This window comes from Shimia gijangensis (genome assembly GCF_900142085.1).
Taxonomy (GTDB): domain Bacteria; phylum Pseudomonadota; class Alphaproteobacteria; order Rhodobacterales; family Rhodobacteraceae; genus Shimia; species Shimia gijangensis.
This window is the reverse complement of the sequence record NZ_FQZQ01000002.1, coordinates 228608-286278: the sequence shown is the minus strand read 5'-3', so window position 1 is coordinate 286278 and position 57671 is coordinate 228608. Positions and strand designations below refer to the sequence as shown.

General features: G+C 54.1%; 53 protein-coding genes and 1 pseudogene (2 of these 54 running past the window's edge). 19 read left to right on the top strand and 35 right to left on the bottom strand.

Annotated elements, in window-relative coordinates; translation table 11 throughout:
• The 7 genes from BUC32_RS02865 to BUC32_RS20780 all read left to right on the top strand — a co-directional run.
• On the top strand, positions 1-155 hold the final stretch of the coding sequence (locus tag BUC32_RS02865; protein ID WP_139280612.1) for a hypothetical protein. 1627 nt of this gene lie to the left of the window's left edge; only the last 155 of its 1782 coding nucleotides appear in the window; its start codon lies beyond the left edge, outside the window; it ends in the stop codon at positions 153-155.
• The gene (locus BUC32_RS02860) at positions 152-817 is read left to right on the top strand and encodes an ABC transporter ATP-binding protein (RefSeq protein WP_073249175.1); all 666 of its coding nucleotides are present in this window, start codon (positions 152-154) and stop codon (positions 815-817) included. Before BUC32_RS02865 ends, BUC32_RS02860 begins: the two co-directional genes overlap by 4 nt.
• Entirely contained in the window at positions 814-1998 is a 1185-nt protein-coding gene (locus BUC32_RS02855) for an ABC transporter permease (RefSeq protein WP_073249173.1), read from the top strand. The genes BUC32_RS02860 and BUC32_RS02855 overlap by 4 nt, the downstream gene beginning before the upstream one ends.
• Before the next feature lie 2 nt (positions 1999-2000).
• Positions 2001-2891 (top strand): metal ABC transporter substrate-binding protein, encoded by an 891-nt coding sequence (locus tag BUC32_RS02850; protein WP_073249170.1) that lies wholly within the window; start codon positions 2001-2003, stop codon positions 2889-2891.
• Positions 2892-2919: 28 nt separating this feature from the next.
• The gene (locus tag BUC32_RS02845; protein WP_073249168.1) at positions 2920-4107 is read left to right on the top strand and encodes a porin family protein; all 1188 of its coding nucleotides are present in this window, start codon (positions 2920-2922) and stop codon (positions 4105-4107) included.
• Positions 4108-4390: 283 nt separating this feature from the next.
• Positions 4391-4837: a DUF3604 domain-containing protein gene (locus BUC32_RS02840; RefSeq protein ID WP_073249166.1), complete on the top strand. Its 447-nt coding sequence runs from the start codon at positions 4391-4393 to the stop codon at positions 4835-4837.
• The gene (locus BUC32_RS20780; RefSeq protein WP_220387621.1) at positions 4834-4944 is read left to right on the top strand and encodes a DUF3604 domain-containing protein; all 111 of its coding nucleotides are present in this window, start codon (positions 4834-4836) and stop codon (positions 4942-4944) included. The genes BUC32_RS02840 and BUC32_RS20780 overlap by 4 nt, the downstream gene beginning before the upstream one ends.
• 170 nt (positions 4945-5114) lie before the next feature.
• On the opposite strand, the gene BUC32_RS02835 is transcribed toward BUC32_RS20780, so the two are convergent.
• From BUC32_RS02835 to BUC32_RS02800, 7 genes are all read right to left on the bottom strand, one after another.
• Entirely contained in the window at positions 5115-6293 is a 1179-nt protein-coding gene (locus BUC32_RS02835; RefSeq protein ID WP_322788006.1) for a nucleotide sugar dehydrogenase, read from the bottom strand.
• Between the two features lie 82 nt (positions 6294-6375).
• Entirely contained in the window at positions 6376-7791 is a 1416-nt protein-coding gene (locus tag BUC32_RS02830) for a tetratricopeptide repeat protein (RefSeq protein WP_175556881.1), read from the bottom strand.
• An 892-nt stretch (positions 7792-8683) separates the two neighbouring features.
• Positions 8684-9586 (bottom strand): glycoside hydrolase family 26 protein, encoded by a 903-nt coding sequence (locus BUC32_RS02820; RefSeq protein WP_073249160.1) that lies wholly within the window; start codon positions 9584-9586, stop codon positions 8684-8686.
• Complete coding sequence (locus BUC32_RS02815) at positions 9583-11430, bottom strand: glycosyltransferase (RefSeq protein WP_073249158.1); 1848 nt, start codon at positions 11428-11430, stop codon at positions 9583-9585. The genes BUC32_RS02820 and BUC32_RS02815 overlap by 4 nt, the downstream gene beginning before the upstream one ends.
• Positions 11431-11432: 2 nt before the next feature.
• Positions 11433-12428 (bottom strand): UDP-glucose 4-epimerase GalE, encoded by a 996-nt coding sequence (gene galE / locus BUC32_RS02810; protein ID WP_073249155.1) that lies wholly within the window; start codon positions 12426-12428, stop codon positions 11433-11435.
• Entirely contained in the window at positions 12425-13483 is a 1059-nt protein-coding gene (locus BUC32_RS02805) for a UDP-glucuronic acid decarboxylase family protein (RefSeq protein WP_073249273.1), read from the bottom strand. Before BUC32_RS02805 ends, galE begins: the two co-directional genes overlap by 4 nt.
• A 143-nt stretch (positions 13484-13626) precedes the next feature.
• Complete coding sequence (locus tag BUC32_RS02800; protein ID WP_175556880.1) at positions 13627-15576, bottom strand: sulfatase-like hydrolase/transferase; 1950 nt, start codon at positions 15574-15576, stop codon at positions 13627-13629.
• An 805-nt stretch (positions 15577-16381) separates the two neighbouring features.
• Here BUC32_RS02800 and BUC32_RS02790 point away from each other — a divergent pair.
• Positions 16382-17541: pseudogene (locus BUC32_RS02790) on the top strand (IS30 family transposase).
• Positions 17542-17892: 351 nt separating this feature from the next.
• Here the strand turns inward: BUC32_RS02790 and BUC32_RS02785 are convergent.
• From BUC32_RS02785 to BUC32_RS02750, 10 genes are all read right to left on the bottom strand, one after another.
• Positions 17893-18771, bottom strand: coding sequence for a class I adenylate-forming enzyme family protein (locus tag BUC32_RS02785; RefSeq protein ID WP_073249149.1), 879 nt, complete (start codon positions 18769-18771; stop codon positions 17893-17895).
• Positions 18768-18956: a hypothetical protein gene (locus BUC32_RS02780; RefSeq protein WP_073249147.1), complete on the bottom strand. Its 189-nt coding sequence runs from the start codon at positions 18954-18956 to the stop codon at positions 18768-18770. Before BUC32_RS02780 ends, BUC32_RS02785 begins: the two co-directional genes overlap by 4 nt.
• A complete protein-coding gene (locus tag BUC32_RS02775) occupies positions 18953-19738 on the bottom strand; it encodes an enoyl-CoA hydratase/isomerase family protein (RefSeq protein ID WP_073249145.1) in 786 nt (261 codons plus the stop codon). Before BUC32_RS02775 ends, BUC32_RS02780 begins: the two co-directional genes overlap by 4 nt.
• Positions 19739-19760: 22 nt before the next feature.
• Positions 19761-20177, bottom strand: coding sequence for an ABC transporter permease (locus BUC32_RS20145; RefSeq protein WP_139280611.1), 417 nt, complete (start codon positions 20175-20177; stop codon positions 19761-19763).
• The gene (locus tag BUC32_RS20140) at positions 20144-20545 is read right to left on the bottom strand and encodes an ABC transporter permease (RefSeq protein ID WP_083599218.1); all 402 of its coding nucleotides are present in this window, start codon (positions 20543-20545) and stop codon (positions 20144-20146) included. The genes BUC32_RS20145 and BUC32_RS20140 overlap by 34 nt, the downstream gene beginning before the upstream one ends.
• Entirely contained in the window at positions 20542-20964 is a 423-nt protein-coding gene (locus tag BUC32_RS20135; protein WP_175556879.1) for an ABC transporter permease, read from the bottom strand. The genes BUC32_RS20140 and BUC32_RS20135 overlap by 4 nt, the downstream gene beginning before the upstream one ends.
• Positions 20965-20994: 30 nt before the next feature.
• Positions 20995-21669: an ABC transporter permease gene (locus BUC32_RS20130; protein ID WP_083599216.1), complete on the bottom strand. Its 675-nt coding sequence runs from the start codon at positions 21667-21669 to the stop codon at positions 20995-20997.
• A 151-nt stretch (positions 21670-21820) separates the two neighbouring features.
• Positions 21821-23116 carry a Vi polysaccharide biosynthesis UDP-N-acetylglucosamine C-6 dehydrogenase TviB gene (gene tviB / locus BUC32_RS02760; RefSeq protein WP_281248965.1) on the bottom strand — a complete coding sequence of 432 codons (1296 nt, stop codon included), beginning with the start codon at positions 23114-23116 and terminating at the stop codon, positions 21821-21823.
• 182 nt (positions 23117-23298) lie between these two features.
• Positions 23299-24312: a helix-turn-helix domain-containing protein gene (locus BUC32_RS02755; protein WP_083599215.1), complete on the bottom strand. Its 1014-nt coding sequence runs from the start codon at positions 24310-24312 to the stop codon at positions 23299-23301.
• 78 nt (positions 24313-24390) lie between these two features.
• Positions 24391-25452: a putative 2-aminoethylphosphonate ABC transporter ATP-binding protein gene (locus BUC32_RS02750; protein WP_073249141.1), complete on the bottom strand. Its 1062-nt coding sequence runs from the start codon at positions 25450-25452 to the stop codon at positions 24391-24393.
• A gap of 187 nt (positions 25453-25639) precedes the next feature.
• Here BUC32_RS02750 and BUC32_RS02745 point away from each other — a divergent pair, with 187 nt between their 5' ends.
• Positions 25640-26443 (top strand): phytanoyl-CoA dioxygenase family protein, encoded by an 804-nt coding sequence (locus tag BUC32_RS02745; RefSeq protein ID WP_073249139.1) that lies wholly within the window; start codon positions 25640-25642, stop codon positions 26441-26443.
• Positions 26440-27606, top strand: coding sequence for an iron-containing alcohol dehydrogenase (locus BUC32_RS02740; RefSeq protein WP_073249137.1), 1167 nt, complete (start codon positions 26440-26442; stop codon positions 27604-27606). Before BUC32_RS02745 ends, BUC32_RS02740 begins: the two co-directional genes overlap by 4 nt.
• A 95-nt stretch (positions 27607-27701) precedes the next feature.
• Here the strand turns inward: BUC32_RS02740 and BUC32_RS02735 are convergent, their stop codons facing one another.
• Positions 27702-28160: a GatB/YqeY domain-containing protein gene (locus BUC32_RS02735; protein WP_073249269.1), complete on the bottom strand. Its 459-nt coding sequence runs from the start codon at positions 28158-28160 to the stop codon at positions 27702-27704.
• A gap of 182 nt (positions 28161-28342) precedes the next feature.
• Here BUC32_RS02735 and carA point away from each other — a divergent pair, with 182 nt between their 5' ends.
• Positions 28343-29497, top strand: coding sequence for a glutamine-hydrolyzing carbamoyl-phosphate synthase small subunit (carA, locus tag BUC32_RS02730; protein WP_073249135.1), 1155 nt, complete (start codon positions 28343-28345; stop codon positions 29495-29497).
• 80 nt (positions 29498-29577) lie between these two features.
• Positions 29578-31491: a glycosyltransferase gene (locus BUC32_RS02725; protein WP_083599214.1), complete on the top strand. Its 1914-nt coding sequence runs from the start codon at positions 29578-29580 to the stop codon at positions 31489-31491.
• Here the strand turns inward: BUC32_RS02725 and BUC32_RS02720 are convergent.
• Positions 31447-32085 (bottom strand): GntR family transcriptional regulator, encoded by a 639-nt coding sequence (locus tag BUC32_RS02720; protein WP_073249133.1) that lies wholly within the window; start codon positions 32083-32085, stop codon positions 31447-31449. The genes BUC32_RS02725 and BUC32_RS02720 overlap by 45 nt on opposite strands.
• 111 nt (positions 32086-32196) lie before the next feature.
• Here BUC32_RS02720 and BUC32_RS02715 point away from each other — a divergent pair, with 111 nt between their 5' ends.
• The 3 genes from BUC32_RS02715 to BUC32_RS02705 all read left to right on the top strand — a co-directional run bounded on the left by BUC32_RS02715 (position 32197) and on the right by BUC32_RS02705 (position 34815).
• Positions 32197-32841 (top strand): pyrimidine 5'-nucleotidase, encoded by a 645-nt coding sequence (locus BUC32_RS02715; protein ID WP_073249130.1) that lies wholly within the window; start codon positions 32197-32199, stop codon positions 32839-32841.
• 82 nt (positions 32842-32923) lie between these two features.
• Entirely contained in the window at positions 32924-34126 is a 1203-nt protein-coding gene (locus BUC32_RS02710) for a UbiH/UbiF family hydroxylase (protein ID WP_073249128.1), read from the top strand.
• A gap of 29 nt (positions 34127-34155) precedes the next feature.
• Complete coding sequence (locus BUC32_RS02705) at positions 34156-34815, top strand: M50 family metallopeptidase (RefSeq protein ID WP_073249125.1); 660 nt, start codon at positions 34156-34158, stop codon at positions 34813-34815.
• A gap of 2 nt (positions 34816-34817) precedes the next feature.
• On the opposite strand, the gene BUC32_RS02700 is transcribed toward BUC32_RS02705, so the two are convergent.
• The 3 genes from BUC32_RS02700 to BUC32_RS02690 all read right to left on the bottom strand — a co-directional run bounded on the left by BUC32_RS02700 (position 34818) and on the right by BUC32_RS02690 (position 36926).
• Positions 34818-35936, bottom strand: a complete 1119-nt coding sequence (locus BUC32_RS02700; protein ID WP_073249123.1) for an aminotransferase class V-fold PLP-dependent enzyme — start codon at positions 35934-35936, stop codon at positions 34818-34820.
• A gap of 82 nt (positions 35937-36018) precedes the next feature.
• A complete protein-coding gene (locus tag BUC32_RS02695) occupies positions 36019-36474 on the bottom strand; it encodes an Lrp/AsnC family transcriptional regulator (RefSeq protein WP_073249121.1) in 456 nt (151 codons plus the stop codon).
• On the bottom strand, positions 36471-36926 hold the full coding sequence (locus BUC32_RS02690) for an Lrp/AsnC family transcriptional regulator (RefSeq protein ID WP_073249265.1): 456 nt from the start codon (positions 36924-36926) through the stop codon (positions 36471-36473). Before BUC32_RS02690 ends, BUC32_RS02695 begins: the two co-directional genes overlap by 4 nt.
• A gap of 133 nt (positions 36927-37059) precedes the next feature.
• Between BUC32_RS02690 and ilvC the strand changes: the two genes are divergently transcribed.
• The 3 genes from ilvC to BUC32_RS02675 all read left to right on the top strand — a co-directional run bounded on the left by ilvC (position 37060) and on the right by BUC32_RS02675 (position 39738).
• Complete coding sequence (gene ilvC / locus BUC32_RS02685; protein ID WP_073249119.1) at positions 37060-38082, top strand: ketol-acid reductoisomerase; 1023 nt, start codon at positions 37060-37062, stop codon at positions 38080-38082.
• Positions 38083-38189: 107 nt separating this feature from the next.
• Entirely contained in the window at positions 38190-39098 is a 909-nt protein-coding gene (locus BUC32_RS02680; RefSeq protein ID WP_073249117.1) for a DMT family transporter, read from the top strand.
• A gap of 118 nt (positions 39099-39216) precedes the next feature.
• Positions 39217-39738 (top strand): hemerythrin domain-containing protein, encoded by a 522-nt coding sequence (locus BUC32_RS02675; protein ID WP_083599213.1) that lies wholly within the window; start codon positions 39217-39219, stop codon positions 39736-39738.
• A gap of 46 nt (positions 39739-39784) precedes the next feature.
• On the opposite strand, the gene BUC32_RS02670 is transcribed toward BUC32_RS02675, so the two are convergent.
• From BUC32_RS02670 to BUC32_RS02625, 10 genes are all read right to left on the bottom strand, one after another.
• On the bottom strand, positions 39785-40279 hold the full coding sequence (locus tag BUC32_RS02670; protein ID WP_073249113.1) for a hypothetical protein: 495 nt from the start codon (positions 40277-40279) through the stop codon (positions 39785-39787).
• Between the two features lie 66 nt (positions 40280-40345).
• Positions 40346-41689 carry a phosphoglucosamine mutase gene (glmM, locus tag BUC32_RS02665; RefSeq protein WP_073249111.1) on the bottom strand — a complete coding sequence of 448 codons (1344 nt, stop codon included), beginning with the start codon at positions 41687-41689 and terminating at the stop codon, positions 40346-40348.
• A complete protein-coding gene (gene folP, locus BUC32_RS02660; protein WP_073249109.1) occupies positions 41679-42698 on the bottom strand; it encodes a dihydropteroate synthase in 1020 nt (339 codons plus the stop codon). Before folP ends, glmM begins: the two co-directional genes overlap by 11 nt.
• Before the next feature lie 39 nt (positions 42699-42737).
• Positions 42738-43661: a dihydroneopterin aldolase gene (locus BUC32_RS02655; RefSeq protein ID WP_073249107.1), complete on the bottom strand. Its 924-nt coding sequence runs from the start codon at positions 43659-43661 to the stop codon at positions 42738-42740.
• A 171-nt stretch (positions 43662-43832) separates the two neighbouring features.
• Positions 43833-44477, bottom strand: a complete 645-nt coding sequence (locus tag BUC32_RS02650; RefSeq protein WP_083599230.1) for a cell wall hydrolase — start codon at positions 44475-44477, stop codon at positions 43833-43835.
• A 150-nt stretch (positions 44478-44627) separates the two neighbouring features.
• Positions 44628-47183, bottom strand: coding sequence for a pyruvate, phosphate dikinase (ppdK, locus tag BUC32_RS02645; RefSeq protein ID WP_073249103.1), 2556 nt, complete (start codon positions 47181-47183; stop codon positions 44628-44630).
• 70 nt (positions 47184-47253) lie between these two features.
• On the bottom strand, positions 47254-49473 hold the full coding sequence (gene glyS / locus BUC32_RS02640; RefSeq protein WP_073249101.1) for a glycine--tRNA ligase subunit beta: 2220 nt from the start codon (positions 49471-49473) through the stop codon (positions 47254-47256).
• A 9-nt stretch (positions 49474-49482) separates the two neighbouring features.
• Entirely contained in the window at positions 49483-50694 is a 1212-nt protein-coding gene (gene gltS, locus BUC32_RS02635) for a sodium/glutamate symporter (RefSeq protein ID WP_073249099.1), read from the bottom strand.
• Positions 50695-50698: 4 nt separating this feature from the next.
• Positions 50699-51202: a DUF6446 family protein gene (locus BUC32_RS02630; protein ID WP_175556886.1), complete on the bottom strand. Its 504-nt coding sequence runs from the start codon at positions 51200-51202 to the stop codon at positions 50699-50701.
• A gap of 17 nt (positions 51203-51219) precedes the next feature.
• Complete coding sequence (locus BUC32_RS02625) at positions 51220-52149, bottom strand: glycine--tRNA ligase subunit alpha (RefSeq protein ID WP_073249095.1); 930 nt, start codon at positions 52147-52149, stop codon at positions 51220-51222.
• A 153-nt stretch (positions 52150-52302) separates the two neighbouring features.
• On the opposite strand from BUC32_RS02625, the gene BUC32_RS02620 reads away from it, so the two are divergent.
• A complete protein-coding gene (locus BUC32_RS02620; RefSeq protein WP_073249093.1) occupies positions 52303-54051 on the top strand; it encodes a serine protease in 1749 nt (582 codons plus the stop codon).
• 95 nt (positions 54052-54146) lie between these two features.
• On the opposite strand, the gene BUC32_RS02615 is transcribed toward BUC32_RS02620, so the two are convergent.
• The 3 genes from BUC32_RS02615 to folE2 form a co-directional block, all read right to left on the bottom strand.
• A complete protein-coding gene (locus BUC32_RS02615) occupies positions 54147-55736 on the bottom strand; it encodes a thiamine pyrophosphate-binding protein (protein ID WP_073249091.1) in 1590 nt (529 codons plus the stop codon).
• Between the two features lies 1 nt (position 55737).
• Complete coding sequence (locus BUC32_RS02610; RefSeq protein ID WP_073249263.1) at positions 55738-57186, bottom strand: TrkH family potassium uptake protein; 1449 nt, start codon at positions 57184-57186, stop codon at positions 55738-55740.
• Positions 57187-57409: 223 nt separating this feature from the next.
• Positions 57410-57671: the end of a GTP cyclohydrolase FolE2 gene (folE2, locus tag BUC32_RS02605; RefSeq protein ID WP_073249088.1), read on the bottom strand. The gene runs 839 nt beyond the window's last position; the window shows 262 of its 1101 coding nt (coding positions 840-1101); its start codon lies beyond the right edge, outside the window; its stop codon occupies positions 57410-57412.

The window sequence follows — 57671 nt, the reverse complement described above, 5'->3', positions numbered from 1 at the left end:
TTGCTGTTGAATGGCGCATATCCGGGACTGTCGGGCATTGGGGACACAATCATCGCCGCGTGAACGCATACTCAGCCGAAGTCACGCTGCAGCCCGCGAATGGTGTCTGGAAAATTCAGGAGTTTGATGTGCTTTCCCAGGATCGGAAACTATGAAGGTAGAGGTTCAAAATCTTCGGTACTCTTACGGGACGGGGGATTTTCGGATTTCCATTCCCGATCTGGCTGTTCCCTCGGGCCAGTCGTTGGGAATTGTCGGGCCGTCAGGCTGCGGCAAGACAACCTTCCTGAACATTGTCTCGACTGTCACAAGACTCAGACAAGGGAGCCTGACATTGGGCGACGTCAATCCGGCGGAAATGACAGATGCAAAGTGTCGAGAGTTTCGCGCCCGAAACATCGGTTATGTGTATCAGGATTTTGGATTGATCGACTATTTAAGCGGTCGCGAGAACCTACTCTATCCGTTTTTTGTCACGGGACGAAAAGGCGATGCGACGCTGAACGGTCGAATTGAGCAGCTCGCGGACGAGTTTGGGATTACCCATGTTTTGGGTCGAAAACCACAAACCATTTCACAAGGTGAGCGACAGCGTCTCGCCATTTGTCGGGCGATGCTGGGAATGCCGTCCTTAATTCTCGCAGATGAGCCAACAGGCAATCTGGACCCCGCCAACAAGTCCAGCATTCTGGATCACTTGTGCCGGCAATGCCAAACGTCCGGGGCCACGTTGATCGTCGTAACACATGACCGAAATCTGACAGATCGCTTTGATCAGGTCATTGATTTTTCAGATTTTGCGCAGGTGAACCGATGACTGGCCTTGCCCTTCTTGCGATCAGAAACCTGCAACACAACAAAGTGCGTAGCGCGGTGTTGATCTTTGTTTTGACAATTGTGACGTCCATTCCCGTTCTGGCAAATCTGGTGATTTCACAAGCCGAAAGAGACCTCATGGCACGGGCGCAAACCACGCCCCTGGTTTACGGCGCCCAAGGTTCACCCATCGACCTCGTGCTGGGCAGTACGTATTTTAGCGGCCAGAGCACGACCGATGTGAAAATGGCCGACTACCTCAACCTGATTGATCTGTCGTCCTTCGCCCTCGCCCCGATGCGGCGCGCTGGGACCATCCGTGGGCTGCCCTTTGTTGGTGTGGATTACGAATACTTTACAGAGCGCGGCTTGCGCCCCTCAGAGGGCTTTCTTCCGCTTCGGGTGGGAGATGTCGTTCTGGGGCACGCCGTCGCCCAAAAAACGGGCCTGACCATCGGAGACGAACTGAGGACAGATGCAACGCAGGCGTTTGATCTGGCGGGTAGCTATCCTGTGACTTTGCGTGTTTCCGGTATTTTACCACGGACAAACAGCCCGGATGATGGTGTTGTTTTTGCGGACTTGCAATCGGCTTGGATCGCAGAAGGGATTGGCCACGGCCATCAGGAGTTAACCACATCGAGCGACCCCAATTTGCTGTTGAAACCTCAAAACAGCGCTCTGGTCGCCAATTCAAGCCTTGCGACCTACACGGATTTGACACAGGCGGATAGCGACGCGTTCCATAATCACGGAGCGGATTCAGATCTGCCCTTGTCTGCTGTTCTTGTTTTTCCACGGTCACCCAAATCTGAGGCACTGCTAAAAGGGCGCGTTGCAGAACAGCAAGAAACCCGCCAGCTTGTCGATGTCGAGAACGTCATCCAGGATTTGCTGACGCGCGTATTCCAGATGAAATCCATTCTTCAGAACGTTGTTGCATCAATGGCCATCGCAACGATTGCCGCGCTGTTTCTTGTTGTTGTTCTATCTGTGCGCATGAGGCGTCGTGAATTCGAAATCGCCAATCAAATCGGTGCACCAAAAAGGATTGCTGTGTTTCTCGTCGCGATGGAGCTAACGATGTTGCTGTCTGCCGCGCTTGGCCTAACCCTCGCGATTTCCGGGGCGGTGTATATCTTTGACATTGACGCCCTGAGCCGAATTTTGGTGGAGAGGTGAAGATGAGACCTGTTTTGTTTCTTTTAACGATTTTGGTTGGGCTCGCCGCGATGCCATCTATGGCCGAGGACAAACGAACCGTTTTGACGGTGACGCCCGCCCTAAGCGCGCTGGCACAAGAGATCGCCACGGCGGATATGACCATTTCATACCCCGGCCCTGCAGATGAGAACGCGGCCGATTGGACACCAGGTGACGCTGAATTACGTCAATATCAGCAAGCGGATCTCATTTTGCTAGTTGGTGCCGGATACAGCCCTTGGACAGCCACCGCTGCGCTTCCACGCGCGCGGATGATTGATACCTCGCAAGGCTTTGCTGATCTCTACATTGGGCGCGAAACCGATGTCGTTGCCCATCAACATGGGCCTAGTGGAGACGCAAACCACCATTCAGAATATGCCAATACGTTTTGGCTGAACCCGAAACTGGCGCAACGGCAGGCTCGGGAAATCTCTCGCGCGTTCAGCGCCCTTTGGCCAGAGCTCGCAGAAGAGTTTCAGAAAAACCTGGGCGCCACGATTGAAACGCTTGAGGCGCTGAACGCAGCGTTGACCGCAGAATTTACGACGCTTGAAAATGTGCAATTGTTCGCCTCGCACCCGGTCTATCAGTACATGGACCAGGCATATGGATTGGGTCTGCATTCGTTTCACTGGGAACCGGATCAACATCCGGACAGTGGCCAATGGAAAGAATTTGATGCCCAGCTGGATCCCAATCGCCGCACTGTCATGATTTGGGAAGAAGAACCCATGCTAGAGACACTCAAGGAGCTGCAAAACCGGGACGTGTCGATAATCGTCGTGTCACCCTCTTTTACCCCATCTTTTGCAGATGCCTCTCTTAGAGAAAAGTTGGGTTTCCCCAAAGCCGTTGGACTGAGGCAATGAGGTTGCTGAGCAAAGAGGACCCCACAAAATGAAATGGTGGAGCATCATATTCCTGATGCTTGCCATACTCGGTCTTGGCGCGTCCCAAGGGTCTGCGGAGCCCGTGACCGCGACGATTGACAAGCTTATTCCACTGACTGATCCAACCGATGACTGGCGGGTTCGAACGACGATCACCGGCCAGAGGATCACGATGTATGGCCAAATCAGCCAGGCGTTCCTTGGATATGACGACGGTCAAGTCGGGACCACCTTCTTTCCGGTCGACAATTCGAATGCCAGTACACGGGTAGGATTTCTCTGGCAGCTGTATCCAATTTTAGGGCTAGATGCAGTCGCGCGATTTGAGGGCGGAATTACCCCGCGCGCGTCAAACTCAATGAGTCAGCTGGATTCCTCCGGCAGCGGGTTTTCGTTTGATGGCACGCACGTGCGAAAACTCGAGCTCATTCTGGATAACGCGCGTTTTGGAACGCTGTCACTTGGTCAAGGCAGCACCGCAACAGACAGCGTCGCTGAGATCGATCTGTCGCAAACCAAGGTCACGGCCTATTCGTCAGTTTCACAAACCGCAGGCGGGCAGTATCTGCGATTGGCAGACGGCAATCTTTCGACCCTAATCATTGGTGATGTTTTTGATAATTTCGACGGGGACAATGTCACTGGCTACAACTCTGATGGCAGTCGCAAACTGCGCATCAGGTACGACACTCCCAGCTTCAATGGTTTCAAACTATCTGCTGCCGCCGGCAAAGACACGGTGACGAACAATCCAGCCACACATCTGGATATGGCGCTTCGCTATGAAGGAAAATTTGACGCGTTTCGGCTCAGTGCGGGTGCTGGGCTTTCTGACCACGGAGCTCGCAAAGTCACCTCAGGTTCATTGTCCGCGTTGCATTACGGTACGGGCGGCAACATCACGGTTGCTCTCGGAACTGAGAACACATCCGGTGATTACATTTACGTTAAACTTGGGTTGATCCGAGAGATTTTCGCTGCCGGAGACACCGCCTTCTCCTTGGACTACTACAACGGAAACGACCTGAGCGTGGCCGGCTCCAATTCTCGTTCGTTTGGCTTGGCAGTGTCACAGCAAATCAAAAAGAAGAACATTGAGGTTTTTGGGCTCATCAGACGTTACGAGTTTGATGACCCCGCAAACTCGTACAAGCCCTCGCTGGCGATTTTCACCGGCGTAAGATGGAAGTTTTGATACGAGGGAAGCGCCGGCAAGAAGATAGCCTTCAGCGAAACGCGCCGGAGCCGCCGTTTGGCGTGGATGGCTGCTGTCCGGTTCGAAGCTAGTGCGAATGCATGCAAGAAGTGGCAAAGAAATAATACCTATTGGTGTCTTTCGCAAAAACCTCTGCCGTTGATTTCAGATTGCTTGCGACGCCACGATTACTTGCCAGAGCCGCAAGGGTGACTGTCTGTTGACGACCATAGAGGTGTCTATGTTTTCAACTTGAGAGGAAGCATTATGAAGAGCTATCTACGTGAACTTGCTGTTGGGAGCGCTATTTTCCAACGCAGCGGCTTGGGCCCAAGACCGCCCCACGCAAACACATCTCTATTGGGGTGACACGCACCTACACACGTCAAACTCCTTTGACGTTTATCTTTTTGATACTCCCACCTCGACACCTGATGCTGCCTATCGATCTGCCAAAGGAGAGCCGGTGTTCAGCCCAACCACAGGCGTAAGAAGGCAACTCAAAACGCCGCTCGATTTCCTGGTTGTTTCCGATCACGCCGAGATGCTGGGGTTCATTCCGCGCATGTACGCGGGCGATCCCGAAATCGCGCAAACTGTTTCAGGAAAGGCTTTTTTGGCATCAGCGAGGGGCGAACAGAAGAAGAGTTACAGTCAGTTTATGACCAGCTTGTACAACTGGGCAGCAGATTTGATCCGAGCCTTGTTGATATCGGCGCGGGGCAAATGATCCGTGATATGCATGCCTGTGAAAAACGCAGGACTGCGTGGGATGACAACTTTGAGGCGGCTGAGCTGCACAATGATCCTGGCGTTTTTACCGCCATCAAAGCCTGAAAATCAAACGCCACTACCCGGATTGACCACAGCCCCGCATAGCTTCGGCGCTATTTGGGGCGCTCCGCCATGCGGGCCTATGGACAATCCTATGCCTGTCCAATTGATGTTCTTTATCTCCGGCGCCTGATGCAGTTTTAGTCTGGCGTTGACAGATACAGTTGCTACAACTAATCAACTCCGAAGATGTCGCGCGTAAAGATTGGCCCCGAAAATGCCTGAATGACTGCGTCCTTCCGATTGCAGATCACCTGATCAGAGCGATGTAGAAACTCATCCAAGCTTTCTACGATCTCGGCACCTTTCAGGTTATCGTCTGGCAACATTGGCTCATACACAATCACATGAGCACCTTCGGCCAACAGGTACTTGACGACATCGTACATTGCCGAGCTGCGCATGTTATCGGACCCCTGCTTCATCGTGAGACGATAAACACCCAGAGTTTTTGCGCCAGTCTTCACAATTTGCTCTGCAATGAACTTCTTTCTGCTGCTGTTTGCATCCACCACGGCTTGGACCAATTGGTGGGGAACATCTTTGTAATTGGCCAAAAGTTGTTTGGTGTCTTTGGGCAGGCAATAGCCCCCATATCCAAACGAAGGATTGTTGTATCCTGTGCCCACTCTGGGGTCTAAGCACACCCCATTAATGAGCTCAGATACATTCAGGCCTTGCGCAAGGCCAAAACTGTCCAGTTCATTGAAAAACGCAACACGTGTCGCGAGGTAGGTATTGGCGAATAGTTTGATGGCTTCGGCCTCGTCCGACCCTGTTAACAGGATTTCCACCTCGGGCTTTAGGCTCGCATCTTTTAGCATTTCGGCAAACTGTGCCGCACTGTCACCTTTGGCACCCACGATTATCCTTGAGGGATAATAGTTGTCATAAAGTGCCTTTCCCTCGCGAAGGAATTCCGGTGAGAACGCAATTCCGTCGTCCATTAGCACAGCTCTTTGCTGGGCTGTGAAGCCCACCGGAATTGTGGACTTGATGACAATCAGCGCCGACTTGTTATGGACGCGAGCTGTGCGGATAACGTCTTCTACTGCTGACGTGTCAAAAAAGTGCGCCTGTTCATCATAGTTGGTGGGTGCCGCGACAATGATGAAATCGGCACCAGAAAACGCGGCTTCCGGATCCAGTGTCCCAGTCAGGCTGAGGTCTTCAGTGGCAAGGGCTTTGTCTATTTCCTGATCTGCTACAGTCGACTGTCCAGCGTTAACTTTTGCAATGCGATCGGGATCAATGTCGAAAGCAATGACCGAATGCTTGCGGGCCAACAAAACCGCAAGAGACATGCCGACATATCCCAAACCCGCTACGGCTACATTAAGTCTCTTCATCATTTTTCCTTTTGCAACGGGGGCGCCCAGAAGACGCTCAAGACAAAGTTAGTCCACGCAGAGAAAACCCCAAATGCGATTTGGCTTATTTGGCTTCAGAGTTTTGCGCCAGAAGCATCGCAATCACATCCGAGCGCATGACGCTGTCGTCGCACAGTGTATTGTCCGGAAGCCGTTGGCAGGCCTTGTAGACGGCTCTGAGGGTGGAGCGCGTGGCGAAACCATTCAGAGATCCGCCATAGTCCCCCTGATCTTTCAGCCTGGTTTGCAGAATGAAAAATGCAATATTGGGATTGGCCTTGTACAGGTCCTTACCAAAACCAAACGACATAAGATCTGGTTGTGCTTCGATTTCGGTCGCCACGCGTGCAAAGACGTCCGAGGTGCGCGCGGATGCGGCTTTCAGGGTCAGCTCGAATTTCGCCACGTCTCGTGCGGTCAACAGTTCGGCGTATGTCTTCAGAGCCTGATCGGCAGCGGCCAGGTCACGTCGCACATTCAGACCATTGCCATCGCGTAAAAGTTTTATGAGGAACTCAGCGGCAGCTTTGTTGCCAGCGTCAGCATGCGCTGTCAGTAGACCAATGGTTTCTGGACCACTGGCGCGCTTGCCAATTCCCCACATGCTGCGGTTTGCCTCTAAAACCTCGATCCGAGGCTCTTCTGCCTCACGCGCCAGTTCGGCATATCCTTCGTACTTTGCACGCGAAACAGCGCCGCCTCCGAGATATCCGTACATCGCACCCTCAGCCAGCGTGACATAGGCGCTGGTCTCGCCCAGAGCCGCAGCCCGATTGAGCATCTGTTCGGTAGTTTTGGCGTCAATTTCACCCCACATCAGGGTTTCGCCATAAGACGCCAATCCGCTGCCGTCGCCTTTGGTCGCGGCAGATTCGAAGAAGCCCAATGCCTTGGAAAGGTCGCGTGGAACACCTTTTCCTTTCAGATAGAGGTCTCCAAGAACAATCTCAGCCCTGATGTCACCAAGCTCTGCGGATTGTTTCAGAAGGGTCAGCCCGGTTTTAAGCTCTTGTGCGTATACCGTTCCAAGAACAAGCTGCTCTCCCAAAACCCGCATGGCTTGTATCTCGTTTTGCCGAGAGGCATCTTCCAGAAGTATACGAGCGCGCGCGACATCCTTGGACCCTGTCGTACCGACCAGCAAGATCTGGCCAAGATTGAATTGAGCGACCGGGTCTCCAGCATTCGCGGCGTCATTCAGCAGCAACATGCCTTTGTGAACATCTTTTTCGAAAACCCAGCCATAGATCAGGTGCATTCCCAACACACGTTGTGCACTTGCATCCTTGACAGCCACAGCCTCTTCAAGAGCTTGACGGCCCTCAACAGGACGCGCCTCGCTGCCGCTCCCCCAGATCAGCTTTTCAGCTCGATCCACCTCAGACGAATTGGCCAGCAAAGCCGAGCCCGAAACCGTGCCCGCAAAAACGGCCAGCGATGTAACCAAAAGCACTTTTCTGAAGAATGGTGATGCCAGCATCCGTGAACCCTCCATTGAAAGCGAAAGATCGAACGATCCGATCTGATCTGATTTGCGCTCTTTTATGCGCAACTTCGACACGGAGAAAGATTAACACATTCTGGTTTTGTTATCTTTGCTTTAGCTCAAGTTTGCTAATATGCTCCGGCTTTAATCTGAAGCTGAGTTGTGTCCGGTGGTGCGTGATTGTGACCTGTTTTTTGCACAAATCGCTTGAGGGAATTGCCAGCAAAACCGGCTTGTTTAGCCGGAGACAAAGACACTGCGCCTGATCTGCGAGGCAGTCACAAAAAAGGCCGCGTTGTGCGGCCAAATTTATCGTAGATATTATTGCCCTGACTAGCGGCGATAGCATTTTGCCTGTTTACCAAATCCGGCAGCGGAACAAATCCATTCCCCATTTCCAAGCGAGTTTTTGCTGGAAGCGATCGTGAGACTGTCTTTTTTTGCGTTCCCGCTCCGGGAAAGCCAATCAAAACTGGCCGCACCGTGCCCGGCGCTGGTTGGTTTTGTGAACCCTGAGGAGGACGCATGCGCGCCACTGACTGGCAGCACAAGGCTGGCTCCGACTACAAAAAATGACGATAGAACGCCACATCTCAAAACATGTTGAAACATCTAAAAACTGCCTTTTCTCTCAACCGGACCCATTAAACTTTTGTAAGAAATGGATCTCTTACGCTTGTTTTGGTCCATAAATGGTAAAAACAAAGGTAGCAGTCAAGGCTAGCGATTCTTGGCCCAAAGCAAGTCGAAATTGTGGCGGCGTCCCAAAATGGACCAACGTTCCTAACAAAAGCATGGCACTACGTGCACTTAACAAAAAAAGGCAGGCGCGCTTTGGTAAAGCTCACCTGCCGAACGCATCAGAAAATGCGCGCTTTTTCGCTGATCAATCTAAAATTTGGTTCTTGATCCGCCAATCCGGCATACCGAAGCCTTCGGGCCATGGGTAAACCTCTGGGAAGTTGAAGTACACAACCCCAACCAAAGACGGATACTCTGCCTTCTCGACGCGAACGCTGTTCACCCAGGTATCAACATACCGCGCGTCCCCAACATAACCCAGCTCAGCAACGGCCACCGGTCGGTTGAATTTCTCGGCGCGTTCGTAGCGTGGCGCAAAAATTTCATCAAACGTCCGGTCATGCCCGTACTTAGCCTGATCCCAAGCCTGGAGGCCGAAAACCGTCAGACCAACCAGATCAGCGAACTCGTCACCGGGATAGTATTTGCCCATGTCTTCGTTGCCCAGCGGCGACCACATCACAGTGATGTTCGGTGCGTCCTCTTTGCAAAGGCCAACCATACGGCGGTAGGCGCGTACAAATTCATCAGAGTCCCAGCCTGCCCAAATGAATTGCCCAGTCCGGTCATCCATCTCATGCATAAAGCGCAAAGTCACCGGACTTTGAAGCGTCCCGAGAATTTCGCAGACAGCGTGCATGTTGGCATCATACCCGCCGGAAAAAATTCCTTCTTTCAGGTATTTGGCCGAGTTTCTCTCGCTTCTGGACCATGTCCAGGGTTCAAGTGTTACAAGCAGCGCCCGGTTGCGTTCCAGAGCATAAGTGTCCGCATCATTCAGCGATGGCAAATACACATCTTCCCAAGGCAAGAACAAATGTTCAATTGCAACTTCGGAACTGGAAACGAAATCCCCGTCCGGATCGTAAACACCAAACGGAATGCCACCTTGTGGCGTTTCCGCGTGTGCGGTGGCGTTGAGACCGGTCAAAGCACCGATTGCTACGCTCAGAGTTAGTAGTTTTACCACGTTTGAACTCGTCTTCATGGATTCCTCCTTTCGGAATTGTCAAAACCAATCCAGCCAAGGTCAAATATTACGCGAAAATCCCCTGGCTCGCCTTGCCCCGCGCCTGCAACGATGTACTCAACTTTCGTGATCTGCAGGGGTTGTAGCCCGTAGGCCAAAGCATGGAGGCCAACCTCCGCCCTTATGGTAATAGCGCTCACAAATAGTGCCATGATCAGGGTCAATGAGCAGACCTGAAACACCATTTTTCCACTGGGTTTCACCCGCTTTGCACGGCGATGACGCAGGTGATGGATCACAGCCACAGCCAGAATGGCCACATAGGCAATCGCATTCATCAGCGCCAAAAGGTAAAATCCACGCGCTTCTGTCAGGTTGTCCTGAGTGATAACCGGGACAATTGCGCCCAACGCCAGAACCGCATAAAGCAGGACCACGCGATTGGGCAGATCGTTGCTGGCGGTATCCCCCTTGGGGGTAATGCGAAAATCAACAAAGTTTCCGGTAATTCTGTCGCGGATCGCCATTGTGACCCCCCAAAGAACCCACGGCCATTGCAGCGCCACAAACAGGATTTTTTCCCACGCGATAATCTTTGCATCAACCGGTCGCAAAAGGTGATCCCGCTTCATAACAATCACGAAAAGCAGCGGTACAAACCCAATCGGGAAAATATGCACAATGAATTCCGGATAGGTCACATCGGCAAAGCGCACGTCATAGACAACAGCAATGATTGGGGCCAGATACATCACGGCCATTGCCAGAGAAAACAGGGCATACCAAATCTGGCAAAACCCGAACAGTAGCTTGAGCCGGAAAGGCAGGCGGCCAAAGTAACTTGGCGTATATCGCAAAAGCAGAGTCATCAGGCTGCGCGACCACTGGAATTCTTGCGTGACAAGGTCCGGTAGGCTGGCGGGGCCATCGCCCACGGCAATCGCATCAATCGCGTGAACCCCGCGCCAGCCCGCCGCCGAAATCAGCATCGTCGTTGAATGGTCTTCGGCCAACTCGGGGCCAAGACCGCCAGCTTGTTTCAAGGCTTGGGTTCGCACCGCATAATGCGATCCAATACACATCGGGGTCAAAAGCTTGGAATACCCCGCCTGAAAGACTCCGTGAAACCCGGCCTCAGAGAATAGACGCGTGCGCGCGGTCCAGTGCTCTTTTGCATTTGAAGCACATATTGACGGGGCCGAGACATACCCAACTTCCGGATCTGCAAAGGGTCGCAATATTTCAACCAGATACCCGGGCTGTGGAACATGATCTACGTCCAGCTGCGCGACGATGTCATAGTCTTTGTAGCCCCAGTTGTCATAAAAATAGGCAAGGTTACCCTCTTTGCAGCGGGTGCGCCGCGGCCAGGTCTGGCGATGGTACTCTTCCACCCCTTTGCGAGAAGACAAGAGAACGCCATGATCTCGGCACCACGTGATAACCTCTGGCGTCGGATCCTCATCTGCAAGCCACGTGTCATGTGGATAGGTCTGGGCCAGCATCGCCTCTAGTGTTCTACGGGCCACATCAAAGGGCTCAGACGGGGCCTTGGTGACGATCATGGCAACGCGAAATTGTCCCGGAACAGGATCAGGCGCCGCTGAAACATGGGCGTTCAGAAACACCTGCACGAAAAAAAGCTGCATGCTCCATGCCCAGATCAACCCGGCTGTAATCAATAGATATCGGCCCAAACCAATGACGTGGGACGGATCTAGCCACCAAACCCAAAACCAGACTGAAAAAGCAAACCAGATACCAGCAAGAAGATTGTATTTCAGCGCCCGCGTACCGGTGAACAGCGGCTTCAGCAACGGTCGTGCTTTGGTGGCCGGATGCCGCTGACCGGTTGGGCGCATTCTCAGATATCCCCTGCTCGAGCCCTAGCAAACCAAGGCGCCGCATCACGGACGATTTCGTCAATGTCGCTATACTGGGCTTTGAAACCAAGGAGGGCCTGTGCAAGATCTGGGCAAGCGACAAGCTCAGGCGGGTCTCCTGCGCGCCGGGGGGCCTTGATGAGCGGCACGTCGTGGCCCGTGACCCGTTCTACCGCGTTCACGATTTCCCAAACCGACGTTCCTTTGCCAGTACCAAGGTTGACCTCAAGAGGGTGTTCCGTGCGATGCACCTTTTCAAGAGCCAGCACATGCGCCCGAGCCAGGTCACTCACATGGATGTAATCCCGAATGCAGGTTCCATCGGATGTAGGATAGTCTGTGCCCAAAATCTGCAACGGCCCGCTGGTGCCAAGTGCTGCCATGATCGCCAAAGGCACCAGATGCGTTTCCGGATTGTGCCTTTCTGCCAGTTCCCCGTCGGGATCAGCCCCCGCAGCATTAAAGTATCGCAGAGCCGCGTAATTGAGATCACCAGACCGGGCGGCGTCCTCGAGCATCCATTCGCAGATCAGCTTGGTCCGCCCATAAGGGTTGATCGGGACTTGTTCGGTGCTTTCCCTGATCGGGAGGACCTTGGGCACACCATATGTGGCACAGGACGATGAAAACACGACGGTCTCCACCTTGATATCTGCCATTACCCCCAGCAGAGAAAGCATCCCGCCAACATTGTTGTCGTAGTAAAGCTGTGGCTTCTCGACACTCTCCCCGACGTACGCCAGAGCGGCAAAGTGAATGACGGCTTCGATCTTTTCCTGCTCAAGCGTCTGGGACAGCAGTTTTCGATCCCTGAGATCGCCCACCACCAACGGCCCCCAGCGCACCGCGTCGGCGTGGCCGCGAGAAAGGTTGTCAAACACCACAGGTTGCACACCAACGTCTGCCAGAGCTTTGCAACAGTGCGATCCGATATAGCCGGCACCGCCCGTGACAAGCACCCTTTCAGGAAGGTTCATCCTCCTGTGCCGGTCGTCGAAACTTGACCGCCTCCGAAAGATTGCGACTGGGCGAGTTCGTTTCTGAAATACTTGATCGTCGGCTCAAGCCCGTCTCGAAGACTGACGTTTGGCTCCCAATGAAGGAGCGTTTTTGCGCGGGTAATATCCGGGCACCTCTGTTTAGGATCATCTTTGGGAAGGCCATGAAAAACAACCCCTTGGGCCTCAGGGATGAAGTCTCGGACCAGCTGTGCCAATTCGATGATTGTGAACTCGTCCGGGTTACCAAGATTGATGGGATCAAAGTCGATATCCTCGGCTTCCATGTGAGCAATCAAAGCGTTCACCATATCGTCAATGTAACAGAATGATCGCGTTTGCCCGCCTGTTCCATAGATCGTCAGCGCCTCGCCACGCAGCGCCTGCATGACAAAGTTCGAAACAACCCGACCATCCTCGGGATCCATACGGGGACCATAAGTGTTGAAAATTCTGGAAATTCGAACGTCGACCCCCTTTGTTTCATGCATGTCGTGAAACAAGGTTTCCGCCGCTCTCTTGCCCTCATCGTAACACGCACGCGGTCCCACCGTACTCACCAGTCCCCGATAGACTTCGCTTTGTGGCGTTACATCCGGGTCGCCATAAACTTCTGATGTCGACGACTGCAGAACCCTTGCCTCTTTCGCATCAGCCAGTTGCAAAATGTTCAACGCCCCGACGACCGATGTCAGAAACGTATGCACAGGATCCTTTTGGTATTTTGGTGGGGATGCCGGACAGGCCAGATTGTATATACGATCCACTCGGCCAGTAACGTGAAATGGCTTGATGATATCGTGCAGGAAGAACTTGAAATCAGGGTTTGTCAGCAATTCCGAGATGTTCTCATGTCGCCCGGTTTCCAGATTGTCTAAGCAAACAATCTGGTAACCATCCCCCAACAAACGCCAGATCAGGTTTGAGCCGATAAAACCCGCGCCACCGGCAACCACCGCGACACCTGACGTGTCTACACCACCTTGCAAAACTGAATCAAAACCGGGATCAAATCGTACGGAGTTCGTGAACATATCTCCATCCTTTTCCAGACCAAGCAACAGCCCTCTTTATTGCGCATCTATTCTAACGGCATGAAATTGAGGAAGAAACGATTCAAATCAAAAAAGCGGAATATATTAACTTTTCGTTAAGGAAACCATGTCGAGGTTCCTGATTACGGATTTGGGTTCTCTGTTTCGAGAGCCTCCGCAAGGCAGTGTTGATCCAGGTAGAGGTCTACATAGGCACCACCCGATCTGGAAAATCGATAGTACTCACCTGCATTGTGACCCACGCGTGCCTTTAGTTCGCGGAATCTGGTCGAGTGATAAACAGATCCACCTATGGTCACCGAGCGCACCCAAAGATCCGTGTCGCCAGTTTTGCCTTCTCCTCCCCAATTGTCGTTCAGGAAATAAATTTCTAAGCGCTTTGGACAATTCAGCTCTTGCTCCAGCGGCAGTACAAATTTTTCCAGAGCGGCGTGAATTTCTTCGCTTGGCACCTCGCGAAACTCATTTGAGATCGCGGAAGTCACGGTGAAACCACCGACATCAACACCATCCAGCTTAACCCAAACCTTTGGTCTTTCCTGCAGATAGGTTCCCGAGGCCGCAATGGTCATGGTCTCCAAGGTCGGCCTGGAAACCATGGTCTGTTTCTCTCCGCCCAGCAAGGCGTCAATGTAGGATCGATGTGTTGCAACCATCTCCGCAAGTGTTTCCATTTTTGAAGCTTTGATGTTGGGGGATTGCGGGGCGAGACTTACCAGTTCTCCTGGATTTTCCCTCAGGTTGTACACTTCGAGTTCATCGGAGTTGGCATTGTAGATGACCTTTTCATCCCCTTCGCGATAGCCAATCAAAAACCCGTTCCAAGGGGCGAAAAGCATCACGCCATTCGGGCGTGACGGCGCAAAAAACGAGTTCCCCTGCCAGGTTTCAGGGGTTTCCAGCCCCATCAAATCCGTAATCGTCGGCGCGACATCCACCAATCCCACAATCAGGTTCGAGCGCGCTCCGTCAAAAAGCTGGGGATTGATCAAAGCAAGGGGGATGTGCACATTTTCTTCATATATCCCAGCCGCATGAACATATGTTCCATGCTCACCAAAGGCTTCGCCGTGATCACCCATCACAACAATCAAAGTCTCGTCCATCAAACCAGCCTCGCCCAGATACGTCAGCAGCTCCCCGAATGCCTGATCTCCGACGCGCAGCGCATTCAGGTAGTTGCCGTAGTTTTCGTCTTCGACACCAAAATCTATGGGGTTTTCCCCTGGGAAATAGGGATAGTGGGTCATGCCAGTGCGAAATGTCACAAAGAAGGGCTGATCGCGATCCTGGTCGATCCAGTCTGTGATTTTTTCGACAGTGCACAGGTCAGAAGATGTATTGAGGAATTTTTCCGACACCGACGTGAACTCGTACACGCCTGCTTCACAAACCCAATCACGATAGTCCTTGACGGTTTCAAACCCTGCGGCCCTGACAAATGTATCGGTATTCTGGAACCTGTTGTCGGAAGAGTTGAAAAACCCGGTCCGGAACCCGGCAGCGTTCAAGACCTTCGGCAGGGCATTAAAATCAAAATCCGGGTGGGTGTACGTCGTGGAGACCGACGACAGCTCTGGGATCGCAGAGGCAATCGCGGATACCAGAAAGTAATTTGACGCAGGAACATGGGCGTAGGCCCGGTCAAAAGCCAGACCATTCGACAGGCTTGCCAGAAGATTTGGGGTCACCGGCATGACCCCGCCAAAGCCCTGACTTTGCTTGGCCGGGGTCGACTCATAAGCAAACACGATGACGTTTCGTATCTTAGTACTGGGGCCTTCGGGACGCTCTAGCCCGGCAACTTTTCCAAAGGGCCATTCTTTGTGAAGGTCAGGTTCAACCTTGCTTGCTAAACGTTCCAGAGATGCTGACTCATTTTCAGAAAACACAGATTGCGTGAAAGCCACAAGAGGATTGCGCTGTTTTCCCGAAGGTACAGGGCTGGGTTGATGCCCGACCACAAAGCCACCCAGCATAGCGATGGCAACGGCCGAAAGAATGGCCTTTGGAATATATGAGTTACGTTCATTTCGGGCGGCAAACCGTGTAAGAAGTAAAAGACTAACCAAGACTGCAACCCCGGCCAAGACGCTAGAAAGTGGCAACAAATGCCGCAGAGAATCCAAGATGACATCTGTATTTCCGATGTCTGAATATCGAACCCACGCAACGGTTAGTGGGGCGTTGAGCATTTTCAGCGCGACAAGGTTTACCAGACCCCACCCGGCCGTGATCATGGAAAAACTTGCAAATAAGCCCACCAAAACACCTGAGAACTTCTTAGGCAAACTTCGCGACAGAGTGACGAACACGAACACTGCCGCCAGAACAAGTAAAGCGTCCTCTGCGAAACTGTATAACGCAATTGGCAAGCTCAAGGAGTATCCCGCGTCCAGAATGTACGGAGACACGACGTACAGCCTTAGAGCCAGCAAAAATATTGCCAAAATCGCCCCAATCCACAACAAAAAGGAAATTGGATTCCCTTTTATCAGTTTTATCTCACGGGTCATTTTGTCCTTCGCTCTCAGGTTCACCTGTATTTGTATGCAACTCTCTGTTCAAGATAGTTCCAGAGTAATCAGCCCTGAACAGAGTTAAGACAAGCTGCCAAACCTTACTATGCGCTAGGATAACCCAACGGGGTCGCCGCTGCCATGAGGCAACGCAAAGAGGCGAAAGACCGATAGTTGCCATAGGTCATATTTCGTGCCCGTGAAGAAAGATCTAAAGTGAAAAAGGTGCCTGAAATTTAGGTCTGCTTTTGGCCGGAACCGAGCCGCAAGCGCATGGTTTGCAAATATTCGGCGCGGGCGGCGGTTTGAACGGGTCGACGCAACACTATAATCTTTTTGGAAAGATAGAGTGTAAGTCATGGCCTATCGGAAGCGGACAATTTTCTCAGAGAAGCAGAAGATGGAGATCTGGGATCGGTGGCAACGCGGAGAGTCGATGGGCTCGATCGGACGCGTGTTTGATCGCGGCTCTCCGCCCATCTATCCATTACTTGAGCGCACTGGTGGCATCAGACCAATAGCCCGGACTCGGTCTCGAATGGCGTTGACACTCGTTGAGCGCAAAGAGATATCGCGGGGCCTTGTAGCCAAGCAGCCTCTGAGGTCCATTGCGCGCAACCTTCACCGGAACCCCTCAACTATCAGTCGTGAAGTTCGCCGCAATGGCGGCACCAAACATTACCGAGCAGCCAAGCCCGAAGCGTAGGCCTAGGATCGAGCGCACCGCCCAAAGCCCTGTAAGCTGGTCGGCAACGGCTATCTTTGCCGCATGATATCGACCGAGCTGCATCGTAAGTGGTCCCCGCAACAAATCACAGGTTGGCTCATACGCGAAAATCCTGATGAGGAAGACAAACGTATCCCGCATGAGACGATCTACCGGGGTCTGTTTATTCAGACGCGGGGCGCCCCAAAGAAGGAATTTCAGGCACATTTACGTGCCGCACAGTCCATCAGGCGATCACGTCATGCCACGTTGATGCAGAGCGGTCTGGGGAAGTTCAGCGATGCTGTTTCGATCCATGAGCAGCCCGTAGAGGTAGAAGGTCGCGCCGTACTAGGGCACTGGGAAGGTGATTTGATCGCAGGTTCAAGCAACAGTTTCATCGCCACACTGGTCGAGCGCAACACCCGCTTTGTGATGCTGGCAAAAGTGGAGAACAAGGACACCCAAAGCGTCATTACAGCCCTCATCAAGCAAGCGCGCAAGCTACCGAAGGATCTGTATCGGTCGCTGACCTGGGACCGTGGATCTGAGATGGCGGGGCACCGCAAGTTCACAATGGCCACAAAGATCGACGTCTACTTCTGCGATCCTCAATCACCTTGGCAAAGAGGGAGTAACGAAAATACCAACCGGCTTCTTCGTCAATACTTCCCGAAAGGCACTGATATATCGGGCTTTAGCCAAGCAGAGCTGAGCGCAGTCGCTCGCCAGCTCAACGAGAGGCCTCGAAAGACCTTGCAATACCAAACCCAGCAGAGAAATTCGAGGCCTGTTTTGCAGCGACCCGTTGAAACCGCACCCGCAAAGCAGACCTTGGTGCATCCCGTCGCGAATGACCGGTATCCGACGTGTCGTCGGAATTTCCCTTGTACAGAAATCGGGGGGGCCAGTTAAAACAGGTCGCGGCAGGTCACGGCCCAGCGTGACTAACACCGCAGTGTAAATTGGCAGATGTGGGTGGAAATAGATCTCTCGCTGCGATTGACCCAAGACAATAGGAACTTGCCCAAACGGACAAAAGGCCTACGAGAGCACCATTTATCCAAACCCTCGCAGAGCACTGAAATTCAAAATTGTTCTGTTCGAGGTAACGATGTTTTTCGAAGACCTGATCCAGGCGCAGGATATCATGAGAAGTATTCTCAAGCTGGTAGCAGTGCTGAGGCGACGTTCTTTTTGACCGGCAAACCGCTGAATAAGTCAACAATATCGCTGTCGAGATCCTTCAACGTTACCCGTGACTTGGCGATCTTGTTCGTTGCGGTGCGCGGAAACTCCTGAACATAGGCCACATAGCGCGGTCGCTTGAACGCAGCCAGGCTTGTCGCGTGGGCCTTGATGTCTTCGGGGGACATATCCTTGTCGGTTTTTCCCTCAACCAGCTTGACGAGAACCAAAACCTCTTCACGACGCAATTCGTCTGGAACGGCGACGGCCGCCGCTTCGGCAATCATCGGGGCTTCGCGCATGGCGACCCCAACCTCGGAGGCCGAGATGTTTTCACCTGCCCGTTTGATCATCTCTTTCAGGCGGCCAACAATGCGATGGAAACCGTCGCCGTCCTTGGTGAACAAGTCACCGGTGCGGAACCAGTCGCCGTCAAACGCCTCGGCATTTGCGTCGGGGCGTTTGTAGTAGCCCAGCATAATGCCACGTCCGCGGATTTGCAGCTCGCCAGCTGTGCCGGGCGGGCATTCTGCGCCGTGCTCATCAACCACGCGGGTTTCGCGCAACGGGGCAACCACGCCGCAGGTGTTGACCGCAAGCTTGTCGCCCGCTTCCTTCGGGCAGATGATCGCGGGGCCGACTTCGGTCATGCCAAAGCCATCCCTTGCCACAAGATTGAACCGTGCCTCGGCCTCGGCGCGGGCAGAGGGACGCCAACCAAAGGCATGCACATTCTTCAACGGAATTCCGGCGTCGTCCGGCGACGCCGGGATCTTTTTCAGGATCGGTTCCGGCATCACGCAATAATGCGCATCATGTTCATGTATCCAGCCGAGGAATTTGGTCAGGCTCATTTGGACCGATGGTGCAGGGCCGCATAGCTCAGCTGAACACCATCCTGAAAGTAATCGATGGCAATGGCGTCACCGTAAACCTTGGCCTGCGTCGCACAGAACGCCCCAAGGCTTTGGGGGAACGCGATGGTCTGCAATTCGGCGCCAAGGGCATCCACTTCGACCTGACCGGGGTGATTGCTCATTCGGCGGCATCCTTTTTGGCAAGCGGTGGCGTCGTGGTCTGAACCGCACGCGCCATGCGATACATGTGGCCCGCCATGGCCATGCTGTCAGCGCGGTTAAGATCCAGCCCACGCTGGTAGCTTTCCATTTCCACCCGAATGCCCAATGGCGGGTGTGAGGCAATTTTATTGGCCGCAGCCTCGGCGTTTTCCATAAGCTTTTCCAGTTCAACCACTGCATTGATCAGGAACATCCGTTCGGCCGTGGCAGCATCGATCTTGTCGCCCAGCAACAACAACTCCATCGCCGCCGTATGCGGGATCATTTTGCCCAATGACAAGGCACCACCTGCCCCGCCCATACCATAGGCAATCTCGGGCATGCCAAAGACCGCGTCGGTGCTGGCATAGCGAAAATCACTCAGATGGTTGAGATAGATAAAGCCCTGGCCAAAACAGTAGCCTTGGACCGCCGCAACAATCGGTTTGTAGCGCGCCATGGTCAGAAATTCGTGTTCCCAGCCGGGGTATTCTTGGCTGTCATAAGCGTGGCTTGGTGCCAGGTGGCGCTCGATCACTTCCAGACGGGTGCGTTCTGGTCGCGGGGTTTTTATGTCATCTCCGGCACTGAATGCGCGGCTGCCCGCCCCGGTCAGGATTCCACAACGTACCTCAGCGTCAGCCGTGAACTCTCGCAGGGCTTCGTACAGTTCCTTGTGCATCACCGGCGTAAAGACATTCAGCGGCGGCTTGTCGATTGTGATCTTGGCGATGCCATCGGATGTTTCATAACGAATGGGCATGGGACACCTTTCAAATGCAGGGTCAGGGCTGGGTGGCGCTGCGACGACGCAGGATTTCGGCGGTGATCATGGCGAGCGTCGTGGCGATGATGAAGATCGACGACACAACCGCAATGGTTGGATTGATAAAGTGCTGGAGGTCGGACCAGATCCGCACCGGCAGGGTTTCTTTGCCGCTCATCACGAACAACGCAAAGATCAGTTCGTCGAACGAGATAAAGAACGAAAAGATCAGCGAGGACACAATGGCAGGCGTCAAAGGTGGCAATGTGGCCGTGGTAAAGGCACGGACCGGCCCTGCCCCCATGACACGTGCGGCGCGCTCCAGTGTGGGATCCTGTTGGCGCAATGCCGCGCCGACGATCATCACCACAAAGGGCAGCCCCAGCATGGCATGCACAAGGATCAGCAGAATTCGTTGCTGGTGGCTCCGATCCACACCGCCATGATGAACACGCCCAGCGCGATGATGACGTTGGGAATAATGGCCGGTGCCAGAAACAAGCCCGTCAAAAGACCCGACATGGGTTTGCGGGTACGGTCCAGTCCGACAGACGCCAGGGTACCGGCACAGGTTGCCAGAATGGACGCGGCCAGAGCAATGCGCAGGCTGCGCATGGTTGAGGCACGCCAGACGTCATCGGAAAAGTATTCGCGGTACCAGTGCGTCGACCAGCTCTCTGGTGGGAAAGTAAGGGTTTCGCCCCCTGAAAACGACATCGGGATCACCACCAGAACCGGAAAGAACAGGAATAGAATGGCGAGGCAGAAGAACACCGTCATCAATGTGTCATTGCTCAGTTTCATTGTATGTCCTCGCGCGCGGAATAAATCAGTTTTCGGCTCAGCACCCGGATCAGCGCCATGGCGCAGGTGGTAAAGATCAAGAGCAGAAAGGCGACCGATGCGGCAAAGCCCCAGTTGGCCTTGGCGACCTGTACGGCAATGATGTTGGCGACCATCGTATCCTTGGGACCACCCACCAGCGCGGGCACAATGAAAAAGCCCATCGACAGGATAAACACGATCAGAAACCCCGTGACGACGCCCTCCATCGACAGTGGCAAAAATACCTGACGGAAGGCCGCAAAGGGTTTCGCCCCCATGATCCGCGCCGCACACAACAAGCTTTGGTCGATATCCGCCATCGTGCCGTAACAGGTGATCACCGCGACCGGCAAAAGGATCTGCACCATGGCAAGGTAAACGGCGCCGGTCGTGTACATCAGCTGCACAGGCTCATCGAGCACCCCCAGCTAGATCATCGCCATGTTGATCAGGCCCTCGCGTCCCAAAAGCACCATCCAGGCATAGGTGCGCACAAGAACGCTCATCCACATTGGCACCAGCACGAGGAACAACAGGATCGGGCGCCATTGTGGCGGGCGTCGCACGATGAAATAGGCAATCGGATAGCCGATCAGCACGCACAGCATGCCAACCACCACCGAGATTTTGACCGGGTTCAGAAAGATCCGCACATAAGCACCCCGGGTAAAGAACCTGTCAAACTGCTTTAGCGTGAACTCCGGGTCAAACATGCCCTGATAGAACATGATGCCTACCGGAATAAGAAAAAAGGCCACGGCCAAAAATAGTGCGGGGAACAGTGTCAGTCTCATGATGCGGCCTCCTTGCATATTTCGGTGAAAGGGTGCGGGCGATCGGGCCGCGCGCGCAAGTCGGGGAGATTTCTCGGCGACCCAGTCCTGCCAGCACTCGTTCAGCTCTTCATAGTTGGCGCCCCAGAACAGGTCGTTGGACACATATTGCGCCGCGAGGTTGTCCGGGTGGGTTGGCAAGGTCGCCCCCAGTTCCGCAGGCAACAGGTCGTACATGCCCTTGGTAAAGAACGGATAAGGCTCTTGGTTTTGCAGGAGAAGAAACGCGAAGTCGGGTGACGATTTGTTTTTAGTTGATCGTCGGAGCATTGCAAAACGCTCTGGTCAACGACGACCAGGTAATCTCGGCAAAAAACGAAAGCTTGCGAAGTGGGCTCAAAGAGGCCGTTGGCGCCTACATGTGGCTACCGCGGCATTAGCCCCGCACTTTTTCAGTTCAAAGGGTGCTTCTGTGCCATAATTAAAGGCGCACGTCTGAAGCCTCGGAAGGAAGTGCAGTTTTCAGATCGTAAAGAACGCTTTCTGATTTGCACCATTTTCTGATGCCCTCTGCACCAATTTCACCAAACTCCTTGTGAGCCACCGCCAGGATGACCCCATCGTACGTTCCATCAGCAGGGCTCTGTACAAGATCGATCCCGTATTCTCGCCGAGCGTCCCCAGCATTGGCCCATGGATCGAATACGTCAACGTCGATACCGTAATCCTGTAGTTCAGCAATCACGTCTACAACCCGTGTATTACGAAGATCAGGGCAGTTTTCCTTAAAAGTTATGCCCATAACCAGTACGCGTGACTTGTTCACGTGAATGTCTGCCCGGAGCATGGATTTCATCATTTGGCTGGCGACATAAGAGCCCATGCTATCGTTCAGACGCCGACCTGCCAGAATGATCTCGGGATGATAACCACTCGCTTCAGCTTTGTGCGTCAGATAGTAAGGATCAACACCGATACAATGCCCCCCAACGAGTCCCGGATAGAACGGCAGAAAGTTCCATTTCGTACCCGCCGCGCGCAAAACCGCAGCCGTATCAATGTCCAAACGATTGAAGATAATCGCCAGCTCGTTGATCAGGGCGATATTGATGTCGCGCTGAGTATTTTCAATGACTTTTGCTGCCTCGGCTATACGAATGCTTTCGGCGCGATAGGTTCCCGCTTCAATGATCGAGGCATAGACTTCGTCGACCAAATCAGCCGTTTCCGGCGTGGAACCGGACGTGACTTTGAGGATATTGGGCAATCGATGCTGCTTATCGCCGGGATTAATCCGCTCGGGGCTATATCCTACAAAAAAATCTCGATTGAACGTCAGCCCTGAATGGGTTTCCAGGATCGGCACGCAGTCTTCTTCGGTTGCCCCCGGATAGACGGTGGATTCATAAACCACGACATCACCCGGCTTTAGCACTTTTGCCAAATCTTCTGATGCACGAAACAACGAGGTCAAATCCGGCCTTTTGCTCGGGTCGATCGGAGTTGGAACCGTGACCACAAAGAAATTACAGGTTTTGAGGTCATTTACATCCGTCGAGAGGCTCAGCTTGCTGGCTTGCTCAAGCTCATTGCTGCTGATTTCTCTGGTATCGTCATGCCCGGATTTCAGCGCTGCTATCCGCTTATCGCTGACATCAAAACCAACAACTGGATATTTTTTCCCGAACTCCACAGCCAAAGGAAGCCCGACATACCCAAGGCCAATGACCGCAACTTTAATGTTGGCCAGATTTGGCAGAGAGACAGAATTTGGCACTATGCTTCGTCCTATTTTATGCTTGGCGCCAAGCGATGAATCCTGAATTCACTTGGCAATTGTTCGTTTTAAGGCGGCACGCTGAGAGCGGGCAAAGGAGCAAAGCCTCGGCCAAACACCAGATACGCCGCCCTTTTGCATATCCTTGCCTTGACGATAAAGGCAACCCGGCACCGGCGCCATTAGCCGGATAAGTTACGGGCCCGATAATCGCTGGGGCTTAGGCCTGTCCATCGCTTAAAGGCCGTTGAGAAGGCAGCCTGATCTCCGTAGTCCAGATAAAAGGAAATCTCGGCAATACTGAATCCGTCCTTGAGATAGGTGCGCGCCAGATCGCTGCGCAAATCATCGACGATTTCGCGAAAGCTCAGGTCTTTTTCTTTCAATCGGCGCGCAAAGGTGCGCCGACTCATGCCAAGATTGGCCGCCATTTCTTCGGCTGGCACAATGCGCCCCGGCAGGTTGTCGCTAAGAATACCTTCAATACGCCCGCGCAATCCCGGAGTGCTTACAGAGGTCTCTTGTTTGAGCCGTTCTCCATACTCTTTAAGGTGTTCGCGCAGATTGGGATCGTAAGTGGGGACGAGCAATTCCAACGCTGATCTCGACAGAATCATTTCATAGTTTTCTGCACCAAAAACCACAGGAAACCCCGCAAGGCGTGTCACTTTGGAGGCGATATTTTTTGCGTCATGCTTAAACCGGATTTCTAAAGGAAAAAAATCCGTTTGCGTGACTGTTCGCATGCGACCTAGTGCTGCGAACAACAGATACTCGAGAAACCGGTGATGACGGCCCATGCTTTGGTCAAGGCACTCCAGAGTAAAGAATGCCGAATTGCTCGAAATCTGTAGTCCGATGGCAAAAGACGGATCCAAAACAGAAAAAAACCGAGAGGAGTTTTCAATCGCGTCACGCAGTGTTTGCGAATATTTGGCGATGTAGGCTGTCAAAGTGAAGGTATCTCGAAACGCAAGGCCCGCGCTGGTCGCAAAAAGATTGTCGCGCAGAACATCACATACGGCGTCCACCAGGCGTGCTTCCTGTTCCGGATCGACGTCACAGCCGGGGGCCTCCAGCGCTCCGCGACTAAGATTCAGATCTTTTAACGCCTCGTCTCCGGTTGCACACGATCCGGTTTCGGAATCCACATATTGCAAGAATTGCAGCATGCGCTGCGCACGGATATTGTTCATGCTGATCCCCTAAAAGTTCATCCCAGAATGCCCCTGTCTGACGCTGCTTGACAAGGTGCCAGTTGAAATTCAGGCTTCCTAAGTGACAAAGGCCTGCGCGCGTCCTAAGGCAACGGTGACATCGACCTGATCGCCAATCTGCAACTGAGGATCCAGTCCGCCGGTGGCCGGTGCTCTGGCCTGCAATGTCATCCCCTGCTCTGCCAGCGCAAGCTGGACTTGCAAAACAGGTCCGCGAAAGCTGATTTCGCGGATCGAGGCAGTCATCCCCGTGCTACGACCCTGTTGTTTGGCAAAGATCAGATCTTCGGGTCGCAACGCCAGACGTATCCCTGTGCCTTTGGCAAACCCATGCTGCTGACAAGAGATCACATGCGTCCCTAGTCGCGCTTGATCTGCGGTTTCGACCACTGCGTCCAACCAATTTGTTTCGCCAATAAACCCTGCCACAAAGGGAGTCTTGGGGGTTTGATAGACCTCGGCAGGAGTGCCGATCTGCTCAATGCGCCCGGCGTTCATCACCACAATTGTGTCGGCCATGGCCAGCGCTTCTTCCTGATCGTGGGTCACCATAACGGTGGTCACCCCCAACCGGTGTTGCACATCGCGGATTTCCTGACGCAGCCGCTCACGTTCCTTTGCGTCCAAAGCCGACAAAGGTTCATCCAACAACAAAAGACCGGGTTTCGGAGCCAGCGCACGGGCCAGCGCCACCCTTTGCTGCTGACCACCGGACAATTGAGATGGGAACTTTTGCTCTTGTTCCGGCAAACCGACAAGCGTCAGCATTTCTAAGACACGTTGGGCAATCTGGTCGCGGCTCAAACCCTTGCCTTGCAATCCGTAGGCCACGTTGCGCGCGCTAGTAAGGTTTGGAAACAGAGCATAGGATTGAAACACAATGCCAAAATCCCGCGCGGCGGGTGGCAGCTTGGTCACATCCTGCCCTTGTTGCACAATGTCTCCTCGATCCGGCGTTTCCAGCCCGGCAATCAATCGCAAAAGAGTTGTTTTCCCGCACCCTGACGGGCCAACAAAACAAACAAATCGACCTTCCGGAATGCGAAATGAGATGTCTTGCAATGCCGCAAAATTCCCAAAGGATTTACTTACGTTGCAAAGGTCGAGATATGCAGTCATTTGTCTCTCGTCACCATGAAACCGCCAGAAAAACGGCGCGTGTTGCGTGCAGAAAACCCCAGATTTGCACAGAAATCTATCGGATAATCCAGCATTTTCCAGATTGTCGCAACCACGTGTCAAAGCTTGCGCTTGACCCGGAAGATATTCCGCCGCACGACTAAGCTGTTACAGCCGGAGTTTTCACATGCCACATCCTCTTATCACCCAGTCCGACATCGACACTTATCAACGCGACGGGGTCGTCCTTGTCAAAGGGTTGTTTGCCGATCATATTGACGCTCTGCGTGCAGGCGTCGCGCGCAATATGGCGCATCCGGGGCCTTTCGCTTCTGAAAACGAAAAGGCAGGTGAAAGCGGGCGGTTTTTTGACGATTACTGCAACTGGCAGTCTATCCCCGAATTTCGCCAGGTCATCGAGACCTCTCCTGCCGCCGAGGTTGCCGCCAATCTAATGCAATCGGAGAGCGTTCAGGTGTTTCACGATCATGTGCTGGTCAAAGAGCCTGGCACTTCAATGGCCACACCCTGGCATACGGATGGGCCGTATTACTTTGTCGAAGGCAGGCAAAACATCAGCTTTTGGTCGCCTCTTGACCCGGTTTCTGAGGCCACATTGCGCATGGTTGCCGGGTCTCACAAATGGGAGAAACCGGTTCTGCCAACCCGCTGGGTCAGCGAAGAAAGCTTTTTCCCTAACGAAGACGACTACATGCCCATACCGGACCCAGATGCCGAAGGCATGACCGTTCTTGAATGGGCCATGGAACCCGGCGATGCGGTGGCCTTTAATTATGACATTCTGCATGGTGCACGGGGAAATACCTCAGACATCCAACGTCGGGCCTTTTCCCTGCGGCTGGTGGGTGACGACGCCCGCTATGTCGAACGCCCGGGCCGTACGTCTCCGCCCTTTCCGGATCACGGAATGCAAACGGGACAAAGACTGCGAGAAGATTGGTTTCCGGTGATCTGGCGAGCGGAAAGATGAGCTATCTTGACGCCCAGGATTGGGGCTTTCCAATCCCGATCGCCTATGGTCCCGGACGCCTAAAGGAGATCGCCAGTTTTTGTTCTGCATCAGGGATGACACGGCCTTTTGTCGTTACCGACAGGGGTAGCGCCGGACTTTCCTTTCTGCAGGACCTCATAGGGTATCTGAGTACTGCTGGAATGCAAGCCGCACTCTATTCAAACATCTCTCCCAACCCACGGGACGTTGAAATCTATCAGGGTCGCGACAGATACCAAGAAGGCGGATATGACGGCATCATCGCCATTGGTGGTGGCAGTGGCATGGACGGTGGTAAAGCGATTGCTTTGCTAGCCACAAACGAACTGGACCTTTGGGACTTTGAGTTTGGACAAATTCCGCCGGACATGGCCAATCATCCGGATTTCCCTCCGTTGATCTGTATCCCGACAACTGCGGGAACAGGCGCAGAAACCGCCAGCACCGCGATGGTTACGGACACGGACAAACACATGAAATGGTGCGTGTGGCATGCGAAACTTGAACCGTCCTTTGCCATTCTTGATCCAGAAATCACTGTGGGCCTACCAGCAACTCTGACAGCATGGACTGGTGTCGACGCCATGGTACACGCGATCGAAGCCTATTGTGTACCGGGCACCAATCCTTTGTGTGATGCCTTGGCACTCGAAGGGCTAAGGCTGATTAACCGCTGGCTTCCTACAGCGGTGAAAGACCCAGGCAACATCGAGGCGCGTGGCGCGATGTTGGCAGGAACTTGTCTTGCGGGTGTTGCCTTTCAAAAGGGTCTTGGGCTGGTGCATGCGATATCCCATATGGTTGGGGCTGAGTATGACACTCAGCATGGGCTGACAAACGCCATTCTGCTTCCTGCTGCTTTGCGGTTTAACGCGCCCGAGATCGCCGATAAGGTCAAACCAATGGCGCAAGCGATGGACCTTTCGGAGACATCCTTTCAAGCCTTTTTTATAAAAGTCTGCGACATTCTCGATGACGTTGAAATACCACGCACATTGACTGACATCGGTGTGCCAGACGACGGCATCAAACGCATTTCTGAGAAGGCCCTGAAAGACAGCGCTGCGGCCACCAACCCCCGCTCGCTTTCAGTTTCAGACATCGAGGCCGTTTTGAAAGAGGCCCTTACCGTGGGTCGGTAAGCTGCTTAGCAAATTCTTCCAGGCAATAAGTTTTCTTGGCATGCAAAAACGGGCCATACTTTTGCAAGGCCCGTTAAAACTGAAAAATTCGAAATTCAGCCCAGCTGATTTTTCACCATCGGTCCAACTTTGCCAAAGTCCATTTGGCCGGTGTATTTGGACTTGAGGGCACCCATGATCTTGCCCATATCCCGGATCGAGCTTGCACCGATTTCCGCTATGGCCGCATCAATGGCAGCTGCGATTTCATCATCGCCCAGCTGTTTGGGCAGGTATTCTTCAATCACCGTGATCTCGCCCAACTCACGCTCAGCAAGGTCCAGACGCCCACCTTCTTCGTAGGTGCGCGCACTTTCCTGACGTTGCTTCACCATCTTGGACAGGATCGCCAATATCTCATCGTCGCCAACGCCCTCTTCAGCACCTTCGCCACGGGCCGCGATATCGCGGTCCTTGATGGCAGCCATTATCAGCCGCAACGTGGACAGGCGATCTGCTGCGCGATCGCGCATTGCCTGTTTCAGGGAGGAATTGATCTCTTCTCGCAGTGCCATTCGTTCTGCCATTTGCCATTAATCACAAGGCTTGGACCTTATATAAAGCGTAGCGTCGAGGCAAGCTGCCTCACTAATTTCCAAGCCTTTGATTTAAAACGAAATCCAAATTTACCTCTCCCTTGACCCCCGACGCCCCCCGACATAGTTTCGCGACAATCTACCAGCCAGAGAGTCGTGCCATGGTCCAGGATGCCCTATCCACCCCAACCGCTTGCCTTGCGCTTGCCGACGGAACCCTGTTTTACGGACGCGGGTTTGGTGCCACCGGAGACACTGTGGCAGAGCTTTGCTTTAACACCGCGATGACCGGCTATCAGGAGATCATGACAGACCCGTCTTATGCCGGTCAGGTCGTGACTTTCACCTTCCCCCATATCGGCAACACCGGAGTCACTCCCGAAGATGATGAAACTGCCGATCCTGTCGCTGCTGGCATGGTTGTAAAATGGGACCCAACCGAACCTTCAAACTGGCGATCCACCGACACGCTGTCCAATTGGTTGGCATCGCGTGGCCGGATTGCGATAGGTGGCATTGATACACGTCGCCTGACACGCGCGATCCGACAACAAGGGGCGCCACATGTGGCCCTTGCCCATGATCCCGAGGGCAAGTTTGATACTGAGGCGCTGATCGCCAAGGCACGTGCATTCACGGGTCTTGAGGGTCTTGATCTGGCCAAGGATGTGACCTGCGCACAGTCTTATCACTGGAACGAAATGCGCTGGGCATGGCCCGAGGGCTACAGCCCACAAGAAAACCCCAAACACAAAGTTGTTGCCGTTGATTTTGGCGCAAAACGCAACATTCTGCGCTGCCTTGCTTCGGCGGGCTGTGACGTTACGGTTTTGCCAGCAACGGCCACTGCAGACGAGGTGATGGCTCACGACCCGGATGGCGTCTTTCTATCCAACGGCCCAGGAGACCCGGCCGCAACTGGTGCGTATGCCGTTCCGATGATCAAAGGCGTTCTGGAGCATGACGTACCGGTCTTTGGTATTTGCCTTGGCCACCAAATGTTGGCTTTGGCCTTGGGTGCCAAGACGATCAAAATGAACCACGGCCACCACGGTGCCAATCACCCGGTGAAGGACAATGACACCAATAAGGTTGAGATCACTTCGATGAACCATGGGTTTGCTGTCGATAGCCAAACCCTCCCTGAAGGTATCGTCGAAAGCCATGTATCGCTGTTTGACGGGTCCAACTGTGGCATTCGCATTGCCGACCGTCCGGTGTTTTCAGTGCAGCATCACCCTGAAGCCAGCCCGGGCCCTCAGGACAGTTTTTATCTGTTCGAAAAGTTTGCTAATTACATGGCTGAACGCGCCTGATCGCGAAAATTCGTTAACCTTAACACGGTGTTAACCTTCATGCCCGCATTCTGCCTGTCGCAGAGTGTGGGTAATGGGTCATGAATGAAACCATCTTAAGGCTGGAACGGCCCCATGCGACTCATGGGCTGGGTAAGAACGTGTCCTTGGGTCGCCACCTGATTGAGAGCGGGCTAATCTCACCCTGGCAATTATTCCATGCTCTGGAAAAACAGATGGGCTGGGACGCCAATCTAACGGAAATTCTGTGTTCAAAGGGCTGGATAACTGAAGCGCAAGCGCTTCAGGCGCTTTCAACGTTCTACACGGCACAGATTGTCGATCTGTTCCAGGCCCCGCCCCAGCCTGAATTACAATCCCTCATGCCCGCAAGTTTTTGTATCAAGTACAATATCCTGCCCTGGCAAAAAGTGGGCGGGTTGCTGATCGTGGTGACAGGGCGCCCGGATCGCTTTGAAGAGTTGCGCACCACGCTTCCCGGAAACCTGCGAAATGCCATTGTTGCATTGGCACCTGAAGACATGGTCTCAGAGATTCTTGCCACACTTCACCGGCAGACGCTCGTTGAACTCGCCGAGGCTCGCGTACCAGCGGAATTCAGTTGTCGTGAATTTGGAGGTTTGTCGTCGCGCCATGTCTGGCGAATTGCAATCTTTTTGGCGGCAATGGTCGCAGCAATGGTCTTTGTCCCGGCGCATCTATTCGCGGCCCTGACCTTGCTGGCGGTGCTGTCGATGATTGCTGTGTCGTTGATGAAACTGACCGCCTTTGTCGCATCTTTAGGCAAACCCGCACCTTTGGCGACACCCTCCGAATTTGTGGCCCCACGTATCTCTGTTCTCGTGCCGCTGTTTCGCGAAAAAGAAATTGCCCATGCTCTAATCGCGCGCTTGTCCCGCCTGACCTACCCCAAGGCACTGTTGGACGTGCTTCTGGTGCTTGAAGAACACGACACTCTTACCCAGGAAACCATCGCCCACACAAACCTGCCGCAATGGATGCGGGTTGTTGTGGTGCCGGCGGGGTCTGGCCTCACAACCAAGCCCCGGGCGCTGAATTATGCATTGGATTTCTGCAAAGGTGACATTATCGGTATCTGGGACGCAGAAGATGCCCCGGCCCCCAATCAGCTTGAGGTGGTCGCCCTGCGATTTGCCCAAGCCCACCCAAACACGGTCTGCCTGCAAGGTATTCTGGATTACTACAATCCCTGGAGCAATTGGCTATCACGATGTTTCACCATAGAATATGCCACCTGGTTTCGCACAGTGTTGCCCGGATTGGCTCGTCTTGGGTTTGCCATCCCTCTTGGTGGCACGACATTGTTTATCAAACGTCAGGCTATCGAAGCACTTGGTGGGTGGGACGCTCACAATGTGACAGAAGACGCTGATCTTGGCATGCGTATTGCACGATTTGGGTTTCGCACTGAACTGCTGGAGACGGTTACTCAGGAAGAAGCCGCCTGCCGCCCTTTTGCATGGGTTAAGCAAAGGTCGCGCTGGCTCAAAGGGTACATGGTAACTTATCTGGTGCATATGCGTGACCCTGTCCTGCTGTGGCGGGAATTTGGCCCACTGCAGTTTTTGGGCCTGCATCTGGTTTTTGCCTGCACGCTTCTGCAGTTCCTGCTGGCACCCTTGATATGGTTGTTCTGGGGCGGTGTGGTTGGCATCCCGTACCCCGAAAACCTGTTGTTCACCGCCCGGCAGATGCTCACAATTTCCCAGATATTTCTTGTTTTCGGCCTTGCCAACGCGGCAATCGCCACGCGGTCAATTCTAGGGCAAAAGCGTAAGATGCTAATACCCTTTGTGGTGACGATGCCGTTTTACTTCCCGCTTGCAACACTGGCTGGATACAAAGCACTGATCGAGTTGATTTTTCGTCCCTTTTACTGGGACAAGACAGCGCACGCCAAAACCGTTGAAGGTATCAGTGCACACCACTCAGGTATCGGCGTCCTGCTTGAGCCGGGTCACGAAAGCCTGTGAGATATGGTTGCGCAGGGCTGTATAAGCCCCGTCTTCATTACGCGACGCAATAGCGTCCACAATTGCCTGATGTTCCACCAACGTATCTTCGCCGCGGCCCTCCACGGCGATCGATGTGGTCGCCATGAGTGCCATAGACCGGTGCACAAGATCAAGCTGCTGCACCAGGTAACGGTTGTGTGAGGCCAGATGGATTTGTTTGTGAAACCGGCGATTTGCCCGCGCCAAGGCCGAAGGATCTTCGACCAGTTTCTGATCTTCTTGCACCATATCCTGTAACACGCGCACTTCTTCAGAAGTGGCATGACGTGCGGCAAGACGGGCTGCCAGTCCCTCAAGCTCGGTGCGCACCACGTAAAGCTCTGCCATCTGGTTATGGTCCAATGACGACACGATCAGGCTGCGCCCATCGCGGGCAAGCAAAGATTGTGTTTCCAGACGTTGTAACGCCTCGCGGATCGGTGTGCGAGAGACCCCAAACCTCTCGGCCAGATCACTTTCGACCAACCGGTCTCCCGGTTTGAAAATGCCCACATCAATGGCCTCGAGGATCAACGAATATGCGTCCCTATTGGGGGATTTGACTTGTGACATTTGGCTTCTCCCTTACACGCCAATTTGAGCGCTGGCGCAGACTATGCGGGCACAAGGCCTTGTTGCAACCCCGCCATTGCACACGAGGCATTGCGAGCGTAGCCTGCAACTATGCCAAAGCAGTCTTTTTCACATGTCACCACCTGGGTGTTTGATCTTGATAACACTCTGTATCCGCCCAAAACCCGTCTATTCGATCAGATCGAGGTACGGATGACCAAATACGTGATGGATGCTCTGGGTGTCGACCAGCCCCGCGCAGATCATTTACGCAAGCAATATTGGGCGCAATATGGCACCACACTTGCCGGTCTCATGCGCGAACATAATGTCGACCCGGCCCCCTATCTTATTGATGTGCATGATATCTCTTTTGCTGAACTTGAACCGGACCCTCTTCTGGCCGCTCACATTCTCGCCCTGCCCGGTCGCCGTATTGTCTATACCAACGGCACGGCTCCTTACGCAGAAAATGTTCTGAACGCGCGTGGTCTTAGCGGTTTGTTTGATGCCGTGTATGGCGTCGAGCACGCAGGTTATTTACCCAAACCCGAACGTGCTGCTTTTGAAGCGATCTTCACACTTGACGGTGTGACAACTGAGACGGCGGCGATGTTCGAAGATGATCCTCGCAATCTTCAAGCTCCTCACGAGATGGGTATGAAAACCGTCCATGTTGCCCCCGAAGCGCACAACGCGGATCACATTCATCATCACACGGATGATCTGTCAGGCTTTTTGAAAAAACTTCGATAAACCGTTCTTCAGGCACGCAAAGACAATTGGTCCCCTTGGAACCCAATGCACAGCGAACTAGGGTGCCTCTCAGGAGAATGTCATGACCCGTTTCAACAATTTTGATATCCTGATTTCCGGCGGAGGAATTGCCGGGCTGACTGCAGCGGCCGCCTTTGGCAATGCGGGTTTCTCAGTGCAATGCGTCGATCCGGCTCCGCCAATAACCGAACGCGATGCGGAAGGTTCGGACCTGCGGACAACCGCCTTTTTACAACCGGCCCGAGGTTTGTTGGACGAAGCAGGTCTTTGGGGCCGATTGGACCAACACGCCGCCCCGTTGCAGGTCATGCGAATTGTCGATGCCGGAGGGGAAATCCCTGAGCCTCGCATCGTCAAAGACTTTAACGCTTCAGATATTTCTGACCAACCGTTTGGCTGGAACTTACCCAACTGGTTATTGCGGCGTGAAATGGTGACCCGGCTGGCAGAGATGGACACTGTTGATCTGCGACTTGGCACTGCCACGACCAGCCTGTTTACCCGCACCAACGAAGCGCGCGTGACCCTTTCGGATGGCAGTACAACGCGCGCCAAGCTTGTCATCGCCGCAGATGGGCGCAATTCACCGATGCGTGAGGCCGCGGGCATTGATGTTCACACCACCCGGTACGGCCAAAAGGCGCTAGCCTTTGCGGTGACGCATCCCATTCCGCACGAAAACGTCTCAACCGAAATCCACCGCTCGGGCGGCCCATTCACTCTGGTCCCTTTGCCGGACTACAAGGGCCAACCCTCCTCGGCGCTGGTTTGGATGGAACGCGGCCCTCGCGCTACTGAACTCTTCGAAATGGACATTCCCGACTTTGAAGCCGAGATGACTGCTCGCAGTTGCTCGCTGTTTGGCCCATTGACCCTTGCATCCCGGCGCACGCTTTGGCCGATTATTTCCCAGTCAGCTGAGCGTCTGTACGGCGAGCGATTGGCGTTGGTGGCAGAAGCCGCCCACGTAGTTCCGCCAATTGGTGCCCAGGGTCTGAACATGAGCCTCGGCGATATGCGCGTTTTGCTGGAGCTGGCCAAGGCCGATCCGGCCGCATTGGGTGACCAAAATATGCTTGAAGCCTATCACAAAAAGCGGTTCGCTGAAGTCAAATTACGGGTCAAAGGCATCGATATGCTGAACCGGGCTTCGATGGTTGAAAAACCGATGTTGCGGGATGCGCGCGCCATGGGTCTTAATGCGCTTTATTCGCTGGCACCGGTACGCAAAACGTTGATGCAAATGGGTCTTGGGGTTCGGTGATCCGGACTTTGGTCAAGGGACATTGGCAGATGGGCCTGATCTGCGCCCTAATCTTTGCACTGTGGTCGACACCAATTGTTGTTCCCTTGAAAGTCCTGACCGTGCTGCTGCATGAGCTTTCCCATGCGGCGATAGCCATTCTGACGGGTGGCAGCGTGGAAAGCCTGTCGATTGACCCTCAGCAAGGGGGCCAGGTGATCTCGCGAGGGGGCAATCGTTTCCTGACCTTAAGCGCCGGGTATCTGGGGTCGTTGGTGGTAGGTGTGGCTTTGTTTCTGGCTGCGGTGCGTACGAAATGGGATCGCACCGTGATGGCCATAATGGGGGGCATTATTTTTGTTGCAGTCGCGCTTTACGTTCGTGACCTCTTTGCTTTGGTCTTCTGCATCGGCACCGGTGGTCTCATGATTGCAGCGGCCCGGTATATGCCCCGAGAAGTGAATGATCTGGGTCTGAGGGTGATCGGGTTGACCAGCATGATCTACGTCCCCTTCGACATCTTCAGCGACACGCTTGCCCGATCATACCTCCGATCGGATGCGCGTATGCTGTCGGAAGAAATCGGCGGTCCAACGATGTTTTGGGGTGGGCTGTGGTTGATCGCCAGCCTTTGCGTCATCGCAGCATGCTTGCGCTTTGGATTGGGCGACGACAGCAATATTTTGCGCCGTCGCCCAAAGGGATCTTGAGTTCAGAGAACTTGATCCATGACCGTTTTCAGACGGGCCAGCGTGCCATCGACGTCATAGAGTTTGTCCAGACCAAACAGACCAAGACGGAAAGTCATGAAACCTTCGGGTTCATCACAGGCCAGCGGGACACCAGCCGCAATCTGCATGCCTTGGGCGGCAAATTTGCTGCCGTTCTGAACACCCGGATCAGAAGTATAGCTAACAACCACACCCGGCGCGCCAAAGCCATCTGCAGCAACGCTTTTCACGCCTTTCTCTGCGAGCATCGACCGTACGCCATCACCTAGCGCCCAAGACGCAACCCGTAGCTTTTCAAAACCGTATTCCTTGGTTTCCAGCATAGTGTCACGGAACGCGCGCAGAGCGTCTGTTGGCATGGTTGCGTGGTAGGCATGGCCACCATTTTCATAGGCCTTCATGATGTCATGCCATTTCTTCAGATCGATGGCAAAGCTGTCCGAAGTGGTGGTTTCCAACTTGGCCAACGCCCGGTCTGACATCATCACCAGTCCGGCACTCGGAGAAGCTGACCAACCCTTTTGCGGCGCAGAAATCAAAACATCCACACCCGAGGCTTTCATGTCGATCCACACACAGCCCGACGCGATACAATCCAGCACCATCAGCGCGCCAACCTCATGGGCAGCTGCCGCCATCTGGGCAATGTAGTTGTCCGGCAGGATCACCCCAGCCGATGTTTCTACATGCGGAGCAAAGACCACATCCGGTTTCACTTCGTGGATTTTGGCAACAACCTCATCGATGGGTGCAGGCGCGAACGGAGTGGTCACGTCATTGCCAGCCTGACGAGCTTTCATCACCGTGGACTCTGCGGCAAAGGCTCCTGCCTCAAAAATCTGGCTCCAGCGGTAAGAGAACCAACCGTTACGCACCACCAGCGTATTGGCGCCGCGGGCAAACTGACGTGCCACAGCTTCCATGCCAAAGGTGCCGCCACCGGGTACCAAGGCGACCGCATCGGCGTTGTACACGTCCTTTAGCATGCCCGAAATATCGCGCATCACCTGTTGAAAGGTTTGCGACATGTGGTTCAGTGAGCGGTCGGTGAAAACCACCGAAAATTCATCAAGGCCGTTTGGATCGACTGCGCTTGCCATGGATTGATCTCCTAAAATTCCAGCAGAGCATGGCTAGCGTGGTTTGAGCAAGAACGCAAAGTCTACCTTTGCATACTTTACTTCAAAGCGGTCCCGGGCGCCGTTCTTCCGACAACAATACATTGGCCTCAACGTCTCCGACTCCGGGCAAAGTCATCACCCGACGTCTTAGGACGCGCTCGAAATCTGAAATATCCCGAGCAACCACACGCAGGCGATAGTCATACATTCCCAACACATGCTCAACCGTCTGTACTTCTGGAATTGCTGTCACAGCACGTTCGAAATCTTCGAGCGACACACGCCCCTTGGTCGCCAGTTTCACGCCCAAAAACACCGTCACACCAAACCCAAGCTTTTCGGCATCAAGATCAAGTCTTCGGCCCTCGATAATGCCTGCATCATAAAGCCTGCGAATGCGCCGCCACGTTGCCGGTTGTGACAATCCCATTCGCCGCCCCAACGCCCCGGCAGATTGTGTCGCATCCCGCGCCAGCGCCTTGAGCAGGGCCCGGTCCATATCATCCAGACCGCTCATATCGGCAGGCTCTCGTCGGACTTAATGCGCGCAACCTGCATCAAGGCCTCAATATCTGCGATATGTGGCAGGGTCAGAATTCGACTGCGGTAGATTTGCTGATAATGCGGCATGTCTTTTGCAATCACCGAAAGGCGCACATCCACGCGGCCCAGAAAGGTTTGGATTTCGATCACCTCTGGGACGTTCCGCGCCTCAGAAATAAATTCGTCAAAAGCATTCTCATAGGTTTTGTCCAATGTGATCCGAAGCGACACCTCAACCGCATAACCCAATGCGCGCCAATCAATCACCGCCTGCTGGCCGCGCAATACACCCGAGGTCTCAAGTTTCTCTAAGCGCCGCGCTAATCGTGGAGTGGTCAGGCTTACGCGGTCGGCCAGATCAGGCAAAGACAGTGTCGGCTCTGCCTGCAAATTTCGAATAATGCGTCTATCAAGATCACTCAGCATGATTTCATCCATAATTGAGTAAATGACGAATAACAATCACAAAATAACGCAAATTTTTATACTTCTCACGACTCGCCTTTCCTGACGGCATCCCTATATTCGCCGCCAGACATTCAACAAAGGGAGCGCCAACATGCGCGTTTACTACGATCGCGATTGCGACATTAACCTGATCAAAGACAAAAAAGTCGCCATCCTCGGCTATGGCTCTCAAGGCCACGCCCACGCGCTGAACCTGCGTGACTCGGGCGCGAAGAACCTCGTTGTGGCACTGCGCGAAGGTTCGGCTTCGACCAAAAAAGCCGAAGGCGAAGGCCTGACAGTCATGGGTATCGCCGAAGCGGCTGCTTGGTGCGACGTCATCATGTTCACCATGCCCGACGAACTGCAGGCTGACACTTACAAAAAATATGTACACGACAACATCAAGCCCGGTTCAGCAATCGCGTTTGCCCACGGCCTGAACGTGCACTTTGGCTTGATCGAGCCGAAAGAAGGCGTTGACGTCATCATGATGGCCCCCAAGGGCCCAGGTCACACAGTACGCGGCGAATACACCAAAGGCGGCGGCGTGCCTTGCCTGGTCGCGATCGACAACGATGCCTCCGGCAAAGCGCTGGAAATCGGCCTGTCGTACTGCTCGGCTATCGGTGGCGGTCGCTCGGGTATCATTGAAACCACGTTCCGTGAAGAGTGCGAAACCGACCTGTTCGGCGAACAAGCTGTTCTGTGTGGTGGACTGGTAGAACTTATCCGCTGCGGCTTTGAAACTCTGGTCGAAGCTGGCTACGCACCAGAAATGGCCTATTTCGAGTGTCTGCACGAAGTGAAGCTGATCGTTGACCTGATCTATGAAGGCGGCATCGCCAACATGGACTACTCGATCTCGAACACTGCCGAGTATGGCCAGTATGTCACCGGCCCACGCATCCTGAACTACGACGAAACCAAAGCCCGCATGAAAGATGTTCTGACGGACATTCAGCAAGGCAAATTCGTGCGCGACTTTATGCTGGAAAATGCTGTTGGCCAGCCAACCCTCAAAGCATCGCGTCGTGCCAACGACGAGCACATGATCGAAGAAACTGGCGCCAAGCTGCGCGGCATGATGCCGTGGATTTCAGCCGGAAAAATGGTCGACAAAGAGAAAAACTGATCCGGATGCTTGTCATCAAGATCAATTGAAACGACAAAGGGCGCCTATTCGGGGCGCCCTTTTCATATCGCCCATCAGATAAACTCGCAAGGAAAGGGCCGGCCGACATGCAAACCGGCGTGCACAACTGGATCAAGCTGCTTAGCCTTGGGGTGATCTGGGGCGCATCATTCATGTCCGTGTCGCTGGCTTTGCAGGACTTTGGGCCACTCACGATTGCTGCCATGCGGATCACGTTGGGAGCCTTGGCGCTGTACTTTGTTCTGCGTATTAGCGGGATTTCTTTGCCAAACATGCGCCATGCTGAAGGTCGGCGCATCTGGGCGTTTGCGATTCTGATGGGGTTCTTTTCAAATGCGATGCCCTTCACCCTGTTGAGTTGGGGGCAAAAATACGTCGCCTCCGGATTTGCCGGTGTCTGTATGGCGGTTGTGCCGCTGTTTGTCCTGCCAATAGCCCATTTCCTTGTCCCTGCTGAACGCCTGACCATACGCCGCACAATCAGCTTTGGTATCGGCTTTGTTGGCGTCGTTGTTCTGATTGGGTTAGACGCATTTAGCTCTCTTGGCTCAGATTTTGAGGCAATGGCCCGCATGGCCTGTCTGCTCGCATCGTTGTGCTACGCTCTTGGCTCGATTTCAACGCGGCTTTGCCCCAGTACAAATATGCTGTCGCTGGCGACAGCTGCGCTGATCTGCGGATCCTTTATGATTGTCCCAGTGGCCTTGTGGCAAGAAGGCCTACCGGGCGCCGGATCACCTCTCTCACTGGCTGCCCTTCTCTATCTGGGGATATTGCCCACTGCATTGGCTCAGGTTCTGGTTGTTCAGGTTGTCCGCGACGCGGGCCCAAGTTTTATGTCGTTGGTGAACTATCAGGTCCCGATTTGGTCAGTTCTGTTCGGCGCTGTTTTGCTTGGTGAAACTCTCCCTCCACAATTGTTCATCTCGTTGGCTCTTATCCTCGGCGGTTTGCTCCTGGGACGCAAACGTCGGCGCACGGCCTATGGTGCGTGACGCACAGAGGCGGTTCACCTGCGCACATAGCGTTATATTGTAACGATACATCTCACACGCCATCTGAAATGGCATGACCCAATACAACATTCATAACAGACAGAGTTTGCCGACTGAGATGCAAATTCTGCTTCGGGATTATCCGCGCGAAGCATGGCCGGATCACCCGGATTTCGCCGAGGCCATTCAACATTGGATGAGTGCCCATCAAATGTTTCGCCGTCTCGGGCAGATTCTGCATCAATCCATCGAACAAGCGCTGGAAAATAACATGGACCCCGAGCAGTTTGCAGGGCGGTTGGGCCAGTATGGCAACCTTTTGGTGCGTAATCTGCATGGACATCACGGGTGGGAAGACCATCAATTCTTTCCCGAACTTGTATCTGCAGATGATCGTTTCGCACGAGGGCTGGAAATGTTGGAGAACGACCATGTAGAGTTGGATGCTTTGTTGCATCGGCTCACTACAAAGGCCAACCGGTATCTGCAAATGCTGCAGTTGTCGCCCAAGGACGCCTCGGCAGAATTGGCTGCTCTGTCGACTGAGACAGGGGCAATTGGTGGTTTTCTGGACAGGCACTTAAGTGACGAAGAAGATTTGGTGGTTCCAATCCTGTTGCATCACAAGCTGCGGGGATAACTGAACCCCACGAGTTGGCGCGTTGTTTCGGCGCGCCAATCAAAACTTAGTAACGGCCAATCTGCACGCGCTTTTTTCCAAGAACTTTTCCGTTTGCGTCTATGGCGTAAACGTCTGCGAAATACCGATTCCCTTTGCCGCCCGAACACGGTGGCAAGTACCCGGATGATGCGTACTTTCCACTGCTGCGAGCCTTTTTGATGACTTTGGCCTTGCCCGGCAACGAGCCCTTCAACCCTGGTACCGCATACAAATCTGCGCTGCTGCCCGAAACCGGGTAGCCAATGATACCATGGCCACCTTTGGTTGAAAGTGGTTGGTAGTCCTTATCATTGAACTCAACATACACCCAGGCTGTGCCCTTCGGCAGACCAGTGGCATTCATCGGGGGCGTCGCCCCTTTGCCGCCAAACAACGTGCATTGCTGACCCTTAGGCACGGATTTGCCGTTCCAACCACTGCCCAAAGTGACATTCATGTCGGCCACCGCAATACCCGCCGATGCCAACAAAACAAATGCCGCCAAAATAACCCGTCGCATATCAATTCTCTCGATTAACCAACCATGCAAGCATGCGGTTTCCCGAGCGACAGAGCAAGTTTTTGATTAAAGCGCTTGCTGAACAGCCTCGACAATGGAGTCCACTGTTGTTTCCAACAGGTCTGCATCCTCGCACTCGGCCATCACACGCACCAGTGGCTCCGTTCCGGATTTACGGATCAATAGCCTTCCTTTGCCAGCCAACTCCTGTTCCGCTGCCGCAATGACGGCTTTAACGCTGGCGTCCTCCAGAGGTGCCTGCCCGGCCTCATAGCGGACATTTTTCAACAACTGTGGCACGGTTTCGAAACTGCGGGTCAATTCGGACGCTGGCTTACCCGTTTCTGCCATGGCTGCCAGAAATTGAAGCCCCGCCATCAGACCATCCCCGGTCGTGGCATAATCTGTCATGACGATATGTCCGGACTGCTCGCCGCCAAGGTTGTAGCCGCCCTTGCGCATGGCCTCGACCACATAACGATCGCCAACAGCAGTGCGCTCAAGACGCAACCCTTTGCCCTGCAGAAATCGCTCGAGCCCTAGATTGGACATCACCGTCGCCACCAAGGCGCCGCCCTTTAAGCGCCCCTGCTCGGCCCAGTGGCTTGCCAATAGCGCCATCAGCTGATCACCATCAGCAACCTGACCATTTTCATCAATGATCATCACCCGATCCGCATCTCCGTCGAGCGATATCCCCACATCGGCCCCATGTGCCACAACCGCCTCGGCCGCAGTGGCAGGATGGGTCGATCCACATCCCTGGTTAATATTCACACCATTTGGTGATGTGCCCACAGGGATGACTTCAGCGCCCAACTCCCATAGGGCTTCGGGGGCGGCGCGATACGCTGCACCATTTGCGCAATCGATCACCACTTTTATGCCCCGCAGAGGCACCGCAGATGGCAGCGAAGATTTAACCCGTTCAATATAGCGAAAACGGCCATCATCAATACGCGTCGCAGACCCGATATTCACCGCCTGCACCGGCTCTACCCCACTTTGGATCAGCGCCTCAATCTCTTGTTCGACGTCATCCGACAGTTTGAATCCATCCGGACCAAAGAATTTGATGCCGTTGTCTTCGGCCGGGTTGTGGCTGGCCGAGATCATCACGCCCAGATCGGCACGCATCGAGCTTGTCAATAAACCAACTGCCGGCGTGGGCACAGGGCCAAGCAAAAAAACATTCATTCCGGTCGACGTCAGCCCCGCGGTCAGCGCGTTTTCAAACATGTAACCAGAGCGGCGCGTGTCTTTGCCAATCACAACTCGGTGGTTGTTGAGGCCATCGTTCCTGAAATACCGCCCTACGGCGGCACCAATACGCAATGCCATTTCTGCTGTCATCGGGTGTTTGTTGGCGGTGCCTCGCACACCGTCTGTTCCAAAATATTTACGCCCCAAAATAGTCTCCTGTTGTCGCAGCCTGCCACAGTTGCAGCGCCTGTCTTGTATCTTCTACGTCGTGGACACGCACGATTTGAACACCCTGAGCAAGCCCCTCCAGCGCGATAGCCACTGAACCACCAATCCGACGGTTAGGATCGGGTGCATGACCGATATGGCGAATAAACCCCTTGCGCGACGCCCCCAAAAGCACGGGGCATCCCAATGAATGAAACAGGCTGATCCGCGCCAAAAGCGCCAGATTATGGGCAATCGTCTTGCCAAACCCGATACCAGGATCCACCACTATTTGATCCTGCGGAATCCCGAGTTTTGTAAGCAATGCGATCTGCCGCTCAAGGAAATCATACACATCCAGTAGCACATCGTCATAATGCGGATCGTCCTGCATGGTCGCAGGATCGCCTTGTGCATGCATCACACAGACGGGCACGGACTTGGTTGCGCACAGTGGCGCAAGGTCTGGATCAAACGTAAAGCCAGCCACATCATTCACAAGAAATGCTCCAGCCTCAATGGCGGCTTTGGCAACCGGCGCTTTGCGGGTGTCTATACTGACTGGCACCCCAAGGCTCGCAGATAGCGCTGCAATCACTGGCGCGGTACGCCGTATTTCCTCTTCGGTCGGCACTTTCACTGCTCCGGGCCGCGTCGATTCACCACCAATATCGATCAGCGTTGCCCCCTGTTGAACCATATGCCGAGCCCGGTCCACCGCTTGCTCAGGATTGTCATGCTGGCCGCCATCGGAAAAGCTATCCGGCGTCACGTTCAAAATGCCCATGATCTGCGGGATGCGCATCGACAACGCTCCGAAGTCCGGGCGTGGCGCGGTAATCGCATCCAGCACCGTCTTGGGCACCTCTGCAATCTCTATGACTTTGGGAGCGGCATCTCGGGTCAGCATTTCGACATGGCTGAACCACGTCCAACCGCCAGCCAAGGACAAGGCCGCTTCTGGCCTGGCTACATCGGTCTGGGCAATGGCACGGTAATAGGTCTTCATGCAACTTGCATGGGCTTTTACCCGCCACTTGGCAAGCCGCTAGAGGATGACTGTTTCAATTGACACATTTTGTGTCGTCAGACCCGGGCATTCTGGCAGAGAGTCGCCGATCGATACAAACCGGAACGCTTCCATTTCAGTTGCAAACCATCGTGCCAACTCAGCCGCCTTCCTCGGATTTCCCGCCGGCGCACCAACAGCATCCAGCACAATTTTGGAAGGGGCCCAGACGCTGATCTGGTCATTTTTCATTGCCCAGTCCAGCTCGGTTCTGGTTTCAACAACCACACACCGGGGATCGCGTGCCGCAAGACTCCAAGCATTTTGTTCAATTGACAACAAATCAATTCGAAGCTGTGCCTGCGTATCATCGATTTCCGGACCCGCGATTTCATGCATTCCCACACAAATCAACAATGGCTCTCCTGCCGCAGCCAACTGATCGATCCATCCGGTCAAATGGCTGGATTTCAGGGCCTCATTGGACAGGAAAACAACGCAAGGGTGTGGATGGCCCTGCTCCGACTTTCCAACCGGCTGCTTTGCGGCGCGTGTACGAACAATCTCGACACCCAGATCGCTTGTCCCCCGGTCCAGTTTCTCTATCCGCACGAACACCCGCATAGCTGGTGGTTCAAGAAGAATGCGCTCGGCAACCCGCTCGGCCAGAGTTTCAAGAAGATTAAATCTCTCCTCCGCCAACTCTCCAGTAATGGCCTCGGTCACTTTGTCGTAAGACAGGATCAGATCCACATCATCCCCGACATTTCCCATCGTGGACCGGACCTCAACCACAACGTTGAATCGAAGTCTTTGTGTCACGCCCCGCTCGGCCTGAAAGGCGCCAATTTCGACGTCTTCGATGTGGTCACGCACCGAGATTCTGTCCAAGCCTTCGTTCGATGCCATTGCCATGGATCGCTCTTCAGGATGGGCAAACGCCAATCGGGTTTCGTCACTCATTTGCGGATGCTCCACTTAGGGCCAGTCGACGCAGGATACCCCTGCCAAATCGCCAATATCAGCGAAAAAGCCGGCAAACCAGCACAGAAACACCTTACGCAATCCGTATTTGCAAATGGATCGAAATGTCTTGGGGTAGGCGTCGTCTTTGCCACCAAACGCCGATGTCGATCAGGGTTGTTTTTTGGAAATTCGAGTCGGTTGGCGATAAAAATGGTGAACGCCAATTGTTGCCGTGCGCTTGAACTTACGCGACCAACTCGGGGAAACGGCCTTGGTGTGATAATGGGTGGCACCTGCCGTCAGTTCACGCGACGCACCCTCAATCATAAACTGCGCCACTTTGCCAACGCGCGCATAGGCGTCACGTTCGTAAATTTTGTTGGCCACGCCGTCGCAATTATAGGTGAACTGGCACTGGTATTTGCGCCCGGTACCTTGGTTGATCACGCCGCAAACAGTGGACGGATAATAGTCGTGGTCCGCCCGATTCATAATCACCTCAGCGACCGCAAACTGGCCTTTGGTGCTTTCACCACGTGCTTCAAAGTAAAGAGCTTCGGCCAGACACTGCCATTCGGCATCTCCTTTTTTGACAGCGGGTTGCTTATCAATCCAGGCGCGCGAGTATTGAACTTCTGTCGGCTTTTTCTGCCGTTCAGCGCCCAAAAGGAACTTTAGCTTTGTGCCGGAAAACAGGGTTTGTCCGAAACGCGCCTTTTGAGTCGGTGATGTATGTTGGCCGGTTGGCGCCTCAGCAAGGGCCGCACCACCAATCAAAATCATGGCTACAATAGCAGTTACAAATCTGGTCATCATCGTTCTCGCAAACACAGGTCTTCCAGACCCCCCCAAGTCCGAACTTCGGGGTTCATACAGCAAGAACGCAAAAACGTCCAGATTTCGCCCAATTTGCGGGATTTCTGCCTTAAATATGCCCAGATTTAGCGGAAGCCATGAATTTCATCACTCAATCTTGTCTCGAATCGCCAGTTGGGCGGCAGCGAGTCTGGCCACCGGAACCCGAAAAGGCGAGCAGGAAACGTAGTTTATTCCGATTTTTCGACAGAAATCGATTGATTCGGGGCTGCCACCGTGTTCGCCGCATACCGACAGCGTCAAATTTGGCTGCGAATTGCGTCCCCGTTCAGCACCCAATTTCAACAGTTCCCCCACTCCTTCAACGTCCAAGGTATGGAACGGGTCTTCCGGATAAACGCCCTGCTGAACATAGGCCGACATAAAGCGCCCGGCATCATCGCGCGATAGACCATATGTCATCTGTGTAAGGTCGTTTGTTCCAAAGCTGAAGAAATGGCAGTGCGGCGCAATCTCTTCGGCGCGCAGTGCCGCGCGAGGCGTTTCAACCATCACGCCCAAACGATAATCAAAATCAACCCCCGTCTCGGTGCGCACGGCTGCAGCCACGGCATCAACCCGAGTTTTGACCAATTCGACTTCGCGATTAGCACTAACCAAAGGTATCATGATCTCAGGCACCACCGGATCGCCTTCGTGGCTGGCCGCGATGGTCGCCTCAAAGATCGCTCTGGCCTGCATGTCGTAGATTTCCGGCACCGTTATTCCAAGCCGAACGCCACGCATGCCCAACATCGGGTTGTATTCACCCAATGCATCGACCCTGCGGGTCACATCCGACAAAGGAAGGCTCAGTGCTTCCGCCAAATCGCGCAGGCCAGCCCGGTCTGTTGGCAGAAATTCATGTAAGGGTGGGTCAAACAGGCGGATACAGACAGGCTGCCCCTCCATAATGCGGAACAACTCGGTAAAGTCGTCGCGCTGCATGGGCAATAGTTGCTCCAACGCAGAACGACGGTCTTCCGAGGCATCCGCAAAAATCATCTCACGCATCACCGTCAGTCGGTCTGCGTCAAAGAACATATGTTCAGTTCGACACAACCCAATGCCGTTGGCCTTAAAATTGCGCGCGGTTTTCGCGTCCGCTGGCGTATCGGCGTTGGCGCGCACATCAATGTCACGCTCTTTGTCCGCCCAGTTCATCAGGGACTGAAATGCGTCATCCAAGGCGGCTTCTAGCATGGCCGGCTCACCCGCCAGAATTTGTCCGTCCGAGCCATCCACCGTGATCATGTCACCTTCGCGAAACACCCGCCCGTCAGGACATGTCAGTGCGTGTTTACGCATCTGGAACCGCAAGGATGACGCACCGACCACGCATGGCAAACCCAGACCGCGCGCGATCACAGCCGCATGGCTGGTAATCCCACCGCGTTCCGTCAACACGGCACTGGCTGCATGCATACCCCGAATATCTTCCGGGTTGGTTTCCCGGCGCACCAAGACGCAAGCCTCGCCGCGCGCGGCACTGGCCTGCGCTTCTGCAGCCGAGAACACAATCTTTCCCGTCGCAGCACCCGGGCTTGCGGCAATTCCTGTCCCAATCACATCGCGCGGTGCTTCGGGGTCAACTTGCCTGTGGAGCAATTCGTTCAGTGCTCTGGGCTCGATCCTCAGCAGGGCCTCTTGTCTGGGAATAATGCCATCTTTGGCCAACCGAACAGCGATCCGCACCGCAGCCCGCGCCGAACGCTGTACCCGAACACCATCCAGAATATGCACTTCGCCGTTGTCTATGGTGAACTCGATCTGCATTTCTTCGCGCAGTTTCTCACGCATCAATGCGGCATGTGCCTTGAGCGCTTCAAACGCCGCCGGAGCTTTCTCTTCCAAAGAAGGGCCCCGGGTGTCGCGCTCAAGAAACAAAGATGCCGCCCCAGTCAGCAGCGCATCACGTCCTTGTGACTGACTTAGATACCGGCCGGTAATCTGCGGCAGACCGGTTGTGACATTGACCAGTTGCAATACACCTGACCCACATTCTCCATGACCAAGGCCCAACACCATCTCTTGCACAACAAGGCCCAGCCCGGCATCCGCCGGCGCCCCTTTGGCCTGCCGCAACAGGCGGGCAGACGTGCCTTCCCATGCGCGCGCCATTGAGCGCAATACGCCTGCCAACTGGTCGGCTGGTTGTTGTGGAAATGGCTCTTCCGCCTCGTCTTCATACGCATCAAGTGCCTGCTGACACACCGTATCGCTTTCCATGTCCATATCGTCGAACATGTCCGGGTCCAGCCGGGCAACGTGCACCGAATAGGATTGAATGAACCGCGCATAGAGCGCATTGGCAGCCTGCGCACCCATTTCTAGGCTCAACTGGGCATGACGCGCATCATTCATGCCGATATTCAGAATTGCTCCGGGCCCACCCCAGTCAGGGTCCTCGGATGACGGACGCACACAGATCAGACTCTCAGAGGCCAGCAAGGCCAGCAAGGCGTCCATATCCGGCATCTCGCCAGCAGCGATCCTGTGAACTTCATCAAACGACAAGGCAACCGTGCGTGGTACTGGCAAATCCAGGCGAACCAGGCGCTGCAGACACTTGGCCCGCCCGCCATGAGTGGCTGTCGCCACTGGCGCAGTGTCAGTGATAAACGTGATATCCGGATGTTCTTGCTGCACTGCGGCACCTCTCATTGCCCCCGCAGCATAAGGTTAAGCCGCGCCGGTTCAAGGAAAACCTTGTGAATTAGTCACAGCGCAGGAATCACCCTTCGACGCGAGCCAGATCAGCCACTCCAAGACAAATCTTGCGGATACGTGACAACAGGTTGAGCCGGTTCCGGCGGGTGATGTCATTGTCGGCATTAACCTGGACAGCCTCAAAGAAGGCATCAATCGGGGCGCGCAGAGCTGCCATGCCGCCCATGGCGGCCGCAAAGTCTTCGGCCTCGATGGCCGATGAGATTGCATTTTCCTGCTCGTCCAGAACCGCAAACAGCGCCTTTTCAGTGTGGTCTTCGGCGTGTTTTACATCTGCGCCAAAACTATACTCGACCCCGTCTTTTTCTTCGGCCTGAGAAACGATGTTGTTGGCGCGCTTGAACCCTTGCAACAGGTTTTCGCCGTCTTCGGTGCGCAGAAATGTCTCAAGCGCGCGTGCACGTTTTACCAACAGGTTCAGATCATCGTTGCCTGGCATCGCGATACAAGCATCAATTACGTCATGACGTACACCTTCGTCACGCAGGTACACTTTCAGACGGTCATGGAAGAAAGAGAGGAGGTCACGCGAAGTGTCCGGCACCTTGTCTTCCAACCCGAATAGCCACGACGATGGCATATCTTCGATTTTCTCCTGAACCGTTTTGAACGCCGCACCAAATACGCCGTGTTCAGCAATCTCTTCCAGAAGACTGTTCAACTCATTTTCCCGCACGGCTTCACCTTGGTGCGCTTCATGTCGCAACAATTGCATATCAAAGTAGCGATCCAACGGCAGGCGCAGATCATTCTCTTGCACCAGCCGGATCACGCCCAACGCGGCGCGGCGTAATGCGAACGGGTCTTTTGATCCGGTGGGTTTCTCATCAATTGCCCAGAATCCCGTCAGCGTGTCCAGTTTGTCGGCCAAAGCGACTGCCACGGAAACCGGTGCCGATGGCACATCATCTGAAGGTCCGAGCGGCGAGTAATGCTCTTCGGCCGCGGCCGCAACCTTATCGCTAAGGCTGGCGGTCGTCGCGTAGTAACGGCCCATCAACCCCTGCAGTTCAGGGAATTCATAAACCATTTCCGAACTGAGATCGGCCTTGGCAAACCGTGCCGCCTGCCCAATGACATCAGCATCCGCCCCGACCACAGGTGCAAGTTCACGTGCCAATGCAGTGAAACGTGCAATCCGGTCACCCTGGGTGCCCAGCTTGTTGTGGAAGGTCACGTTGTTGAGACTCTCAAGCCATGCTTCTGCACCGGCCTCGGCCACACGAATGTCGTTTTCCCAGAAGAACTTGGCGTCTGACAGGCGCGCGAACAGAACCTTCTGATTTCCCGCCAGAATGGTCGCGCCGTTGTCACTGGTTTCGCGATTGGCCACGGTGACAAATTTCTCAATCCGGTTTGTCTTCGGATTGCGCACGGAAAAAAACTTTTGGTGTTCTTTCATCGAGGTTTGCAACACCTCTGGCGGCAGGCCAAGGAAGTCTTCGGCAATGTCGCCCATCAGGACAACGGGCCATTCCACAAGACCGGAGACTTCGGCTAAAAGACCCTTGTCCTCAACCACCTCAAGCCCTAGGGCAAACGCCATATTCGTTGCGTCGTGCCAGATATGTTCGGCGCGCTCGGTTGCGTTCAAGATCACGTGGTCGCGTTTCAGCTTGGCTTCATAGTCTTCAAATCCGGTAACGGCAAAACGCCCCGAACCCATGAACCGATGACCTTCGGTGGTGTCGCTGGCTTGGATACCGTCGACATCCATCGGCACAACTTCGTGGCCGGATTCATCCGACAGGATGCACAAGATCGAATGTAGCGGGCGCACCCAACGCAAAGATCCAGCACCCCAACGCATTGATTTTTGCCAGGGAAAGTTACGGATGGTATTTTCCAAGACTTCGGCGATGAGTTCCGCCGCCGGACGCCCCGGTTTTTCAATCAAAGCAAAATAGACGTTGCCTTTGGGGGTTTCGCGTTCTTCCAAGGCATCACGTGTTAGGCCTGCACCACGCAGAAATCCTTCGATGGCTTTGTCCGGCGCGCCCACTTTGGGACCTTTGCGTTCTTCGCGCACTGTCGGGCTTTCGGCCAGCAGGCCATCCAGCGCCAAAGTCAGGCGGCGTGGCGTCGAAAATCCTTGGGCGGCTGCATAAGTCAGACCTGCCTCGACCAGGCCATCGGTCACACGTTTTTTCAGGTCATCAGCAGCACGCGTTTGCATACGGGCCGGGATTTCCTCGGAAAACAGTTCGATCAGCAGGTCAGGCATAAGAGGTCCTTAGAAGTTCACGATCATCTGGATAACAATCGCGTTGGCGATATCGACAAAAAAGGCCGAAACCAAGGGCAAAACGACAAAAGAGATCGGAGATGGCCCATAGCGTTTGGTCACTGCTGTCATATTGGCAATGGCTGTGGGTGTCGCCCCAAGGGAAAAGCCTCCAAAGCCAGCAGCCAGCACCGCGGCACGGTAATTGCGCCCCAGAACAGGAAACAACACATAGATGACGAACAAAACTGCAAAGAGCATTTGCAACCCAAGAATCAGAATGATTGGCCCACCAAGCCCTTTCAAAGACGCGATATCCAGCGCCATAAGGGAGATTGCCAAAAACGCGCCAAGGGTAAATTCCGAAATCACAGCAAGGCTTGGGGTGCGCGACACAGGCGCATCTTTCGGCAAGAAGTACGGGGCGACATTACCGATAATAATCCCCATGACCATGCAGGACACGAACAGCGGAAGGTTGACCCCAATCTCTTCGATGGCTTCGTCCAAAAGGTAGCCCAACACCACTGCCGAATTCAGCGCCAGAAAGACCCGCATCAGATTGACATGAGTGATAGGGTTGTCACCCTCCTTGTCATCGTGACTTCGACCCACGGTGTGCTCTTCGTCCGGGCGGCTGGGTGTAAGGCTGTTTCGCTCGACCAGAAATTTGGCGATAGGGCCGCCAACCAAAGCGGCCAGAACCAGCCCTATAGTGGCTACCGCAACACCAATCTCAGGCGCAGCGATCAACCCAGTGGTCTGGGCGACTTGCGGCGCCCATGCAATCGATGTGCCATGCCCCCCAATCAAAGAGGCTGACCCGAACAGCACACCCGACTGGCTTGGAAAACCAAAAAGCGTGGCTCCGACAACGCCAATCGCGTTTTGCCCAACAATCATGATGACTGTCAGCATCAAAAGCAGCACCAATAGCCAGCCTCCGGCTTTCAGGTCTGATATCCGTGCGTTCAATCCTATCGAGGCAAAAAACAGCACAAGAAACATGTCCCGGCTTGTGGTCGAAAACACCAAATCAAAACCGCTTAGAGCTTGAAACAGCCCGAATAGAAATGCGGCCAGTAAGCCGCCAGTTACCGGTTCGGGAATATTGAAGTTGCGCAAAAACGCCAGTTTGGCTGTCAGGCGAGCCCCCACGAGGAAAACCGCAAAACCAAGCGTTGCGGTAATAAATTCAGGTATGACAATTTCCGTGCCCAAGGCTCTACCCTCTTGGTTCTGGCGGACAGCCCTCCGGTGCGGGCAAGCCGTCAAAAACTTTTTCACCACAGTGGTTGATCTGGTGCCAGACAAAGCCACGCCCGTCTTCCATCACGGCGACCACCCTGTCGATACCATACACCACGTTTTCGGTTCCCATAAAGGCCAACGCTTTGCCTTGCTCAATCGCGGAACCCACTTCTTTAGCATCAAAGCAACCAAACCATTTTGGTGCCACCAAAGGCACGGCGCCTTCATATGGAACATAGGTTTCGGTTAGCATGGGATGCGACATCGACGTTGAAAAACAGGCCCGATAGCGAATAGGCGAGGACGTACCGTCAATCGCCTCAAAATTATCATAGAGAATCGCCTCGGGCTCACCGGTGACCATAAGCGTCATCTGAACATCGTCAGACCCGTTGGCCTGAACAGTCTCGTAATAGGCATAGACCTGTTGGTAATACATAGCGATGCCGCCAACGAGAGCCGTCACAACAATCAACATAGCGAGAAACTTTCCATTCACGCCGCGTATCCTCCGGCTTCGGTCAAAACAAAGGCATCCGCACATTGTTTGGCCAAGGCGCGCACGCGCCCGATATAGGCTTGTCGTTCTGTGACGGAGATCACACCGCGCGCATCCAACAAGTTAAATACATGGCTGGCTTTGATGCATTGGTCATAGGCGGGATGCGCCATAATGATCCGCTTGCCGGTTTTGGGGTCAACATGTTCTTGAGCAAGGATCGTTTCACACTCGGCTTCCGCCTCTTCAAAGTGCTTTAATAGAACGTCGGTGTTGGCCACGTCAAAATTCCACCGCGAATACTCTTGCTCGGTCTGTTTGAACACATCTCCGTAACTCAGCGCGGTTGGGGATTGAGGGTCGTTAAAGGGCATGTCCATTACGTGATCGACACCCAGAACATACATCGCCAGACGCTCCAGACCATAGGTCAATTCACCGGATACTGGATGACAGTCATGACCCCCAACCTGCTGAAAATAGGTAAACTGGCTAACTTCCATGCCGTCACACCAGACTTCCCAGCCAAGACCCCAAGCACCAAGCGTTGGCGATTCCCAGTCATCTTCCACGAAACGGATGTCGTGCAGATCCATGTCGATGCCGATGGCAGCCAAAGACCCCAGATATAGTTCCTGCAAATGGGGGGGGCTGGGTTTGATCAGCACTTGATACTGGTAGTAATGCTGCAAACGGTTCGGGTTTTCCCCGTAGCGTCCGTCCGTGGGGCGACGCGACGGCTGGACATAAGCTGCTGCCCAGGGCTTAGACCCCAGAGACCGCAACGTGGTGGCCGGATGGAAGGTGCCCGCACCCACTTCCATGTCATAGGGCTGCATCATCGCGCAGCCTTTTTCGGCCCAGTAAGTCTGGAGCCGCAAGATGATCTCTTGGAAGCTGCGTGGTTTGCTGTCGTATTGTGCCATGACGACCCCTTCTGGAATTGCGCGTTTTACCTATGATGCCACAGGCACGGGGTCAATCTCGTCAAACCGCAAATTATGAGTGCAAGTGGCGTGGGATTTGGTAAAGATGGCCGCTAATTAACATTTTTTTCTTCTGCAGGGGCCTTCAGCCAAATGATCCGTGTATTACTGTCGCTTTGTTTCACCATTCTCATTTCCACACAATCCGCATTAGCACAGTCCGATCAGGACATTGCATGGGTTCAGGTTGAGGCTCAGCCAAGCCTGACAGTGACGCAACAACGTGCCCAAGTTTATAGCCGCGATCTTCAGGACGTGAATGGGTTCTCTTTAGGGGGCGGGTGGTATGCGGTCGCGCTTGGCCCCTACACCCTTGCCGATGCCGAAACGGTTTTGAATGTTTATCGTAACGAAGGGTTGATCCCGGTCGACAGTTTTGTGGCCGAATCATCCGTGTTCCAAAAACAATTCTGGCCTGTTGGTGCAAATCTTTTGAATCTCCCTGCTCAGGTTCAGCCGCAGCTTGGCACAGGTGAAACGACGGCCAGCACCACACCAGAACCTGAACCGGAGCCCATTGATGAGACCCCACGCGAGGCCCGCGCCAGCGAAGCAGAACTCACCAAAGATGAACGCAAAGACCTGCAATCCTGGTTGAAATGGGCAGGGTATTATAACTCGGCGATAGATGGTGCTTTTGGGCGTGGCACACGTGGGTCCATGGGCGCCTGGCAGGCGGACAACGGCTATGAAGCCACAGGTGTTCTGACCACAATGCAGCGAGCAAAACTGCGCGCCCAGTATTTCGCAGTGCTTGAAGGCATGGATTTGCGACTGGTCTCCGACCCGGAAGCCGGGATCGACATGCAACTACCTATGGGTATTTTGAGCCAACCAGTAACCGAGTTTCCGTTTGTGCAATTCGATGCCTCAGGTGATGTGCCAGCCAAGGTTTTACTGATCAGCCAAGCCGGCGATCAGAACACGTTGTTTGGGCTTTACGACATCATGCAAACGCTTGAGATTGTACCACTAGAAGGTGAACGGTCGCGCAAAGACAAAAGCTTTGTCCTGACTGGTCAAAACCTCACAATCGTGTCGCACACCGAAGTCAGCCTGAAAGACGGTCACATCAAAGGGTTCACGTTGGTTTGGCCCATTGGTGACGAAGAACGCCGCAGCCGAATTTTGGGTGAAATGCAGGCGTCCTTCACTCGCACCGAGGGCGTTCTTGACCCAGCTGCAGGCAGCAACTCGACACAAAGCATCGACCTGTTGTCGGGGTTGGAGATTCGCAAACCTAAAATGTCACGCTCGGGCTTTTTTGTGGATAACAACGGCACTGTCATCACCACTGTGGAAGCAGTTCAATCCTGCACTCGTGTGACCTTGGAAAACGACTATCAGGCTGAAATTCTGGTGATAGATGACGCCAGCGGCATTGCGATTTTGCGGCCAACGACCAAACTGTCACCAATGCGCGTGGCCAGCCTTCGAAGCGGTGACGCCCGTCTGCAGTCAGATGTAGCTGTGTCTGGTTATTCCTACGAAGGCGTTCTTGGCGCACCAACCATGACGTTTGGCGTCCTTTCCGACATCAAGGGTTTGCGCGGAGAACCCGAGCTGAAGCGTCTTGCGATGAATGCCTTGCCCGGTGACACAGGTGGTCCGGTTCTGGATAGCGAAGGCACAGTGATGGGTATGCTTTTGCCCAAAGCCAATCAGAACGGTCAAAACCTGCCCAATGATGTCAGCTTTGCTCTTGGTTCGGATGCGATTGCATCGCTTCTGAGCGAAAACGGTCTGGTCGCGCAAGTGGCACTTGGCGAGGGCACACAAGCCCCCGAAGACATCAGCCGTCTTGGCAGCGACATGACTGTTCTTGTGAGCTGCTGGAACTAAGCAGCACAACGAACTCGGAAACCCAAAAACCTACGCCGCCGGACTAAACCCTAGTCCGGCGGCGTTTTTCGATCTTTCCGGGATGTAGGCCCGGCTTAGGCTGTCAATGCAGGTGTCATCCGGATCAGCGTTGGTCGATCAGCTTTGAAGGCATCCTGAACGGCCGCTTGCAATTCTTCCAGAGATGAAGGCTCAATTGCCAACGCTCCATAAGCTTCGGCTAATTTGCAGAAATCCGGGTTCATCGCCACGACCGCGTTTGGTGCAATCTGCGAGGCGATCATGTTTTCTTCAATTTCCTTCAATTTGCCATTGTCCCAAAGCAGGATCGGCATTGGCAGGCCCAGTTCCACCGCCGTGCCAAAGTCCTGGATCGTGTACTGAAATCCGTAGTCACCCGCGATACAGACCGTTGGTTTTCCAGGCCGGGCAACCGCCCCGCCAATCGCCGCCGGGAGCGCATATCCCAAAGTACCAAAGCCGTTCGGATGGTGCCAAAGACCCGAACTCGGCATGTCCCAAACCTCTTTGGCGACATAAGCAAACTGGGTCATATCCGAAAACACCATTGTGTCGTCGGGCATCACCTTGGCCAGAGCGTCACACAAGGCCACGATTCCTGGTCTGTCGGAATCGGTCTCTGCGCGGAACCGTGCCTTGGTCGCTGCAATATCCCCAGCCGACCACTTGGGGCTGGTATCTTGTGGCAGGTGCTCCAGAAGCTCTGTCAAAAACAGTTCTGAGTCTGCGTGGAACTTAATATCCGCGCGATGCTCATCCACCAAAACTTCGGGATCGATATCGACACGCACCAATGTGCTCGTATGTCCCAACTCGGTACGCCAAAGATCACATTCGGACAGTTCGCTGCCAATCACGATCACAAGGTCTGCGTCCTCAATGACGCGCACACTTTCGGGGCGACCCAGATAGCTGCCATAGCTCATTTGATCATCCGGGGCGAGCACGCCGCATCCTGCATAAGTGGTGAATCCAGCAGCTCCGCTGCGGCGCATGACATCCCGAGCAATAGCATCACAACGCACACCTCCGCCAAAGATGAACAACGGTTTTCTGGCCGCATTCAAAGTTTTTGCGAAACACTCCAAACCACCGGGCGCCAACGCACCGGCGCTCATCGCGTGCTCGCCGGGACTCAAGTCCGGTGCGGCCTCAGCATTGCGTCCCAATAGGGCGATCGGGACTTGAATATGCTTGGTGCGCGCCCGTTTGGTTTTAAACTCGCTCAGTGCGCGATCCACCAGAGTATAGGCCGCCTCAGCGGTTCTCGCCTCTTCGCTCCACTCACAAACAGTGGCAGCGGCCGCCTCCTGATCCAGCATCTGGTGCAACTGGCCACGTCGGGCAGACGTTTCATCAAGGCAGGACGACAACACCAGCACTGACACGCTGTCGCTATAGGCCTGCCCCATTGGTGTCATGATATTGCACAGGCCGGGACCGGTGATGACATAGGCCACACCGGGCTTGCCGGACGCACGCGCATATCCATCCGCCATAAAACCGGCGCCCTGTTCGTGACGCGCCAACACATGGGTGATGCCCGCCTCTTCGATACCGCGATACATCTCAACGTTATGCACACCAGGAATGCCAAAAATCGTATCTACTCCACGTGACTTCAACATATGTGAAATCTGTGCGCCAAGGGGGCGGCTGGTCATATCAGGATCTCCAAAATTGTGTGGTTAAGATGGCGTAGACCGCCAAAAGCTCGAGACGACCAATCAACATGCCTGCACTCAGCAGCCACTTTGCGGCGTCGTTGATATCTGCAAAATTTCCCGACGGGCCGATTGTGTCACCTAGGCCCGGGCCGATATTGGCCAAAGCGGCAGCGGCACCTGACAGAGCTGTGGTGAAATCAAGCCCGGTCATCCCCAACAAAACGGCCAAAACGCCCAACGTCACGGTGAAGAACACAAAGAAAGACATCACCGAGTTTAGCACGTCTTCATCGACACGACGTCCCTGATAACGGGGGGTAAACACGCCGCGCGGTTGCTGGATTTTCATCAACTGCACCCGGATCGATGCAAAAAGCAACTGATACCGGAACACTTTGATCGAACAGGCGGTTGACCCCGCGCAGCCACCGATCAGGCCAGTGAAGAACAGGATCGCGACCGGGAAACTGCCCCACAGCATGTAGTCTGCGCTGGCATAGCCCGTGCCCGTCAGGATCGAGACGGAATTAAACAAAACTTTACGAAAGCCCGCTTCGGTTTGAACGCCGACAATAAAAAACTGCCATGCGCCGATCAGGGCCACAATCGCAGCCGCCGTCATGAAAAAGGCCCTGATCTGACTGTCTGCAAACAACGGCTTGGCGCTGCCGGCTGTCAGCTGCACGAACCGCACGAACGGCAGTGCCGCCAGCAACATGAACACGACGGCCACATACTCCGTGCCCCCTGAGAAAGCCCCGAAAGACGCATCATAGTTGGCAAAACCGCCGGTGGCGATAGTCGTCATGGCATGCACAGTGGCATCAAAGGCGTTCATGCCCGTCAAAATATAGGCCAACGCGCACATCATCGTAAGCGCCAGATAAATCACCGAAATACGCGAGGAAATCTCGGTAGCGCGTGGCAGAATTTTTCCGAAGGTATCAAAACCTTCAGACCGGAAGATTTGCATACCCCCAACCCTCAATTCAGGCAGGAACACCATGGCGACAACAATAATACCGATCCCGCCCAGCCATTGCAGCAATCCGCGCCACAACAACAGGCCTTTAGGCATAGTCTCGAGCCCGGCAAAAACCGTTGAACCCGTGGTGGTCAGGCCAGACATGGCCTCAAAGAAGGCATCCACAAACCGAGCTTCGGTGTCGCCCAACAAAAATGGCAACGCCCCGAACAATGGCAGGGTGAGCCAGACACCGGTGGTCAGCAAAAAGGTCTGCTGAATCGTCAATCCCTTGCCTTTGGCCGTTTGGCAGGACAAGGCCACAAAGCCGCCGGTCAAAAAGGTCAGGATCGCGCACTCTAGAAAGACCGACCAATGCTCGTCCCCAGTGGCAAGGTCTACCAGCATGGGCAACAGCATTGTCAGCCCAAGCATCGCCACTAAAAGGCCAATCACATATCCAACGGGTCGCAGATCAAGCATGGGCAAAGCGTTGGCGTCCCCTGCGCCCGGTGTCAAGCGTCTGAGCATTTGAAATCAGCGGGATAGATGGGGAAATTTCCCCGTTTTACCTTATGAAATTCACCAGTCAGCAAAGTTCAACCACAGCAAACGGCCTGCTCCAAAGGCGCGAAAGGACTATACCGAATACTATACGGAATTGCAGAGCTGAGCCGGAAATTGCGTGAAAATTTCAGAAAACCGCTTAGCCGACGTGAAACAAGGTATTGAACAGCTTGGGATCCAGGCTGGCCGAAGCAAAAAATGGCCCATCCGTCAGCACCGAAACCGCATCATGGCTATGCAGGCTTTCCTGATGGCTGGCCACAACCTGGAAATCCCCGATCCGGGGGTCCGCCTTGAGTTGCTCACAAAACAGGCGCGCCGCATCTTCTACAAAGATCGGATTGGCTGCGTTCAGTTCGGCAAAGGCCTGTTCATCTTCGCGTTTGACCATGATTTGCGTC

What these genes read in the sequence shown, in the direction of transcription:
- BUC32_RS02670 (WP_073249113.1), bottom strand. Translation starts at nt 40,279, where the DNA reads ATGCGACGGGTTATTTTGGCGGCATTTGTTTTGTTGGCATCGGCGGGT.
- BUC32_RS02745 (WP_073249139.1), top strand. Translation starts at nt 25,640, where the DNA reads ATGCCACATCCTCTTATCACCCAGTCCGACATCGACACTTATCAACGC.
- ppdK (WP_073249103.1), bottom strand. Translation starts at nt 47,183, where the DNA reads ATGAGAGGTGCCGCAGTGCAGCAAGAACATCCGGATATCACGTTTATC.
- BUC32_RS02785 (WP_073249149.1), bottom strand. Translation starts at nt 18,771, where the DNA reads ATGAGCCTGACCAAATTCCTCGGCTGGATACATGAACATGATGCGCAT.
- BUC32_RS02720 (WP_073249133.1), bottom strand. Translation starts at nt 32,085, where the DNA reads ATGTCACAAGTCAAATCCCCCAATAGGGACGCATATTCGTTGATCCTC.
- BUC32_RS20130 (WP_083599216.1), bottom strand. Translation starts at nt 21,669, where the DNA reads ATGCTCCGACGATCAACTAAAAACAAATCGTCACCCGACTTCGCGTTT.
- BUC32_RS02830 (WP_175556881.1), bottom strand. Translation starts at nt 7,791, where the DNA reads ATGCTGGCATCACCATTCTTCAGAAAAGTGCTTTTGGTTACATCGCTG.
- BUC32_RS02630 (WP_175556886.1), bottom strand. Translation starts at nt 51,202, where the DNA reads ATGTTGATTGTTGTGACGGCTCTCGTTGGCGGCATCGCTATGTATTAC.
- BUC32_RS02690 (WP_073249265.1), bottom strand. Translation starts at nt 36,926, where the DNA reads ATGCTGAGTGATCTTGATAGACGCATTATTCGAAATTTGCAGGCAGAG.
- BUC32_RS20780 (WP_220387621.1), top strand. Translation starts at nt 4,834, where the DNA reads ATGATCCGTGATATGCATGCCTGTGAAAAACGCAGGACTGCGTGGGAT.
- BUC32_RS02725 (WP_083599214.1), top strand. Translation starts at nt 29,578, where the DNA reads ATGAATGAAACCATCTTAAGGCTGGAACGGCCCCATGCGACTCATGGG.
- carA (WP_073249135.1), top strand. Translation starts at nt 28,343, where the DNA reads ATGGTCCAGGATGCCCTATCCACCCCAACCGCTTGCCTTGCGCTTGCC.
- BUC32_RS02620 (WP_073249093.1), top strand. Translation starts at nt 52,303, where the DNA reads ATGATCCGTGTATTACTGTCGCTTTGTTTCACCATTCTCATTTCCACA.
- BUC32_RS02755 (WP_083599215.1), bottom strand. Translation starts at nt 24,312, where the DNA reads ATGAACAATATCCGTGCGCAGCGCATGCTGCAATTCTTGCAATATGTG.
- BUC32_RS02860 (WP_073249175.1), top strand. Translation starts at nt 152, where the DNA reads ATGAAGGTAGAGGTTCAAAATCTTCGGTACTCTTACGGGACGGGGGAT.
- BUC32_RS02775 (WP_073249145.1), bottom strand. Translation starts at nt 19,738, where the DNA reads ATGCCCATTCGTTATGAAACATCCGATGGCATCGCCAAGATCACAATC.
- BUC32_RS20135 (WP_175556879.1), bottom strand. Translation starts at nt 20,964, where the DNA reads ATGTACACGACCGGCGCCGTTTACCTTGCCATGGTGCAGATCCTTTTG.
- BUC32_RS02820 (WP_073249160.1), bottom strand. Translation starts at nt 9,586, where the DNA reads ATGAAGACGAGTTCAAACGTGGTAAAACTACTAACTCTGAGCGTAGCA.
- BUC32_RS02850 (WP_073249170.1), top strand. Translation starts at nt 2,001, where the DNA reads ATGAGACCTGTTTTGTTTCTTTTAACGATTTTGGTTGGGCTCGCCGCG.
- BUC32_RS02615 (WP_073249091.1), bottom strand. Translation starts at nt 55,736, where the DNA reads ATGACCAGCCGCCCCCTTGGCGCACAGATTTCACATATGTTGAAGTCA.
- BUC32_RS02710 (WP_073249128.1), top strand. Translation starts at nt 32,924, where the DNA reads ATGACCCGTTTCAACAATTTTGATATCCTGATTTCCGGCGGAGGAATT.
- BUC32_RS02750 (WP_073249141.1), bottom strand. Translation starts at nt 25,452, where the DNA reads ATGACTGCATATCTCGACCTTTGCAACGTAAGTAAATCCTTTGGGAAT.
- ilvC (WP_073249119.1), top strand. Translation starts at nt 37,060, where the DNA reads ATGCGCGTTTACTACGATCGCGATTGCGACATTAACCTGATCAAAGAC.
- BUC32_RS02680 (WP_073249117.1), top strand. Translation starts at nt 38,190, where the DNA reads ATGCAAACCGGCGTGCACAACTGGATCAAGCTGCTTAGCCTTGGGGTG.
- BUC32_RS02695 (WP_073249121.1), bottom strand. Translation starts at nt 36,474, where the DNA reads ATGAGCGGTCTGGATGATATGGACCGGGCCCTGCTCAAGGCGCTGGCG.
- BUC32_RS02805 (WP_073249273.1), bottom strand. Translation starts at nt 13,483, where the DNA reads ATGTTCACGAACTCCGTACGATTTGATCCCGGTTTTGATTCAGTTTTG.
- BUC32_RS02740 (WP_073249137.1), top strand. Translation starts at nt 26,440, where the DNA reads ATGAGCTATCTTGACGCCCAGGATTGGGGCTTTCCAATCCCGATCGCC.
- BUC32_RS02610 (WP_073249263.1), bottom strand. Translation starts at nt 57,186, where the DNA reads ATGCTTGATCTGCGACCCGTTGGATATGTGATTGGCCTTTTAGTGGCG.
- BUC32_RS20140 (WP_083599218.1), bottom strand. Translation starts at nt 20,545, where the DNA reads ATGAAACTGAGCAATGACACATTGATGACGGTGTTCTTCTGCCTCGCC.
- BUC32_RS02835 (WP_322788006.1), bottom strand. Translation starts at nt 6,293, where the DNA reads ATGATGAAGAGACTTAATGTAGCCGTAGCGGGTTTGGGATATGTCGGC.
- BUC32_RS02780 (WP_073249147.1), bottom strand. Translation starts at nt 18,956, where the DNA reads ATGAGCAATCACCCCGGTCAGGTCGAAGTGGATGCCCTTGGCGCCGAA.
- galE (WP_073249155.1), bottom strand. Translation starts at nt 12,428, where the DNA reads ATGAACCTTCCTGAAAGGGTGCTTGTCACGGGCGGTGCCGGCTATATC.
- glyS (WP_073249101.1), bottom strand. Translation starts at nt 49,473, where the DNA reads ATGCCTGACCTGCTGATCGAACTGTTTTCCGAGGAAATCCCGGCCCGT.
- BUC32_RS02700 (WP_073249123.1), bottom strand. Translation starts at nt 35,936, where the DNA reads ATGGCAAGCGCAGTCGATCCAAACGGCCTTGATGAATTTTCGGTGGTT.
- BUC32_RS02625 (WP_073249095.1), bottom strand. Translation starts at nt 52,149, where the DNA reads ATGGCACAATACGACAGCAAACCACGCAGCTTCCAAGAGATCATCTTG.
- BUC32_RS02815 (WP_073249158.1), bottom strand. Translation starts at nt 11,430, where the DNA reads ATGCGCCCAACCGGTCAGCGGCATCCGGCCACCAAAGCACGACCGTTG.
- BUC32_RS02735 (WP_073249269.1), bottom strand. Translation starts at nt 28,160, where the DNA reads ATGGCACTGCGAGAAGAGATCAATTCCTCCCTGAAACAGGCAATGCGC.
- BUC32_RS02855 (WP_073249173.1), top strand. Translation starts at nt 814, where the DNA reads ATGACTGGCCTTGCCCTTCTTGCGATCAGAAACCTGCAACACAACAAA.
- BUC32_RS02705 (WP_073249125.1), top strand. Translation starts at nt 34,156, where the DNA reads ATGGGCCTGATCTGCGCCCTAATCTTTGCACTGTGGTCGACACCAATT.
- folP (WP_073249109.1), bottom strand. Translation starts at nt 42,698, where the DNA reads ATGAAGACCTATTACCGTGCCATTGCCCAGACCGATGTAGCCAGGCCA.
- BUC32_RS02655 (WP_073249107.1), bottom strand. Translation starts at nt 43,661, where the DNA reads ATGAGTGACGAAACCCGATTGGCGTTTGCCCATCCTGAAGAGCGATCC.
- BUC32_RS02675 (WP_083599213.1), top strand. Translation starts at nt 39,217, where the DNA reads ATGCAAATTCTGCTTCGGGATTATCCGCGCGAAGCATGGCCGGATCAC.
- BUC32_RS02845 (WP_073249168.1), top strand. Translation starts at nt 2,920, where the DNA reads ATGAAATGGTGGAGCATCATATTCCTGATGCTTGCCATACTCGGTCTT.
- BUC32_RS02715 (WP_073249130.1), top strand. Translation starts at nt 32,197, where the DNA reads ATGCCAAAGCAGTCTTTTTCACATGTCACCACCTGGGTGTTTGATCTT.
- BUC32_RS02650 (WP_083599230.1), bottom strand. Translation starts at nt 44,477, where the DNA reads ATGACCAGATTTGTAACTGCTATTGTAGCCATGATTTTGATTGGTGGT.